This window comes from Curtobacterium oceanosedimentum (assembly GCF_020297365.1).
Lineage (GTDB): Bacteria > Actinomycetota > Actinomycetes > Actinomycetales > Microbacteriaceae > Curtobacterium.
The window spans coordinates 56,659-114,329 of the sequence record NZ_JAIXIG010000004.1; the positions used below are offsets into that span (position 1 = coordinate 56,659).

51 protein-coding genes and 1 tRNA gene (2 of these 52 only partly in view) are annotated in these 57,671 nt (G+C 71.7%); 29 read left to right on the top strand and 23 right to left on the bottom strand.

What is annotated here, in order from left to right; all coding sequences use genetic code 11:
- On the bottom strand, positions 1–152 hold the start of the coding sequence (locus tag LEL83_RS02675) for a hypothetical protein (protein ID WP_225557651.1). It extends 1,030 nt beyond the left edge of the window; 152 of the gene's 1,182 nt are visible here — the first part of the coding sequence; its start codon is at positions 150–152; the stop codon falls past the left edge of the window.
- A gap of 198 nt (positions 153–350) precedes the next feature.
- Here LEL83_RS02675 and LEL83_RS02680 point away from each other — a divergent pair, with 198 nt between their 5' ends.
- The 7 genes from LEL83_RS02680 (at position 351) to LEL83_RS02710 (ending at position 6,810) form a co-directional block, all read left to right on the top strand.
- The gene (locus LEL83_RS02680) at positions 351–1,139 is read left to right on the top strand and encodes a pseudouridine synthase (RefSeq protein ID WP_225557736.1); all 789 of its coding nucleotides are present in this window, start codon (positions 351–353) and stop codon (positions 1,137–1,139) included.
- 58 nt (positions 1,140–1,197) lie between these two features.
- Positions 1,198–2,310 (top strand): prephenate dehydrogenase, encoded by a 1,113-nt coding sequence (locus LEL83_RS02685; protein ID WP_225557652.1) that lies wholly within the window; start codon positions 1,198–1,200, stop codon positions 2,308–2,310.
- 224 nt (positions 2,311–2,534) lie between these two features.
- On the top strand, positions 2,535–3,230 hold the full coding sequence (gene cmk, locus LEL83_RS02690) for a (d)CMP kinase (protein WP_372454431.1): 696 nt from the start codon (positions 2,535–2,537) through the stop codon (positions 3,228–3,230).
- 104 nt (positions 3,231–3,334) lie between these two features.
- Positions 3,335–4,855 (top strand): ribosome biogenesis GTPase Der, encoded by a 1,521-nt coding sequence (gene der, locus LEL83_RS02695; RefSeq protein WP_198658128.1) that lies wholly within the window; start codon positions 3,335–3,337, stop codon positions 4,853–4,855.
- Positions 4,856–5,002: 147 nt separating this feature from the next.
- The gene (locus LEL83_RS02700) at positions 5,003–5,629 is read left to right on the top strand and encodes a hypothetical protein (RefSeq protein WP_225557653.1); all 627 of its coding nucleotides are present in this window, start codon (positions 5,003–5,005) and stop codon (positions 5,627–5,629) included.
- Positions 5,630–5,756: 127 nt separating this feature from the next.
- Positions 5,757–6,278, top strand: coding sequence for a hypothetical protein (locus tag LEL83_RS02705; protein ID WP_225557654.1), 522 nt, complete (start codon positions 5,757–5,759; stop codon positions 6,276–6,278).
- Between the two features lie 10 nt (positions 6,279–6,288).
- A complete protein-coding gene (locus tag LEL83_RS02710; RefSeq protein WP_225557655.1) occupies positions 6,289–6,810 on the top strand; it encodes a hypothetical protein in 522 nt (173 codons plus the stop codon).
- Positions 6,811–6,962: 152 nt separating this feature from the next.
- Here the strand turns inward: LEL83_RS02710 and LEL83_RS02715 are convergent, their stop codons facing one another.
- Together LEL83_RS02715 and LEL83_RS02720 are read right to left on the bottom strand one after the other, a co-directional pair.
- On the bottom strand, positions 6,963–9,119 hold the full coding sequence (locus tag LEL83_RS02715; RefSeq protein WP_225557656.1) for a RecQ family ATP-dependent DNA helicase: 2,157 nt from the start codon (positions 9,117–9,119) through the stop codon (positions 6,963–6,965).
- Between the two features lie 115 nt (positions 9,120–9,234).
- Positions 9,235–10,716, bottom strand: coding sequence for a hypothetical protein (locus LEL83_RS02720; RefSeq protein WP_225557657.1), 1,482 nt, complete (start codon positions 10,714–10,716; stop codon positions 9,235–9,237).
- A gap of 70 nt (positions 10,717–10,786) precedes the next feature.
- Here LEL83_RS02720 and LEL83_RS02725 point away from each other — a divergent pair, with 70 nt between their 5' ends.
- The 7 genes from LEL83_RS02725 (at position 10,787) to LEL83_RS02755 (ending at position 18,727) form a co-directional block, all read left to right on the top strand.
- Positions 10,787–11,617 (top strand): endonuclease/exonuclease/phosphatase family protein, encoded by an 831-nt coding sequence (locus LEL83_RS02725; protein ID WP_225557658.1) that lies wholly within the window; start codon positions 10,787–10,789, stop codon positions 11,615–11,617.
- Positions 11,614–12,195, top strand: coding sequence for a DUF2238 domain-containing protein (locus LEL83_RS02730; protein ID WP_225557659.1), 582 nt, complete (start codon positions 11,614–11,616; stop codon positions 12,193–12,195). Before LEL83_RS02725 ends, LEL83_RS02730 begins: the two co-directional genes overlap by 4 nt.
- 145 nt (positions 12,196–12,340) lie before the next feature.
- Positions 12,341–12,414, top strand: a tRNA-Pro gene (locus LEL83_RS02735).
- Positions 12,415–12,742: 328 nt separating this feature from the next.
- Entirely contained in the window at positions 12,743–13,300 is a 558-nt protein-coding gene (locus tag LEL83_RS02740) for a lyase family protein (protein WP_225557738.1), read from the top strand.
- 177 nt (positions 13,301–13,477) lie between these two features.
- The gene (locus LEL83_RS02745) at positions 13,478–13,636 is read left to right on the top strand and encodes a hypothetical protein (RefSeq protein ID WP_225557660.1); all 159 of its coding nucleotides are present in this window, start codon (positions 13,478–13,480) and stop codon (positions 13,634–13,636) included.
- A 15-nt stretch (positions 13,637–13,651) separates the two neighbouring features.
- Positions 13,652–14,155: a hypothetical protein gene (locus tag LEL83_RS02750; protein ID WP_225557661.1), complete on the top strand. Its 504-nt coding sequence runs from the start codon at positions 13,652–13,654 to the stop codon at positions 14,153–14,155.
- A 279-nt stretch (positions 14,156–14,434) separates the two neighbouring features.
- Positions 14,435–18,727 (top strand): fibronectin type III domain-containing protein, encoded by a 4,293-nt coding sequence (locus LEL83_RS02755; protein ID WP_225557662.1) that lies wholly within the window; start codon positions 14,435–14,437, stop codon positions 18,725–18,727.
- Positions 18,728–18,902: 175 nt separating this feature from the next.
- Here LEL83_RS02755 and LEL83_RS02760 read toward each other — a convergent pair whose 3' ends face one another.
- Both LEL83_RS02760 and LEL83_RS02765 read right to left on the bottom strand, forming a co-directional pair.
- A complete protein-coding gene (locus tag LEL83_RS02760) occupies positions 18,903–19,409 on the bottom strand; it encodes a VanZ family protein (RefSeq protein WP_225557663.1) in 507 nt (168 codons plus the stop codon).
- Positions 19,378–19,998: a TetR/AcrR family transcriptional regulator gene (locus LEL83_RS02765; protein WP_198658146.1), complete on the bottom strand. Its 621-nt coding sequence runs from the start codon at positions 19,996–19,998 to the stop codon at positions 19,378–19,380. Before LEL83_RS02765 ends, LEL83_RS02760 begins: the two co-directional genes overlap by 32 nt.
- 85 nt (positions 19,999–20,083) lie before the next feature.
- Between LEL83_RS02765 and LEL83_RS02770 the strand changes: the two genes are divergently transcribed.
- Positions 20,084–21,706, top strand: coding sequence for an FAD-dependent oxidoreductase (locus LEL83_RS02770; protein ID WP_225557664.1), 1,623 nt, complete (start codon positions 20,084–20,086; stop codon positions 21,704–21,706).
- 23 nt (positions 21,707–21,729) lie between these two features.
- Here the strand turns inward: LEL83_RS02770 and LEL83_RS02775 are convergent, their stop codons facing one another.
- Complete coding sequence (locus tag LEL83_RS02775) at positions 21,730–22,614, bottom strand: alpha/beta fold hydrolase (RefSeq protein WP_225557665.1); 885 nt, start codon at positions 22,612–22,614, stop codon at positions 21,730–21,732.
- 95 nt (positions 22,615–22,709) lie between these two features.
- Between LEL83_RS02775 and LEL83_RS02780 the strand changes: the two genes are divergently transcribed.
- On the top strand, positions 22,710–23,168 hold the full coding sequence (locus LEL83_RS02780) for a MarR family winged helix-turn-helix transcriptional regulator (protein WP_225557666.1): 459 nt from the start codon (positions 22,710–22,712) through the stop codon (positions 23,166–23,168).
- 41 nt (positions 23,169–23,209) lie between these two features.
- Here LEL83_RS02780 and LEL83_RS02785 read toward each other — a convergent pair whose 3' ends face one another.
- The 3 genes from LEL83_RS02785 to LEL83_RS02795 all read right to left on the bottom strand — a co-directional run bounded on the left by LEL83_RS02785 (position 23,210) and on the right by LEL83_RS02795 (position 28,403).
- On the bottom strand, positions 23,210–23,674 hold the full coding sequence (locus LEL83_RS02785) for a GNAT family N-acetyltransferase (RefSeq protein ID WP_225557667.1): 465 nt from the start codon (positions 23,672–23,674) through the stop codon (positions 23,210–23,212).
- A 183-nt stretch (positions 23,675–23,857) separates the two neighbouring features.
- Positions 23,858–27,676 carry a TIM-barrel domain-containing protein gene (locus LEL83_RS02790; protein ID WP_225557668.1) on the bottom strand — a complete coding sequence of 1,273 codons (3,819 nt, stop codon included), beginning with the start codon at positions 27,674–27,676 and terminating at the stop codon, positions 23,858–23,860.
- 319 nt (positions 27,677–27,995) lie between these two features.
- A complete protein-coding gene (locus tag LEL83_RS02795; RefSeq protein WP_225557669.1) occupies positions 27,996–28,403 on the bottom strand; it encodes a RidA family protein in 408 nt (135 codons plus the stop codon).
- Between the two features lie 26 nt (positions 28,404–28,429).
- Between LEL83_RS02795 and LEL83_RS02800 the strand changes: the two genes are divergently transcribed.
- The 3 genes from LEL83_RS02800 (at position 28,430) to LEL83_RS02810 (ending at position 30,813) form a co-directional block, all read left to right on the top strand.
- The gene (locus LEL83_RS02800; protein WP_225557670.1) at positions 28,430–28,876 is read left to right on the top strand and encodes a winged helix-turn-helix transcriptional regulator; all 447 of its coding nucleotides are present in this window, start codon (positions 28,430–28,432) and stop codon (positions 28,874–28,876) included.
- A gap of 180 nt (positions 28,877–29,056) precedes the next feature.
- The gene (locus LEL83_RS02805; RefSeq protein WP_225557671.1) at positions 29,057–29,278 is read left to right on the top strand and encodes a hypothetical protein; all 222 of its coding nucleotides are present in this window, start codon (positions 29,057–29,059) and stop codon (positions 29,276–29,278) included.
- A 464-nt stretch (positions 29,279–29,742) separates the two neighbouring features.
- Positions 29,743–30,813: a magnesium and cobalt transport protein CorA gene (locus LEL83_RS02810; protein WP_198658155.1), complete on the top strand. Its 1,071-nt coding sequence runs from the start codon at positions 29,743–29,745 to the stop codon at positions 30,811–30,813.
- 81 nt (positions 30,814–30,894) lie between these two features.
- Here LEL83_RS02810 and LEL83_RS02815 read toward each other — a convergent pair whose 3' ends face one another.
- The 4 genes from LEL83_RS02815 to LEL83_RS02830 all read right to left on the bottom strand — a co-directional run bounded on the left by LEL83_RS02815 (position 30,895) and on the right by LEL83_RS02830 (position 33,646).
- On the bottom strand, positions 30,895–31,113 hold the full coding sequence (locus tag LEL83_RS02815) for a hypothetical protein (RefSeq protein WP_225557672.1): 219 nt from the start codon (positions 31,111–31,113) through the stop codon (positions 30,895–30,897).
- Between the two features lie 83 nt (positions 31,114–31,196).
- Positions 31,197–32,030, bottom strand: coding sequence for a serine hydrolase domain-containing protein (locus LEL83_RS02820; RefSeq protein WP_225557673.1), 834 nt, complete (start codon positions 32,028–32,030; stop codon positions 31,197–31,199).
- A gap of 166 nt (positions 32,031–32,196) precedes the next feature.
- The gene (locus LEL83_RS02825; protein WP_225557674.1) at positions 32,197–33,228 is read right to left on the bottom strand and encodes an LLM class flavin-dependent oxidoreductase; all 1,032 of its coding nucleotides are present in this window, start codon (positions 33,226–33,228) and stop codon (positions 32,197–32,199) included.
- A 25-nt stretch (positions 33,229–33,253) separates the two neighbouring features.
- Entirely contained in the window at positions 33,254–33,646 is a 393-nt protein-coding gene (locus LEL83_RS02830) for a VOC family protein (RefSeq protein WP_225557675.1), read from the bottom strand.
- 70 nt (positions 33,647–33,716) lie between these two features.
- On the opposite strand from LEL83_RS02830, the gene LEL83_RS02835 reads away from it, so the two are divergent.
- On the top strand, positions 33,717–34,583 hold the full coding sequence (locus LEL83_RS02835) for an SMP-30/gluconolactonase/LRE family protein (RefSeq protein ID WP_225557676.1): 867 nt from the start codon (positions 33,717–33,719) through the stop codon (positions 34,581–34,583).
- Positions 34,580–35,182, top strand: a complete 603-nt coding sequence (locus tag LEL83_RS02840) for a hypothetical protein (protein ID WP_225557677.1) — start codon at positions 34,580–34,582, stop codon at positions 35,180–35,182. Before LEL83_RS02835 ends, LEL83_RS02840 begins: the two co-directional genes overlap by 4 nt.
- A gap of 64 nt (positions 35,183–35,246) precedes the next feature.
- Here LEL83_RS02840 and LEL83_RS02845 read toward each other — a convergent pair whose 3' ends face one another.
- Entirely contained in the window at positions 35,247–36,512 is a 1,266-nt protein-coding gene (locus LEL83_RS02845; protein WP_225557678.1) for an MFS transporter, read from the bottom strand.
- A 376-nt stretch (positions 36,513–36,888) separates the two neighbouring features.
- Between LEL83_RS02845 and LEL83_RS02850 the strand changes: the two genes are divergently transcribed.
- From LEL83_RS02850 to LEL83_RS02860, 3 genes are all read left to right on the top strand, one after another.
- Positions 36,889–37,128 (top strand): hypothetical protein, encoded by a 240-nt coding sequence (locus tag LEL83_RS02850; protein WP_225557679.1) that lies wholly within the window; start codon positions 36,889–36,891, stop codon positions 37,126–37,128.
- Between the two features lie 44 nt (positions 37,129–37,172).
- On the top strand, positions 37,173–37,319 hold the full coding sequence (locus tag LEL83_RS02855; protein ID WP_225557680.1) for a hypothetical protein: 147 nt from the start codon (positions 37,173–37,175) through the stop codon (positions 37,317–37,319).
- Positions 37,320–37,501: 182 nt separating this feature from the next.
- Positions 37,502–38,071 (top strand): hypothetical protein, encoded by a 570-nt coding sequence (locus tag LEL83_RS02860; protein WP_225557681.1) that lies wholly within the window; start codon positions 37,502–37,504, stop codon positions 38,069–38,071.
- Positions 38,072–38,200: 129 nt separating this feature from the next.
- Here the strand turns inward: LEL83_RS02860 and LEL83_RS02865 are convergent, their stop codons facing one another.
- The 5 genes from LEL83_RS02865 to LEL83_RS02885 form a co-directional block, all read right to left on the bottom strand.
- Positions 38,201–39,469: a sugar ABC transporter permease gene (locus tag LEL83_RS02865; protein WP_225557682.1), complete on the bottom strand. Its 1,269-nt coding sequence runs from the start codon at positions 39,467–39,469 to the stop codon at positions 38,201–38,203.
- Positions 39,466–40,230 carry an ATP-binding cassette domain-containing protein gene (locus LEL83_RS02870; RefSeq protein WP_225557739.1) on the bottom strand — a complete coding sequence of 255 codons (765 nt, stop codon included), beginning with the start codon at positions 40,228–40,230 and terminating at the stop codon, positions 39,466–39,468. Before LEL83_RS02870 ends, LEL83_RS02865 begins: the two co-directional genes overlap by 4 nt.
- A 126-nt stretch (positions 40,231–40,356) precedes the next feature.
- Positions 40,357–41,475: a sugar ABC transporter substrate-binding protein gene (locus tag LEL83_RS02875; protein WP_198658160.1), complete on the bottom strand. Its 1,119-nt coding sequence runs from the start codon at positions 41,473–41,475 to the stop codon at positions 40,357–40,359.
- Positions 41,476–41,630: 155 nt separating this feature from the next.
- Entirely contained in the window at positions 41,631–42,803 is a 1,173-nt protein-coding gene (locus LEL83_RS02880) for an ROK family transcriptional regulator (protein WP_198658161.1), read from the bottom strand.
- Between the two features lie 106 nt (positions 42,804–42,909).
- Positions 42,910–44,124 (bottom strand): epoxide hydrolase family protein, encoded by a 1,215-nt coding sequence (locus LEL83_RS02885; protein WP_225557683.1) that lies wholly within the window; start codon positions 44,122–44,124, stop codon positions 42,910–42,912.
- Positions 44,125–44,169: 45 nt separating this feature from the next.
- Between LEL83_RS02885 and LEL83_RS02890 the strand changes: the two genes are divergently transcribed.
- Positions 44,170–44,748, top strand: coding sequence for a MarR family winged helix-turn-helix transcriptional regulator (locus LEL83_RS02890; RefSeq protein WP_225557684.1), 579 nt, complete (start codon positions 44,170–44,172; stop codon positions 44,746–44,748).
- A 10-nt stretch (positions 44,749–44,758) separates the two neighbouring features.
- Positions 44,759–45,679, top strand: coding sequence for an NmrA family NAD(P)-binding protein (locus tag LEL83_RS02895; RefSeq protein ID WP_225557685.1), 921 nt, complete (start codon positions 44,759–44,761; stop codon positions 45,677–45,679).
- Here LEL83_RS02895 and LEL83_RS02900 read toward each other — a convergent pair.
- The 3 genes from LEL83_RS02900 to LEL83_RS02910 all read right to left on the bottom strand — a co-directional run bounded on the left by LEL83_RS02900 (position 45,648) and on the right by LEL83_RS02910 (position 51,884).
- Positions 45,648–45,965, bottom strand: coding sequence for a hypothetical protein (locus LEL83_RS02900; RefSeq protein WP_225557686.1), 318 nt, complete (start codon positions 45,963–45,965; stop codon positions 45,648–45,650). The genes LEL83_RS02895 and LEL83_RS02900 overlap by 32 nt on opposite strands.
- On the bottom strand, positions 45,962–46,198 hold the full coding sequence (locus tag LEL83_RS02905; protein ID WP_225557687.1) for a hypothetical protein: 237 nt from the start codon (positions 46,196–46,198) through the stop codon (positions 45,962–45,964). Before LEL83_RS02905 ends, LEL83_RS02900 begins: the two co-directional genes overlap by 4 nt.
- Positions 46,199–46,367: 169 nt before the next feature.
- Positions 46,368–51,884 carry a discoidin domain-containing protein gene (locus tag LEL83_RS02910; protein WP_225557688.1) on the bottom strand — a complete coding sequence of 1,839 codons (5,517 nt, stop codon included), beginning with the start codon at positions 51,882–51,884 and terminating at the stop codon, positions 46,368–46,370.
- Positions 51,885–52,055: 171 nt separating this feature from the next.
- On the opposite strand from LEL83_RS02910, the gene LEL83_RS02915 reads away from it, so the two are divergent.
- Positions 52,056–53,210: a low temperature requirement protein A gene (locus tag LEL83_RS02915; RefSeq protein ID WP_225557689.1), complete on the top strand. Its 1,155-nt coding sequence runs from the start codon at positions 52,056–52,058 to the stop codon at positions 53,208–53,210.
- A 113-nt stretch (positions 53,211–53,323) separates the two neighbouring features.
- Here LEL83_RS02915 and LEL83_RS02920 read toward each other — a convergent pair whose 3' ends face one another.
- Positions 53,324–55,150, bottom strand: a complete 1,827-nt coding sequence (locus LEL83_RS02920; RefSeq protein WP_225557690.1) for a BCCT family transporter — start codon at positions 55,148–55,150, stop codon at positions 53,324–53,326.
- Positions 55,151–55,396: 246 nt separating this feature from the next.
- On the opposite strand from LEL83_RS02920, the gene LEL83_RS02925 reads away from it, so the two are divergent.
- Both LEL83_RS02925 and LEL83_RS02930 read left to right on the top strand, forming a co-directional pair.
- Complete coding sequence (locus tag LEL83_RS02925) at positions 55,397–56,704, top strand: ABC transporter substrate-binding protein (RefSeq protein ID WP_225557691.1); 1,308 nt, start codon at positions 55,397–55,399, stop codon at positions 56,702–56,704.
- 26 nt (positions 56,705–56,730) lie between these two features.
- Positions 56,731–57,671, top strand: partial view of a carbohydrate ABC transporter permease gene (locus tag LEL83_RS02930; protein ID WP_198658169.1) — the 5' portion only. The gene runs 16 nt beyond the window's last position; 941 of the gene's 957 nt are visible here — the first part of the coding sequence; the start codon lies at positions 56,731–56,733; its stop codon lies beyond the right edge, outside the window.

Sequence of the window (57,671 nt, forward strand, 5' to 3'; positions counted from 1 at the left end):
TCGGGCGTGACGACGACCGACGACGCGACGACCGCGGCGGGTACGTCCGCCGCGACGACGACCGCCGTGCCGATCGCGGCCGCGACGACCGCCGCGACGCCCGGAGCCGTGACGACCGCGGCCCCGACGGGCAGCAGAGCCGCGTCTGGCACAACGGCCGTCGCTACGTCGGCGGCACCACGAGCGTGCGCAACAGCGACCGCACGACGCCGAAGCCGAGCGGCCAGCGCGACGACCGCGGCCGCCCGGCCGAGGGCACGCCCGAACGGCCGATCATCGAGGACTGGGACGCGACCGACGGAAGCCCGTCCGCCGGGGGCGATCCGGGCCTCCAGGCCGATGGCGAGCGCCTGCAGAAGGTGATCGCCGCTGCGGGCGTGGCATCCCGTCGCGTCGCGGAGAACCTGATCGTCGAGGGCCGCGTGACGGTCAACGGCGAGGTCGTCGACGCCCTCGGGCGTCGCGTCGACCCCGAGACCGACGCGATCGCCGTGGACGGCGTGCCGGTGCAGATCGACTCGTCGCGGCGGTACATCGTGCTCAACAAGCCGACGGGTGTCGTCTCGAGCCTGCAGGACGAACGCGGTCGCCGCGACCTGACCGAGTTCGTGGACCGCTACGAGGAGCGCCTGTTCAACGTCGGCCGGCTCGACACCGAGACGTCCGGGCTGCTCGTCCTGACGAACGACGGCGACCTGGCGCACGTGCTGGCGCACCCGTCGTTCGGCGTGCAGAAGACGTACATCGCGAAGGTGCACGGCAATGTGAACCCTGCCGTAGTGCAGCGCCTGACCGAGGGCGTCGAGCTCGAGGACGGGCCGATCAAGGCCGACAAGGTGCGGTTGCTCGAGTCCTCGCGGGGGGAATCGCTCGTCGAGATCACGCTGCACTCCGGGCGCAACCGCATCGTCCGCCGCATGCTCGAGGCCGTCGACCACCCGGTCCTCGAACTCGTCCGCCGGTCGTTCGGGCCGCTGCACCTGGGCAGCCTGCCGCCGGGCAAGATGCGCGAGCTGGGGACGGTCGAGGTCGGCAAGCTGCTCAGCACGGTCCGTGACGCGAAGCCGTCCGCTCGTGACGACCGCGACGTCGCCCTCGACCAGGGCGACGACGCGTACGAGGACGAGTCGGCGGACTGACCGACCCCGAGGCCCGGGCATCGACCGATGCCCGGGCCTCGCTCGGTAGGCTTGCCCGGTGACCGACCTGACCACGACCGACATCGACCGCCGTCTGCGCGGTCCGGTCCGGGTCGTGGGTGCCGGGCTCCTCGGTGCCTCGATCGGGCTGGCCCTGCGCGAGAAGGGCGTGGACGTCGTCCTCGACGACGTCTCACCCGCAGCGTTGGCGCTCGCCGTCGACTACGGCGCCGGGCGTCGACCCGCTGCCGGCGACCAGCCGGAGCTCGTCGTCGTCGCGGTGCCGCCGGACGTCGTCGCGACCGTCGTCGAGCGCGAGCTCGCCGCCCACCCGGACGCCGTCGTGACGGACGTCGCGAGCGTGAAGTCCGGGCCGCTCGCTGCCCTGGTGGCCGCGGGAGCGGACGTCACCCGCTACATCGGGTCACACCCCATGGCGGGGCGGGAGCGCAGCGGCCCGACCGCCGCCCGCGCCGACCTGTTCGTCGGACGCCCGTGGGTGATCGCCGGGCACGACGCCATCACGTACCAGCGAGCCGCCGTGGTCGAGGACCTGGCGCTCGACGTCGGCGCCACCGTGGTGCCGATGGAGCCGGAGTCGCACGACCTGGCGGTCGCCTACGTCTCGCACGCGCCGCAGATCGTGTCGACGCTCATGGCGTCCCGGCTGCGCGACGCCCCGGACGGCTCCCTCGGTCTGGCCGGCGGCGGTGTCCGTGACGTGACCCGCATCGCCGCGAGCGACCCTGGGCTGTGGGTGCAGATCATCGGCGCCAACGCCGGGCACATCCGTCCGGTGCTCACCGACCTGCGCGACGACCTGTCCCGGGTGATCGACGCACTGGGTGATCCCGAGGCTGCTGGCGCCCCGCGCACCATCGCGGAGACCATCGCCGACGGCAACCGCGGCGTCGAACGGCTGCCGGGCAAGCACGGCACCACCAAGCGCTTCGCCCAGGTGGTCGTCCTCGTCGACGACACCCCCGGGCAGATCGCCGCGCTCCTGACGTTCATCGGGGAGATCGGGATCAACCTCGAGGACATGCGCCTCGAGCACTCACCGGGCGCGCAGATCGGCATCGTCGAGGTGTCGGTGCTGCCCGAGCAGGAACAGCGACTCGTCGAGGAACTCGAGGGGCGCGGATGGAGGATCGCAGCAGCATGGGCCTGAACGACGACACGAACGCAGCGACGCACGACTCGGGTGCGACCGGCGCACGCACTCCGGCCGGAGGGACCGACGGGCCCGACTCCGGCCTGCCGACGCCCGGTACCGGTGCCGGCGGTCCGCTCGGGGGCCCGGGTGACGGGTCCGGCGGCGACGGCGGCCCGCTCGGCGGTCCCGCGGGCGGTCTCGGCGAACCGGGCGGCGAGCCGGGCTCGACCAGCGCCCCCGTGCCGTCCGGCCTGGCCGACGGCGCCTACGTGGCGAAGATCGTCATCGCGGTCGACGGTCCCGCCGGCAGCGGCAAGTCGAGCGTGTCCCGTGCCGCCGCCCGGGTCCTGGGCTACGGCTACCAGGACACCGGTGCCGCCTACCGTGCCCTCGCCTGGCACGCCCTGCAGCAGCGGGTCGACCTCGACGACGCCGCGGCGGTCCTGGCGAGCTGGGACACCTTCGACTACGCGATCGGCACCGACCCCGACGACTACTACGTGACGGTGGGGGAGACCGACGTCACCGAGGCGATCCGCACCCCCGACGTCACCGGCGCGGTGGCCCACATCGCGAAGCTCCCGGACGTGCGGAAGCGCCTGGTGCAGCTGTTCCGGAACGTCATGCGGAAGACCGACGCCCCCGGCATCATCACCGAGGGACGGGACATCACCACGGTGGTCGCCCCGGACGCCGAGGTGCGGATCCTGCTGACGGCCGACGAGTCCGTTAGAATGGCCCGACGCTCGGCAGAGGTCACGACCCAGTCGGCCGCCGAGACCTCCGCAGCACTCGCTCGTCGCGACGCGGCGGACGCGAAGGTCGTTGACTTCATGAACGCTGCTGACGGCGTCACGACGCTCGACTCCACCGACCTCGACTTCGACCAGACCGTGCAGGCGGTCGTCGAACTGGCCCGCGCGGCCACGCACTGACGCAGACCGGACGGCCTCGGCCATCCGGTCACCACGGCCGGACTCCGGCCCGGCCGGGAACGGCCACCGACACCGCGGCCCCGGCCGCTCGCGAGGAACCCAAGATGGCTCAGCAGGACAACCCCGACAACGACGACTTCCCCGAGTACGACGACGCCCTGGGCGCACGGCTCGCCGGGCTCGACGAGGACGAGGCCGAGCAGCGCGCCACCGCGCTCCGCGCCGGGCTCGAGGAGTACGACCTCGAGGACGAGGACCTCGCCCTGCTCGAAGCAGGCCAGGTCGGCGAGGACGGCCTGCACTACCTGCCGGCCTACCCGGTGCTCGCGATCGTCGGCCGCCCGAACGTCGGCAAGTCCGCTCTGGTCAACCGCATCCTCGGTCGTCGTGAGGCCGTCGTGCAGGACGTCCCCGGCGTCACCCGCGACCGTGTCAGCTACAAGGCGGAGTGGAACGACAAGCGCTTCACCCTGGTCGACACCGGCGGGTGGGAGCCCGGTGCCGAGGGCATCAACGCCTCCGTCGCCGCGCAGGCCGAGGTCGCGATCGACCTGGCCGACGCCGTGCTCTTCGTCGTCGACGTCACGGTGGGCATCACCGCCACGGACGAGCACGTCGTGAAGATGCTCCGCGGCACCGACCGCCCGGTCATCGTCGTCGCGAACAAGTCCGACGACGACCGCCGCGACCTCGACGCCTACGAACTCTGGAACCTGGGCCTCGGCGAGCCGCACCCGGTCTCCGCGCTGCACGGCCGCGGCGTCGCGGACCTGCTCGACCTCATCATCACGACGCTGCCCGACACCTCGGCCGTCGCCAAGCAGGAGGTCGGCGGTCCCCGTCGCGTGGCCATCCTGGGGCGCCCGAACGTCGGCAAGAGCTCGCTGCTCAACAAGGCCGCCGGTGAGGAGCGCGTCGTCGTGAACGACCTCGCCGGCACCACCCGCGACCCGGTGGACGAGCAGATCGAGCTCGGCGGCAAGGTCTGGCGCTTCGTCGACACCGCCGGCATCCGCAAGCGCGTGCACCTGCAGCAGGGCGCGGACTTCTACGCGTCGCTCCGCACCACCGCCGCGCTCGAGAAGGCCGAGGTCGCCGTCGTCGTCCTCGACGTCACCGAGCCGGTGTCCGTGCAGGACCTGCGCATCATCGACCTCGTGCTCGAGTCGGGCCGGGCGCTCGTGCTGGCGTACAACAAGTGGGACCTGCTGGACGACGACCGTCGCCGCTACCTGGAGCGCGAGATCGAGCAGGACCTGGCGCACGTCGCCTGGGCACCGCGTGTGAACATCTCGGCCCGCACCGGTCGTCACCTCGAGAAGCTGGTGCCGGCGCTCGAGACCGCCCTCGAGTCGTGGGACACCCGCATCCCGACCGGCAAGGTCAACGCCTTCATCGCCGAGCTCGTGCAGGAGCACCCGCACCCCGTGCGCGGTGGCAAGCAGCCCCGCATCCTGTTCGGGACCCAGGCGTCGAGCCAGCCGCCGACGTTCGTGCTCTTCACGTCGGCGTTCCTCGACCCGCAGTACCGACGGTTCATCACCCGTCGTCTCCGCGAGGTCTGGGGCTTCTCCGGCACCCCGATCAACGTCAACATGCGGGTGCGCGAGCGCCGGAAGCGCTGAGCCCACCCCTGTCACACAGAACGCGCCCCGATCCGTCGGGGCGCGTTCTGCGTCTCTGCGCGGGGCGCGGTGCACGTCGCTCTCCGGTCCGTGCGCGGTCTGGAGGCCCGCAGCCGGTCCGGCGCATCGGTGCGGCATCATGAGGGCGTGCGGATCGGGCGGTGGGCAGCGGAGCGACGTCGGCTCGCCCTGGTGAGCGGCCTCGTCGCCGTGGTCGTCGTGGGTTCGGTGTCCCTCTGGACGGTCTCGCACGAGCCCGTCCACGACGACACGGTCACCCGCGCCGACCCGATCGACTCCGAGCCGGCGCGGTCGCCGGGTGTCGGGCTGCGACCCGCCAACGGCCTCGGGGACCCGGTCGAGGCGGAGCCAGTCCGTCCCGTCGACGACTCGCCGATCGACCCGTGGTGGCTCCGCGTCCCGCCGGTCGCCGGTGACATCGTCGGCATCGGAGCGGATTCGTCGGGACACGTCCGGATCGCCGGGAGCACCGACGACGAGACGCTGGCCGTGCAGATCGACCACCTGGAGACCGGAGTGGGCGGGCCGGTCGACGTGGTGCTCTCCGCGGGGACGGTCCGCGGTGGGACGAAGCCGATGTGGACCCCGGCCGGGGAGTCGTTCGCGCTGTTCCAGGCCGACGGGGTCGAACAGGGACTGGCCGTCGTGCTCGCTGAGCCGTGGGAGCTGCCCGACGAGGTCCGCTCCCTCGTCCTGCTCGACGCCGGGACCGGCACCGTGCTGGGCGGCGCGGCACTCCTCCCGGCCGACTGAGCAGCGTGCGCTGGCCGACCCCGGACGACACCGTCGTGGTCGTACGGCGTCGACGCTGTCGTTCGGCGTCGACGTGGGTGCCCGGGCCGCGTCCGCCACCGACCTCGGGATGCGGCACCATGGACTCGTGACGCAGCAGAACGACGGACTCGGTGTGCTCGCCGACCGCATCTGGTGTCGTCTGCACCTGGACCGGTTGGCCGGCGGGCGACAGGGCGGGTACGTCATCCGCGAGGACATGCTCGACCACCCCGACACCGTGCGCTCCTTCCGGTGGATCCGGTGGCTGCTCGTCGCCGAGACCGTCGTCGGGGCCGCCGCCGTGGTGATCGCGGTCCTGCTCATGCACGCCGGTCAGACCGTGCCGTGGGCCGTCTGGTTCCGCGCCACGGTCGTGCTGCTCATCACCCTGACGCTCTACGTCTTCGCCTGGCGCGCGCAGGTCGGGTACTACTGGGCCTACCAGCGCATGCGGTTGTTCAGCCGGATCTTCCCGATCGTGACGCTCGTCGTCGCCGCGGTCCCCGGGCTCTACCCGTTCTGGATGGTCCTGGAGCAGATCGTGTTCTCGGTGCTCATGGTCGGCATCGGCGACGTGCTCACGTCGGACCACATGCGCGCCACCTTCCCCAAGCCCGTGCGGCGGTAGCCGGCCCGTGATGCACCGCGCACGCAACTTCGTCACCCCGATCGTGTTCCTGGCGCTCCTGACGGGGTGTTCGACCGTCGACGAAGACCCACCCGGAGCTCCCGAGCCGGCGGCCCCGAGCGCCTCGCCCGAGGTCGCGATCCAGGCTGCGAAGGCGACGACACAGCGCGTGGAGCTCGAGATCGCCGACGTCGTCCCGGATCGATCACGGGTCCGTCAGCAGGAGAAGGGAACGCTCTTCCCCTGCGGCGAGCACCAACGTCAGTGGGCGGGAGGGACGAACGTGGTGGTGACCGGCGAGCCCGACATGGACGCAGTCGTCGCGGCCGTCGAGCAGGAGTGGGCCGGGCGGTCCGGTTGGGCGATCGACAAGCGTCAGGACACGGTGGGCCTCGCCACGATCGACATCTCGACCGATGACGGTGAGGGGTACCTGGTCTCACGAGGGACCGAGGCGAGGACCGTGCACATCAGGTCGTCGTCGTCGTGCTTCGCGGTGCCCGAGGTGTTCTTCGGGGGAGGCGCCTGGTAGCCAGGCGTTTTCGAACGCCCCTGACGATTCCGGTTCACGAATGCCCGGGAACGTGAACCGGAACCGTCAGACCACCGAGCGAACGTGACCGCTCCGCAGCGCAACGAAGGCGGTGCCCGGGCGCGCCAGGGCGCGCCCGGCAACGACCCGGCTCAGGCCACCGTCGCCAGCGCGAACGGCAGCACGGCCGCCGCGCCTGCCCGCCGGAGTTCCCGCCCCGCCACCGTCATGGTCCACCGGCTGTCGACCAAGTCGTCCACGAGCAGCACCGGGCCCTCGTGCTCCTGCAGGGCGGCGGCGAGCGACGGGTCCACCGTGAAGGTGTCCCACACGCCGGACAGTCGGTACGCGCTGTTCGTCGCACCGTCCCCGCGGGGAGTCCCGCCGTTCCGCCCGAGTGTGCCGAGGAACTCCAGCCGACCGATCGTCGAGAGCGCCTGCGCGAGCGACCCGACGAGTTCGGGCCGGGACCGCGAGGACATCGCGACGACGCCGGTCGGCCGGGTCTCCCACGGCCAGTCCTTGAGCGCTCGAACGCAGCCGTCGACCAGTTCCCGCGACACGGGCGCATCCGGCACACCCGACCCGAACAGTGCTCGCAGGGGCCCACCCCAGCCGAGGTCGGTCAGCCGCGCCACCGCTCGGCCGGGTTGGACGAGCTCGTCGGGGCCGATCTTGCCGCGGACCGGGACGCCGAGTGACGACATCCCCGAGGGCCACTGGGCACGCGGGGCGATCTCGACACCGACCTTGTCGAGCGCGGCCGCGGCTCCGGACGAGTCGGAGTCGGAGACCGAGGTCGGGAACCAGGCACCGGCGCAGTTGTCGCAACGTCCGCAGGGCTCGGCGGAGGGGTCGTCGAGGTCCTGCTGCAGCAGCTGCATGCGGCAAGACGAGGTGGCTTCGTAGTCGAGCATCGACGCGGCCTCGGCAGCGCGGGCAGCGGCGACGCGCTCGTACCGGGGCGCGTCGTACTGCCACGGCTGCCCGGTCGAGACCCAGCCGCCGGTGACCCGGCGGACGGCGCCGTCGACGTCGAGCACCTTGAGCAGGAGTTCGAGGGTGGAGCGCTTGATGTCGACCAGGCCCTCGAGGGCGACGGTCGACATCGCGGTGTCGGTGGACAGGGCGTCGAGCACGGCGGCGGCGCGGGCCTCGGTCGGCATCGAGGCGCTGGCGAAGTACTGCCAGATCTCACGGTCCTCGCGTCCGGGCAGCAGCAGGACGTCCGCGTTGTCGGTCGCACGACCCGCACGACCGATCTGCTGGTAGTACGCCACGGGGGACGATGGTGCTCCGACGTGCACGACGAACCCGAGGTCGGGCTTGTCGAACCCCATGCCGAGCGCACTCGTCGCGACCAGGGCCTTCAACTCGTTCCCCTTGAGCTGCTGCTCGAGCTGTTCGCGTTCCTCCGTGTCCGTGCGGCCCGTGTAGGCACGGACGGCGTACCCGTTGTCGCGGAGCAGCCGGGCGATGTCCTCCGCCGCCGAGACGGTGAGCGTGTAGATGATGCCGCTGCCGGGCAGGTCGCCGAGGTGGGCGAGCAGCCAGCCGAGTCGCTGCCGCGCGTCGGGCAGGGTCAGCACGCCGAGGCGCAGCGACGCCCGGGCCAGGGACCCGCGGATCGTGAACACCGGGTCGGCCGGGCCGGCGGTGAGCTGCTCGGCGACGTCCTCGACCACGCGCTCGTTCGCCGTCGCGGTGGTGGCCAGGACGGGGACGCCGTGGGGGAGCGACCGGATGAGCTCGGCCAACCGGCGGTAGTCCGGCCGGAAGTCGTGGCCCCAGTCCGAGATGCAGTGCGCCTCGTCGACCACGAGCATGCCCATCCGCGCGACCAGGGTCGGCATCTGCTCGTCGCGGAACTTCGGGTTGTTCAGGCGCTCGGGGGAGACGAGGAGCACGTCGACCTCGTCACGGGCGAGCGCGGCCTGGGTCTCGCCCCACTCGTGGGCGTTCGCGGAGTTGATCGACACGGCACGGACCCCGGCCCGCGCGGCAGCGGCGACCTGGTCGCGCATCAGGGCGAGCAGCGGCGACACCAGGACGGTCGGACCGCCACCCCGGCGGCGGAGCAGGAGGGTCGCCAGGAAGTACACCGCCGACTTGCCCCACCCGGTGCGCTGCACGACGAGGGCGCGCTGCCGGTGCTCGACCAGGGCCGAGATCGCCTCGAGCTGGCCGGGGTGGAACACCGCGTCGGGGCGCCCCGTGAGCGCAGCGAGCGCCTGCTGCGCCTCGGCGGCGATGTCCGCAGACGGCACGACGGAGGACGACGGGGCGGAACCGACACCAAGACCAGACATGCCCCCATGCTGTCAGCACCGACCGACGAAACGCAGGCCCTCCCTCGCAGGCTCGGTCGGCGCGCCCCGCGCAACGCTTCGCGTCGCCGCTGAGCGGGGCGCGCCAGGCTGTGGACTACTGGTACGTGACCAGAGCAGGCGTCGGCGTCACTTCGGACATGGTCTGCGACGGCGTCAGCATCGGCGTGTCCTCGTCATAGAAGTTCTTCCAGCCCCAGTGCAGGCCCTCCGGCGCGCCCTGGTGCAGTGCGTTCCACGTTGCCTGCTTGTCCGGCTGCGCCCCCTGCCCGTCGACGTGCACGAGCACGTCGAGCTCCGGGTGGCTCTCGAGCGCATCACGGTCCTGGATCATCGACAGCCGGAACTGGTGCAGCACGAGTGCCTTCGGCGGCAGCCCCTCCTCGCGGACGAGCGACGCGAGCCACGACGACACCTCGTTCACCTCGGCGGCCGACACGCTGCCGATCTGCTCCAGGGGCACCTGGTCCTCCGTCAGACGCCACTCCGGGTCGAGCGCCAGCCAGACACCGGGCTTCTTCAGCAGCGACTCGTACTTCTTGGCCTGCGACAGGAAGTCCGACCGGCCGGGCTGCAGGTCGATGATCACGGGCATGTCGGCGTCGTGCGCGGCCTCGACGTACGGCTCGAGCGTCGACACCGGCAGTTCCGTCGAGTAGTCGCCGTCGGCTCCGGCGTCCCCGGCGGCGACGGTCGCGATGACCTCCATCGCCGGCGTCACGAGCTCGTCGGACTCCGCCCGGTACGGCTTCGCGACCTGCTCGGCACGCTGCACGGACGCCTCCGGTCCCTGCTCGCCGAGCACGCCGAGCGCCGGCGTCCCCGGAGCTCCGTACAGCGCGACGTAGCGGTGCCCGTCGAAGGGCCGCTGGCCACCGTTCCGCAGCTGGAACCCGCCCTCGGCCGCCCGCACCGTCCACTCCGGGTCGGAAAGGGCGTCGAACGCTGCGCCGACCAGGACCGTCGGGTGCCCGCGTCGGTCGTGCAGCGCCGTCACCACGTCGGGTGCGGCCGCCGGGTCGATCACGCCCTTCGGCATCGTCACCACCCGGGCACCGGCGGCCTTCGCGGTCGCCACGGCAGCGGCGTCGGCGCGCGCGTCCGCCACCACCACGGTCGCCTGCCGGGAGGCTCGGCTCGACTCCGGCGCCTCGCCACCGTCCGGCGCCTGCCGCTGTTCGACGTCCGTGTCGACCGAAACGTCGCCCACGGCCTGGTACCAGTCGGCCCCGAGCCGGTCGAGTTCGCGGGCGACGGCGGCGCCGCCCTCCGCACCCTTCGCCGTCAGCAGCACCGGGACGTGGGCGCTGGCCGCGGCCTCGCTCGCTGCGCTGATGCCGTCGGCGTCGCCGGACCGAGCCACGACCGCGCCGGGAGCACTCGCGAACAGCGCCGTGCTGACCCGGACGGACCGGGCCGCGGCGTCCGCAGCACCGGCCACCGTGACGGTGTCGGCCGACGCCTTCGCCAGGGTCGGACGGCTCGTGTCCGGGCCGCTCGACGTGCACCCGGCGGCTCCGAGCAGCAGCCCGGAGACCGTGATCGCGACCAACAGACGAGGGGTGGGACGAGAACGCATCGAGCCACCATACGAGCAACACGGAGAGGTCCCTGGGAATCCGACGGGTGTTGTCTCGTAGAAGGGAGGCATGCCCCACCACCCAGACGACCGCCCGCTCATCGGACCGGTCCGGTCGCCCGAGGTGCACTGCACGACCCTCAACGTCCGGCGCCGCGTGCCGCGCCCGTCCACCCACCCGGACGCGTGGGAGCGTCGCCGGGACGCCGTGCTCGCGCTCGTCACGTCCGAAGCGCCCACCGTCCTCGCTGTCCAGGAGGCCCTGCCCGAGCAGGCAGACGACCTCACCGCCGGCCTCGGGTCGGGTTGGGAACCCGTCCTGGCCGGTCGGGGCGCGCACGGCGGTGGCGAACAGGTCGGCCTGTTCCTCGACCGCTCCCGCCTGGACGTCGTCGAGCGCCGCACCTGGGCGCTCTCCCGCACACCGCACCGCCCCGGCTCGCGGTCGTGGGCCACGGCCTTCCCGCGGCACGCCGTCGGAGCCGTCGTCGACGACCGGGCGACCGGCGTCCGGTTCCTGGCCGTCGCCACGCACCTGGACGTCGCCTCGCCGTGGGCCCGACAGCGGTCCGCCGAACTGCTCGGGCGCATCGTCCGGCAGCGCGGCCTGCCCGCCGTGGTGATGGCCGACTGGAACAGCCCCGCCGGTTCCGCACCGTGGCGAGCCCTGGCGGAGGCGGGGATCGAGGACAGCTGGGGGCGGGCCTCCAGGCTGGTGGGCGAGCCGTACGGGACGTACCCGCACTACGGGAGTCCGCGTGTCGGGGGCCGGCGCATCGACGGGGTGCTGGTGACCGCCGAGGCGGAGGTGGACCGCGCCGCGGTCTCGGTGCGCCGGCCGGGCGGCGTCTGGCCGTCCGACCACGCCGCCGTGCACGCGGTCGTGCGGTGGGCGTCGTGATCGCCACCCTCGGGACGACGTTCCTGCGACCCCGGTTCATGGCGGCGGACGTCGTCCGCGCGCTGACGCTCGTCAGCCTGGTCGTCGCGACCATCGGGTGGGGTGGCACCGCGTTCCCGGTGATGGCACTGTGCCTGCTCGGCGTCGTGGTGCCGCGGATGCTCGGCCTGCGACCGACGTTCGACATGGCCGTCTGCCTGCTCGTGCTGCTGTCGGGGTGGTCGAGCGTGCTCGAGTGGTACACGAGCGTGTTCCTGTGGGACAAGTTCATGCACGTCGTGCTCACCGGGCTGCTCGCGGCGGTGCTGTACGTGATCGGCTCGGAGCTGCGGGCCGTGCCGGCGCCGGACAGCGAGCGGCGGGTGGTCGTCGCGGTCCTCGCGCTCGCCGCGGGACTGGCGATCGGGGCGGTCTGGGAGATGGGGGAGTGGCTCGGGCACAACTTCGTCGACTCGCGGATCTTCGTCGGGTACGACGACACGATCGGGGACCTGGCGGCGGACGGGGCCGGTGGGTTGCTCGTCGGGCTGGGGTTGCCGTGGTTGGCGGCGCGGCGCGAGGTGGTGCGGCCGGGGTGAGCCTGCGTGCTCGCGTTCTCTGCTCGTTCGACGCGACTCGCCGTGGCACGGAGGGGGTCTGACGTCCGCTATGCTGGACCGGTCGCTCGCGCTCCGGTCGGACGCGGGCGAGGGTCCTCCGGGGCTCTGAGTCCCTCGGGGCTCGCGGGCTGTGGCGCAGCTTGGTAGCGCACTTGACTGGGGGTCAAGGGGTCGCAGGTTCAAATCCTGTCAGCCCGACCGAAGGGGCGAGTTAGTAATCGTCTTCTAAGAACTGTCGACAACGAAGAAGCCCACCGAGAATCTCGGTGGGCTTCTTCGTCTTGTTTGGGCTTGTGCTGGTGTGCGCGGCACCTGTTGTTGCTCGTTCCAGTCCGCGCGGAGCGCGCTCCCGGTTTCAGGCGCGACAAGGATCGCCACGCGTGTGTGGCGAGGGCGACGTCGGCGCTTTGGCATTGCCGTTGCCTAGGCGACGCGTCTCGTTTGCCGTCAGGGTGCTCGTCAACGAGTCCGCGGGGCGCATGCCGGGTCGGAAGGCCGCCGCGATCGAGCAGGCCGCTGACGAGACATCGCCGGCAAACTCGACGCGGAGTTCCCGCTGTTCGTGTGGCAGACCGGGTCCGGAACGCAGCGCAACATGAACATCAACGAGGTGCTCTCCAACCGCAGGATCCAGCTCCTGGGCAGGGACCTCGGCACCCAGCGGCCCGTCGGCCCGAACGACGACGTGAACATGGGCCAGTCGAGCAACGACACGTTCCCGACCGCGATGCACATCTCCGCACTGCTGGAACTCGACAACCACCTCATCCCCCTCCCCCCCGCCGTCGCCGAGTCCATCGAACACAAGGCCGCCGAGTGGATGGACGTGGTCAAGTTCGGGCGCACCCACCTCGAGGACGCCGTCCCGCTGACCGTCGGGCAGGAATGGTCCGGCTGGGCGGGTCAGCTCCGCAACGCGTTGAAGGCCGTCGACTTCAGCCGCGAAGGGCTCCTCGAACTCGCCGTCGGCGGGACCGCCGTCGGAACCGGGCTGACGCACCGCCGAACTCGGTTCCGCGGACTGTGCTGCCCGCCTCCTAAACGGGGGGTAGTCCGTTCGGTCTGCTTATCGATAGCGTCCTGAGAGTGAGCCAGGACGGCTCGGAACGAGGGGGGCTCAGGTTAAAAAGTCAGGAATGTTCGTACCGGGGTGCTGGGATGCGCGGCCACATTCGCGTCCGCCAAGGAGGGGGCCGCTGCAGGAACCGGCGGGGTTCGAGTTCCCGACATCTTCTACTCAACGCCCGGAGATTTCTGCGGTATGCCGCCTGCACCGGCCACCGGACCCGGCGGATGGAGCATCTGCTTGATCCCCGCCGCGGACAACCAGGAAGGCGGTCAGGTCCTCAACAACATCTACAAGGCCTTCCGTGTCATCCCTGGCGACGCGTACTCCTTGAACTACTCCACCGCTTCCTGACCCTAGGGAGGATCAGTGCGCTACGACACCGACATCGACAACGGCATGCTGCAGATCGAGGGCGGCGCACTTCGAGCGGTCACAAGCATCGACCTCGCGAAGATCGGCTTCCTCACACAGGCGAAAACCGTCGTCGTTTCGGTGCCGCAGATCGATCTGCAACTTCCCGTCGCGCTGTCGACGATCGCGGAGTATGGTGCTGTCCCGATCGAGGCGCAAACACACTCATCTGCGCCGGACCTGCCCGAGGCATCGTGGACCGACGTTGTCGACGTCACTTTCGACGTCGGCAACATCGACGACGGAGGGTTGGTCGTTGTCGGCTTCGACGGGCCTGACTTCACTGAGCCGCCGCTCACTCCATCTCCGGGACGTTACCGGCTCCGCATCAGCGCCGCGCATCGGGACCTACCATGGACCGACGAAGTCACCGAGCGCTACCGATTTGACGCTTGGCCCATCATTGACGCCCTTGGCCCCATCATCCACCGCGGAACTCAGGGCCTGAGACGGGGCTAGCGCTCCTCCTGAGCGAACTCCCACCGCCCGGCAAGTACCTGACCGAGGCCGCCGCGGAACAACGCTAGTCCTAGCGTGGCGGCCGCGGCACCGATGCCGGCCCCGAACTGGGGTGCAGACCGACGCCGATCCTGGCAATACGGTGTGAGCGCCCCTGCGCGACCCGAGCGCAGCGAAAGACCAGGATTCCCGATGCGTCGCTCCCGTACTGCCCTGCCCGGAACCCCGCCCGTCGACCGACCCGGTCGCGTCGCCCGAATCGGCAGGCAATTGCTGGCCGTGGTCGGCATCGTGACGCTCCTGAGCACCGTGACTCCGGAGGCAGCCCTCGCGTGGGAGCAGTGCACCGACTACAACGAGTGCGGTGGTGGTGGCGGCTCGTCGTACGGAGCCGTCACCAACACGGCGTGGGCCGAGTCGGCGACGGTGGGTGTCCCGTTCTCGTTCCAGTACCGGCTCGAACCCTCGGGTTCCTCGGTCGCCGTGACCTCGGGTTCGCTTCCCCCGGGGCTCTCGATGAGTCCGGCGGGGCTGGTCGCCGGCACGCCGACCGTTGCCGGGCAGTCCGTCTACTCCATGACCATCACCCCGCCTCAGGGGTACCCGGGGGAGCCGGGGCAGTACTCGGACTCCATCACCGTCAAGCCCGCTCCCGTCCCGAGCGCCCCGACGAACGTGACCGCCACGGCGACGTCGTCGACCGCCGCGCACCTGACCTGGGCGGCGCCGTCGGAGTCCGGCGCGTCCCCGGTGACCTCGTACGCGATCTCCTGGTCCGGCGGCTCGACCTCGGCCACCGGGACCGCGGCCAACATCACGGGTCTGACGCCGGGCACCGCCTACACGTTCACGGTCAGCGCCGTCTCGCAGGCGGGTACCGGACCCGGGGCGACCTCGAACTCCGTGGTTCCCGCAGGCGTTCCGGGCAGCGTGCCGGTCACCGGCGTGACGGCAGGGGACGGCAAGGCGGTCGTGACCTGGGGGAAGACCACGCCGTCGAACGGTTCCCAGATCACCGCCTACCGCGCGGAGGCCAGCTCGGACGGGTTCGTGACGCGCCGCACCGCCATGGTCGGCTCCTCGTCCTTCGCCGTGCCGATCGAGGGCCTGACGAACGGCACCACCTACGCCTTCCGGGTGATCGCCATCAACGGGAAGGGCGAGGGACCCGCATCAGAGGTCCGGTCCGCCACCCCGAGCGGCGCCCCGGGCGCTCCGGTGGCCAGCGTGACGGCGGGCGACCAGCAGCTCAGCACGACGTGGGCGGCGCCGTCGGCGAACGGGTCGACGATCACCGGCTACACCGTGACGCTCCGCTCCGGTGGTGCGGTCGTCGCGACCCAGGACGTCCCGTCGCGCACCACGGTGACGTTCCCGGACCTGCGGAACGGCACGTCGTACTCCGTCGAGGTCGCGGCGACGAACGCCAACGGCACGACGACGGGGGCGGCCGTCACGGCGACCCCGCGCGGCGTCCCGGGCGCCGTCACCTCGCTGACCGCCACGGACGGTGACGGCAGCGCGGTGCTCTCGTGGACCGCTGCGTCGCCGAACGGGCAGACGCCCCAGTACCGGGTGCAGGTGAGCGGCGACGGCGGCACGAGCTGGACGACGCTCGGCACCACCGCGGCGACCACGTGGTCCGCGGCCGCGCTCACGAACGGTGGGACGTACACGTTCCGGGTCACGGCCCTCAACGATGCCGGTGCCGGACCCGCGGCGACGACGACCGCGAAGCCCTACGGCGCCCCCTCGGCGCCGAACGCGCTCCGGGTCGTCCCCGGAGACCGGGAGGCGACCGCGTCGTGGTCCGCTCCTGACTCCGACGGCGGCCGATCGATCTCGCGCTACGTCGTGCAGACGAGCACGAACGGCACGGACTGGACCACCGCGGGCACGACGAGCGCGTCGTCGTTCCGGCTCGTGGGGCTCACGAACGGCGCGACGACGTCCGTCCGGGTCCGCGCGGAGAACGCCCGCGGCGCCGGCGCGCCGAGCGCCGTGCAGACGACGATGACGAGCGGGCTGCCCGGCGCGACGAGGATCACCGACGCCGTCGCCCAGGACCGGGCCGTGACGCTGACCTGGACGGCACCGGACGCGAACGGTTCCGCCGTGGACGGCTACGTCGTGGAGCAGTCCACCGACGGGCAGACCTGGCTCGACGCGACACCCCGCGGGGCGCGCGACGGCGGGTCCACGGCATCCGTCTCGGGCCTCGACAACGGCACCGAGTACCGGTTCCGCGTGACGGCGCACAACGCCAACGGGTACGGCGCTCCCGGTGCGGTCGTCGCCGTGACGCCGTTCTCGGTACCCGACTCGCCCGATGCGCCGACGGTGACGCCCGGCAACGGCTCGGCGGCCGTGTGGTGGACCGCGCCGTTCGACGGCGGGCGGACGATCACGTCGTACCGCGTCGAGCGGCGGGTGGTCGGCGGCGACTGGACCGAGGTCGGTTCGACCGGCGGGACCGGCCGGTCGCTGGCCGACCGCGGGCTCGACAACGGGACCGTCTACGCGTACCGCGTCATCGCCGGCAACGCGGGTGGAGCCTCCCAGCCGAGCGCCGCGACCACCGTGACCCCGCGCACCGTTCCCGGGACGCCCAGTGCGGTCGTCGCGACCCCGCGTGACCGCAGTGTGCAGCTCAACTGGTCCGCGCCGACCGACGACGGCGGCGACGCGGTCTCCGGCTACCGCGTCGAGCAGCACGTCGACGGCGACTGGGTCCGCGTCGACACGCTCGGCGGCACGACCACGACGATCCACGACCTGACGAACGGCACGTGGACCTCGTTCCGTGTCCGGGCCGTCAACGCTGCCGGTGCGGGTGCGGTCAGCGACCCGGTGTCGGCGATGCCGCGCACGGTCCCCGACGCTCCGACCGCGCTCGGTGCCACCGCGGGTGACGGCTCCGTCGACCTCGCGTGGACGGCCCCGGAGGACGACGGCGGGGCGGCCGTGACCGGCTACACGGTCGAGCAGCTGGACGCCGACGGGGACTGGGCCGTCAGGACGACCACCACGAGCCCGCGTGCGACGGTCGCACCGGAACGCAACGGAGCCACCCTGACCTTCCGTGTCCGGGCGACGAACGACGCCGGGACCGGCGCGGCCTCCGGGCAGGTCGTCGTGGTCCCGCGGACCGTGCCCGACGCGCCTACCGCGCTCGAGGCCACCCCGGGTGACCGCCGCGCGACGCTGACCTGGACGGCACCGAGCTGGGACGGTGGCGCGCCGGTTACCGGCTACGTCGTCGAGCGGGCCATCGGTGACGGCCCCTGGGACGCCGTCGGCACGGTCTCCGGCGCGACGACCACGACCGTGACGGGCCAGACGAACGGCACCGCCACGCGGTTCCGCGTCCGGGCCGTGAACGTCGCCGGAGCGGGGCACGCGTCCGACGCCGCGACGACGACCCCGCGCACCGTGGCGGACGCCCCGGGAGACCTCGCTGCGACGCCTGGCGACCAGCAGGCCGACCTGACGTGGTCTGCCCCGACCGCGGACGGCGGCTCCGCCGTGACGGGCTACGTCGTGCAGACGAGCACCGACCGCGGTGACTCGTGGAGTGACGCCGGGACGGTGAGCGACCCCGCGTTCACGGTCGTCGGGCTGCCGAACGGTGCCCGGGCGTCGTTCCGCGTGCTCGCGGTGAACGCTGCCGGCCGGAGCGTCGCGTCCGAGCCGGTCTCGGCGACGCCGCGCCGGTCACCCGACGAGCCCCGTGCGCTCACCGCGGTGCCGGGTGACCGCACGGTCGCGCTGCGGTGGACCGCGCCGGAGTCCGACGGCGGAGCCTCCGTCGACACCTACCTCGTGCAGGCCACCGCCGCCGACGGCTCGTGGGGCGAACCGGTCCGCGTGACCGGGACGAGCACCGAGGTCGACGGACTGGTCAACGGGACGGCACACGGGTTCCGGGTCGCCGCGGAGAACGTCGGCGGTGCCGGGGCGTGGAGCTCCGTCGCGACCGCCACCCCGTTCGTGTTCGAGCCGACGTTCACCGACGAGGACGGCGTGTCCGTCGTCGGGACGACCCTGACCGTCGGGGACACGGTCGTGTTCGCTGCGGACCACCTGCCGGTCGGCGCGTCGGTGGCGCTCGAGCTGCACTCCGACGTCCGGGTCCTCGCATCGGGCACGGTCGGCGACGGCGGAGCGATCCAGCTCCGCGCGACGATCCCGGCCCTGACCGAGTCGGGCATGCACCACCTGGTCGCGACCATCGACGGGGTCGGCACGACCGTCGCACCCGTGGAGGTCGCAATCCGCGTGGCCCCGGCAGCCGAACCCGCTCCCGTGCCGGCACCCGCTCCAGCGCCCGCACCCGCACCGGCGCCTCCGGCGAGCGGCGGCGGCACGACCCCGATCCCCGCCGTGGGCGGACCGGCGCCGTCGGTGGGCGCCCGGACGGACGACCCGTCCACGCGCACCGGCACCGGCCCGGCCGCGCTCGCCTTCACCGGCTCGGCGGGCACCGCTCCGCTCACCGTGGTCGGCCTGGTGCTGTTGCTGGCCGGCCTGGCCCTCGCCTCGGGCGTGCGCGCGCGGCGACGCCGCGTCTGACGGTCGGTGCGCCGGCCGACCGGCTGGCGCACCGTCGACCGTCGCCGTTCCGGGCCGGTCACGTGTCGGCCGGGAGGCGCGGTGCCGGACGCGCGCCGTGCCTCCAGGCCGGTGGGTGGTCGCGTCGTCGGCCTCGGGTCCTGCTGGGTCGACGTCGGCCCGTCAGCCCGTTCGCTCAGGCCGCGGCTCGAGCACGCCGCTGCGCGAGCGCGAGTGCGGCGAGGGCGAGCATCCCGCCGATGACGGCGCCGATGGAGTTCGTCACCCAGTCGCCGGTGTCGCAGGCGCGCCCGATGCCGACGACGAGGGCCTGGACCGCCTCGATCACCGCCGAGAGCGCGACACCGGAGATGATCGCGAGCAGCGGTCGCGCCCAGCGGATCCCGACCAGGAAGCTGACGGGCACGAAGAGCAGCACGTTCGCGATCGACTCCACCGCGGTCGGCGCGAGGGACGGCAGCCCTGCGGTGCAGCCCACTGCGGAGGACGGTGCGGCTTCCGGGTAGAGCGTGAGGCCGAGGACCGCGACGAGTGCCAGCACGGTGAGCACCAGGGTGGCCTTCCCGACGGGTCGCCCTCGGATCGCGGCAGTCGACAGTACCGGACGGGGGCGACGCGTCAGCGCCGGCAGGGTGGCGGAAGGGGTCTGCTCACGCTCCCGCTCGATCCGGCCCGTAGGCACGGACGAACGCCTCCACGCCGTCGACGAAGAGTTCGTCGACGGCTTCTGCATCGAGGTCGGGTGTGCCGAGGGCGAGCAGGAAGGTGAGCGCGGTGAAGTGCTCCGCAGCACGACGGGGCTTCGTCGTGCGGATCGCGCCGGCCGCGGCGAGGTCGGCGAATCGCGCAGCGAGCACCAGCTCGGGGCCGTGCGCCAGGTCGGACTCGAGCGCAGCGATCGACCGGCCCGAGTCGAGGAGCAGCCTGACCACCGCGTAGTCGGACGACTGCAGCGTCTGGGTGGCGATGCGCCTGGTGAAGGCCAGGAGTGCGGCTCCCAGATCGCGGTCGGCTCGGAGCTCCTGCTCGACGGCTTCCTGCACGGCGTCCAGCAGTGCCGCGGAGGCTCGCTCGACCACAGCGCTGAACAGTCCGTCCTTGTCCACGAAGTGGTCGTAGAGGGTGCGCTTGGACACCCCGGCCTGGGCGGCGACGGCGTCCACGGAGGTGCGGTCGTAGCCGTCCTCGAGGAAGCGGTTCCGGGCCGCGTCGAGCATCGCACTGCGCTTCCGCTCGGAGCTCGGGCGCAGAGGGCGCTGTGCATCGGGCATCCAACGACTGTACCGGTGCAGTTTTCACACTGCACGGTGTAGTGTGCAATCTCTGAACCTGTTCCGACATCGAGAGAAGAGCACCATGACCGTGAGCGACCCCACCCCCACTCCGACGACCTCGGCGAGCACGACACCGGCGCGCACGACGCCGACGGACGTCCTCGTCATCGGCGCCGGCCCGACCGGACTCACGCTCGCCTGCGACCTCGCCCGTCGAGGAGTGCGCGTCCGGGTGATCGAGCGCTTCGCCGCTCCCAGCGTCGCCTCGCGGGGAAAGGGCCTGCAGCCGCGGAGCCTCGAGGTGCTGGACGACCTCGGCGTGGCTGACACGGTCCTGACCCGAGGGTCGACCAGACTCCCGGTCCGGATGATCACCGACGACGGCACCGTGATCGATCGCGAACCCATCACCGTCCCGGTCTCCGACCCGACCACGACCGCGCACCCGGAGACGCTGTGGATTGGCGAGTTCGACGTGGAGGGTCCTCTCCGCGATCGCCTGGCCCTCGACGGTGTCGAGGTCGAGTTCGGCAGCACCGCGAGCGCGCTCCAGCAGCATGCGGATTCCGTGGAGGTGACCGTCGAGACCCCGCAGGGCCCGGACACGATCCGCGCCCGCTGGGTCGTCGGCGCCGACGGGGGCAGGAGCACGGTGCGGCATGCGCTCGGGGTGCAGTTCCCGGGGTTCACGATGCGAGATCGCTGGTACCTCGGAGACGTCCGCCTCGAGGGCCTGGACCACGGTCGGCAGTACATCTTCCCGACGGACCTCGGCATGATCGGTCTCACCCCGCTGCCCACCACGGACCTGTGGCAGTGGCAGTCGACGACCGAAGCCGGGGACGATGCGGCGCAGCCGTCGCTGGAGCTCTACCAGCAGATGCTCGACGACCACCTCGGGAAGGACCGGGTGACCCTGCAGGAGGCGACCTGGTTGTCGCTCTACCGCGCCAACGTCCGCCTCGCCGACCGGTACCGCGTGGGCCGCGTGCTGCTCGCCGGCGACGCGGCGCACGCGCACTCTCCGGCGGGCGGGCAGGGCATGAACACCGGGATCCAGGACAGCTGGAACCTCGGGTGGAAGCTCGCGGCCGTCGTCGACGGTGCCGACGCGGCCCTCCTCGACACCTACGAGGACGAGCGCCGCCCGATCGCCGCGTCCGTCCTCGAGATGAGCACCGAGAAGATGCACCGGTTCCGCGCCGGGGCCACTGACGGTGCGGAAGGAGTGGACCGCGGGCTCGACGGGATGGGTGGCGACGACACGACCGGGCTGTCACTGCGCTACCTCCCGAACACGTTGGCCTTCGACGGGCAGCCCATCGCCCGCGCGCCGTACGCCACCGGGCTCCGCGGTCGCGGGTTCGCCGGGTCGACGTTCGACCTCGTCCGAGGGCCCCACTGGACGGTGTTCGTGTTCTCCGACGATGCTTCGGACGTGCACGCCTTCGACGGGGCGCCTGAGAACGTCCACGTCCACCGCATCGGGGCCGGCGCGATCGAGGACTCCCAGGGCCACGCCGTGGCGAGGTACTCCGCGCAGCAGGGCACGGTCGTGCTCATCCGCCCGGACGGCTACATCGCTGGGCGACAGACCGTGTCGTCGGCTGCTGCCCTCGTGTCCTTCGTCCGCAGCGTCGAGGGCGGCGGTGCTCACCGGCAAGACGACACGGCGGACCGAGCGGACCCGTCGCGGCCGCGTTGAGCGCCTCCGGGCACCCGTGGTGATCAGGCCTGCCGAGCGAGGAAGGTCGTGATCGCGTCGGCGAGGCGGCCGGGTGCTTCGAGGGCGACGTAGTGGCCGACACCGTCGAGGAGGACGCTCTCCACGGGGCCCTCCACGACCTGGCTGACGGTGCGTTCGGTGAAACGGCCGCCGAACGCACCGATGGCCAAGGCCGGCTTGTCGAGCCCGCGCGCCGCGCGCGCCTGGAAGTCGCTCCCCTCGGCGAGCATCGACCGGTAGAGGCCGACGGCGCCGTTCCAGCCGTGCTCGCGAGCGTACGTGCGGGTGAACTCGTCGACGTCCGCTCCGGTGACGGAGGACGGGTCTGCGGACATCGACGGGAACGCCCACGTGCCCAGGAGTTCTTTCTCGCGGCCGGTGAAGAGCATCTCGGCGATGCCCGGGGCCGCGAGTGCGCCGATGTGCCACGATCCGCCGCGGGTGATGTCACCGAGGTCTTCGAGTCCGAACCCGGCGAGACCCATCTCGGTTGCGATGAGGCTCCGGATGTCCTCCGGGTGGTCGGATGCGAGACGGTAGGCGGTGCCGCCGGAGATGTCCTGAGCGGCGAGGTGCACCGGGCCCACACCCAGCTCGGCGATGAGGGCGTGCAGATCTGCTGCAGCATCGGCGCTGGTGAAGCCGGAGGCTGCGGGCGCGGAGTCTCCGAAACCGCGGAGATCGACCGCGAACACACGGTGCGCGGTGGCGAGGAGGGGGATCACGCGGTGGAATGCCCACCAGGTCTCGGGGAACCCGTGCACCAGGAGGACCGGCGATCCGCTGGTGCCGGCCGACACGTAGTGCAGGGTCGTCCCGTTGACGTCTGCTCGGTGGTGCTCGACCTCGCGGATCGTTGCTCCGGGGGCGGCGATCGTGACGTTCATGACATGCTCCTTCGATGTGACAACGTGGTTGTCAATTAAGGCAGGAGGCAACCAGGTTGTCAATCTGCTGCCTCAGCAGTCGCTAGGTTCGAGGCATGGACGTCAGCAGTGGCACGCAGTTCGCCCAGCTCCTCATGCGCGCGTTCGAGGTCATGGCCGACGAGGTGCGCACCAGCCTGGAGAGCGCGGGACACCCGGGGCTGACCATCGCGAACGAACTGGCCATGCAGGCGATCGATCGTGGCGCATCCAGTGCTGCGTCCCTGGCGCGCGAGACCGGTGTGACTCGACAGGCCGCTGCCAAGACGATCGACACCCTCGAGGCGCTGGGCTACGTCAGTCGCGGCCCAGACCCCGAGGACGCTCGCAGGAAGTACCTCCGCGTCACGCCCGAGGGCCACGCCGCCATCAGCGTGGGTGGGGCAGCGTTCGACCGGATCTTCCAGCGCTGGCAGCAGCAGACCGGAGCGGACTCCGCCGTGGTCGTCGCGGCCCTCACGCTCCTGACGGATGCTCGTCCGGACGGCCGAAGCGCGGCTGCGATCGACCGGTAGCCGATCGGCCGTCGCGACGAGACAGAGCGCGCCTCGGTCTGTCAGACCTCGGGACGCAGTCCTGGCTTCATGTCGTACGTCACCCACGGCGTCGCAGTTGCGACGTCGTCGTAGACGTGACGAGCTGCTTCGTTGTCGGGCGCCGTGATCCACCGGACGACGCTGGCGCCCTCGTTCGCCGCGATGGACGACGCCTCCCGCAGGAGCGCGGTCGCCACGCCGCTCCCGCGTGCTGCTGGTGCGGTGAAGAGGTCGTCGAGGTAGAGCCCGAGCGTCGCGGTGGACGGTCGGGCGAAGCGCCGGAGGTTCGCGATGCCGAGCAGGTTGCCGTCGTCATCGGTCGCGACGAGACCGGTGAGGCCGTGTGCAGCTCGTACGATCCACTCCCACGTGGCAGCGACCGCTCGTCGATCCTCCGGCAGATCGTAGAACGAGCGGTACCCGGCGAACAGGGCGGTCCACTGGGGCTCGTCCTGCGGGACAACGGTGCGTACGCGGATCGTCACCTCGCGAGCCTAGGGGAGTCGCGGCAACACCGGCTGGCGGGTTGCTCGTCGATCCGCGGGAGCAGCGCGACCGATGGCGAGGATCCGGGACGCAGCCACTGACGGACGGGAGGCCCGGTGCCAGCTGGCACCGGGCCTCCCGTCCGTCGGTCAGATCCGCCCAGGGCGGCGGATCAGCCGTCCTCAGCCACGCGCCCGGCGTCGCCGGTTCCGCAGCGTCAGGGCGATCCCGCCGGCCGCGAGCAGCGCCGCTGCCAACAGCCCGAGGGGGAGCAGGTTCGCTCCGGTCCAGGCCAGCGCGCCGCCCGGGTCGCCGGCGGACGCGCCGCCGGTGTCGCCGGGTGCGGCCGCACCGGGTGCGCCGCCTCCGCCGATCCCAGGTGCCGGCGTGTCACCACCCGGTGTCCCCGGCGTCGGTGACGCGGACGGTGCGGGAGCGGCGGCGGCCCGGACGGTGAAGGCCGTCCTGGCCAGGACGTCACCGCCGACCGATGCCGTGACCGCGACGCGGCCGGAGGCCGTGCCCGGCACCCGCAGATCGGCCGAGAACGCACCGTCGGCGTCGGTGTGCGCGGTGGCCCCACCGATGCGCGGCGTGGTCGCCACTGCCACGTCGGTGTCCGCCGGGAAGCCGGCACCCGTGACGGTCTGCGTGGCACCGGCATCGATCGTCGGCGACTCGGCCCGGAGGACCGGGGTCGCCACGGCCTCGCTGCTGAACGCCACGACCGTGCGCTCCGTCACCGACCGTTCGTCGACCGGCACGCTGATGGTGCGGGTGTCTGCGTCGTAGGTCCAGGCGCTCGTCGCGATCGGACGGCCGTCGATGGTGACGGTGCCCGGTCGGTCGGCGTTCGTGAACGTCGCCGTCCACGAGCGGTCCTGCACCTGGCCGGCGAACGAACCGTCGGCAGGGGCGATGTCGAGCGAACCGCCGGTCGGCTGCTGGGTGTAGCGGACGGCGGTCGAGGCGCTCCCCGCAGCGGCCTTCGCGGTCGCCTTCGTCGTTGCCGAGGCACTGTCCCCGCCGGCGTCTTCGTGCAGGTCGAACGACCCGTCCGCGCCGGTCGCCACCGTCAGGGTGACGGCGTCGAGCGGTGCGGCGTCGTTCCGCACCTGCTCGGAGCGGGTGGGGACGATGCCGCCGCTCTTCACGAACACCGGCATGGCGTTCAGGTCGGTCGTCACGTCGGCGGTGGTGCCGCCGGCGTACGTCTTCCCGGTGAACCAGTCCGTCCACGAGCTGCCCTCCGGGAACCAGACGGAGCGGGTGGCCGTGCCGGTCTTGTCGTTCGCGGTGGTGACCGGTGCGACGAGCACGTCCGGGCCGTACAGGTACTCGGAGCCGGCCTGGGCGTAGGACTCCTGCGCCTCGGGGTACTGCAGGTAGAGCGGCTGCAGGATCGGGGTGCCCGTCTCGGTGGCCTGCGCGGCGAGCGTGTAGGTCAGGGGGACGAGGGCCTCGCGGAGGTTGAGGAACTGCTTCGCCGAGGCTTCCGCTGCCGCCGGGTACTGCCAGGGCAGGCGGTCGCTGTGGTTGCTGTGCAGGCGGTCGATCGGCTGGAAGGTGCCGAGCTGCACCCAGCGGGCGTAGAGGTCCTCCGGCAGCTGGGTCGTGCCCTCCTCGGCGCCGTCGATGCCGTACTGCGCACCGTTGTGGCCGCCGATGTCGTGGCTGACCGACGCCAGGCCGGTCGCTGCGGACTCACCGGGGGTGTAGCCGACCTCGGCGAGCAGCATGTCCCACGACGACGTGGTGTCGCCGGTGAAGTGCACGGTCGTGCGCTTGTCCGCCCACGGCCCCGTCGGGACGGCCTGCGGGTTGCCGTAGCCACCCGCGGTCAGCGAGCCGTACGCCCGCGAGAACGCCAGGCCGCGGCCGCCGAGCTGCTCGTCGGTGTACTTCGCGTACTGCTGGTTGATGAACGCGTCGGGGGTGACACCGTTCGCCGAGTACTTCGAGTTCTCGCTGCAGCACCAGTCGAGCCACCACATGTCGACGCCCTCCGGCTGCATCGAGGTGTGCAGGTCGAAGTAGGCCTTGAGCTGGTCGGGGTCCGACCAGTCGAACAGGTAGCGGTCGCCGTCACCCTTGGTGAGCCCGCCCTTCGCGGTGGCCTGCGCCTGCGCGAACCGTGGGTCCTGGCTCGAGATCGTCGGGTGGATGTTGAGCGTGTTGTGGATGCCCTGCTCGTGCCAGTCGGCGAGCAGCCCGGTCATGTCCGGGATCCGGGACGGGTCGACCGACCAGCCGTTCCACTTGCTGTCGCCCTGGTTGGTGGGGCTGCCGATCTTGTAGTCGGTGTCGATCGCCATCACGTCGACGGGCACCTGCTCGTCGCGGAACTGCTTCGCGATCGCGAGGTAGTCGGCCTGCGAGCGGTCGTAGTACTCGGAGTACCAGACGCCGTACGCCCAGCGCGGGAGCAGCTTCGTCGGACCGGTCAGGACGGCGAGCTCCTGCAGGGCGTGACGGTGGTCGCTGCCGTACCCGAAGACGTAGCCGTCCTGGTAGCGCTCGCCGCCGTGGTCGCCGGCCGGCGTGACCGTGTCGGTCGCCGGGTCGTACAGGGCCGAGGCGCTGTCGTCGAGGAGCGACCAGCCGTCCTGGTAGAGCAGACCCGGGTTCGTCTTGACCGAGCCGTTGGCGGTGTCGAGGTCGCGCCGGTACCCGCCGAGCGGGGCGTGCGCGGCGAGGACCGGCGACGCGGTGTCGACCACGGCGACGGTGTCGAAGTTCACGTTGCAGTTGTTCGTCGTGGTCGGGCAGCCGATCACGACGTCGTTCGCGCCCGCAGCCAGGTGCACCGGCACGCTGACGGTGTTCCAGTAGTCCCAGCCGCTGGTGCGGGGGAGCGGTGCGGTGGTGGCCTGCTGGCCGGTCGGTGCCGCGGTGAGCGTCGGCGTGCCGGCGGAGCCGTTGGCGTAGCGGACCTGCAGGGCGTAGTCGCCCGCGGTCGGCACCCCGGTCACGTGGGTCGTCAGCTGTGCGCCGGCGCGCTCGAACCCGGCGACGAAGCCGTCCCCGGCGAAGCCGTTGTGGTTCGTGGCCGTCGTCGCCGGAGCGGTGCGGGCCGAGTCCTCGGCCTGGCACACCGTGCCGAACGCGCAGTCCTCGCCGGTGACCGTGGTCGACGGTGCCGGGTAGGCGGCACCGGCCCGGACGAGCGCCAGGCTGTCGACGTTCACCCGGCCGGAGTCGCTCGCGGTCCGTTCGATGCGCACGCGGTGCTCGCCCGCGGGCAGGTCGAGCGTCGTGGCGGCGGTGGTCTTCCAGTCGTCCCAGTTCGCCCCGGGCGCCAGGCGGATCGTCTTCGCGGTGCCGCCGTCCACCGTCACGCTGAGGGTGCGGGTGGCGACCTGGCCGTCACCGCCCTGCGAGTTCGCGTAGCGCAGGGCGAGGTCGTACGAGCCGGCCTGTTCCGCCGTGGTCGTGAAGGTCATGGCGTTGCCGACCGACTCGAAGCCCGCGGCGAACCCGGCGCCGGTGAAGCCCGTGTGGTCCGTGGCGAGTGACAGACCGGTGAGCCCGAGCGTCTCGGCCTCGCACAGGGTGCCGATCGTGCAGGACGGGGTGGGCGTGGACACCCACGGTGTGCCGGTGACCTGCTGGCCGGACGCCGTGGTCAGGCTGGTCTGCAGGGTGTCCTGCGTGAACGGACCGGAGCCCTGCTTGTACCGGACGGTCATCGCGCCGGTGTCGAGGGTGAGCCAGCCGTCCCGCTCGGTCGTCGTGAAGGTCGTCGGTGCGAAGTCGTCGCGGCCGATGACGTTGAAGGTGCTGCCGTCGGTGAACGTGGAGTCACCGGCGTACTCGGTGCGGATCAGCGTCGGGGACAGCACCTGGAACCGGGCCTGACCCGACACGACGGTGCGGTCGGCGGCCGGGTCCGCGGTGGCCGGGATCGCTGCGATGCCCAGCATGCCGAGGGCGGTCGCTGCGACGATGCCCGACGACAGCGCGCGGCGCAGCCCTCGGGAGCGGAGTGGATTGGGGCGCAAGTGGGTGCTCCTCGTGGACGTCGTCGTCCATCGGGCCGTGCGTCGGCCGTGATCGTCGGGCCGTCCCTGCGGCGGCCCGTTTACAACGCTGTAAACCATACGACCCGGATGGCCCCCGAGGAAGGGGCAGACAGGGGCGGCTCGTTTCGCGGCTTGCGCGCCGCCGTGGACGGCCGCCACGGACGGACTGGAGGCCCGGTGCCAGCTGGCGCCGTCCCTCCAGTCTCGGCCGTCGCCCCGCTGGCGCGGTGCGCCGGTACCGGCTGGTGGGGCCCACCTCCGGGCACGGCCGTCGCCCCGCTGGCGCGGTGCGCCGGCCTCAGAGGATGGCGGTGGCTTCGACCTCGACGAGCACGTCCGGTTCGAACAGGTACTCGACGCCGATGAGCGATGCAGGAGGCATCGGCGCAGGCAGCTCCAAGTCCTCGGCCACCGCCTCGACGCCCGCCATGAACGCTCCGATCTTGTCGGGCGTCCAACCGGTGACGTAGAACGTGAGCCGCACCACGTCGGGGAAACCTGCACCCGCCTCGACCAGCCCGGCGTGCGTGTTCCGGAGCGCCGCGGCGACCTGGCCGGCGAGGTCGCCGGTCGCGATGGCGCTGCCGTCCGCAGCGCGAGCGATCTGTCCGGAGACGTGGACGTGCTTCGTCCCGGTCGCGACGGAGACGTGGTGGTACGGCGTGTGCTGCATCAGGCCGCTCGGCGAGGAAAGGCGGACGGGCATGAGGTGCTCCTTCGGTTCGGTATCTCATGGATACCTGGTGCCGAGAGCCCACTTCAACGAAACTGGGTTTCGTGCCGGATACCACTCCTGACCCCCACGGCCTCTTCGCCATCGACCATCCACACCGGGAACTCCTCGATCAGGTCCTCGACAAGTGGTCGCTCGAGGTGTTGAACGAGTTGTGTGAGCAGCCAGCCCGCTTCAGTGCGCTGCGCCGCGCGATCCCGTCGGTGACCCAGAAGTCCCTGACCGCGACGCTGCGCCGCCTCGAGCGCAACGGGATCGTCGAGCGTGTCACGTTGAGCACGCGCCCGATCGCCGTCGAGTACCGCATCACGCCGCTCGGGAAGACCCTTCGGCCTCCGGTCGACGTCGTGCTGGCCTGGGCCGCTCAGCACATGCCAGCCATCACCGCCGCGCGGCTCCGCTTCGACACCGCAGCAGACGACTCGACACTCGCCGGGCGTCGGTGAGGTGTCCGTTCGGGCAACACCTCGACTCGTCGGCCGACCCGTCGTGAGACTGCTTCGAGCATCGCGTCCGGCCAACTGCTATGCACGGGCGATACCCCACGAACCGGGGGAATCGTCGTCATCATCGCGCGCACCGTCTCCGCAGAACAGAGCGTCGCTCGTGAGGAGTTGGATGTGAGCATGCTCTCCAGCGTCCCGCCCCGTGTGTTCGGCCTTGCGTTCGGAGTGGGAGCCATGGTCGCAGGGCTCGTGATGGCGCTCCTCGGCGCGGGCGTTGACTACGTCGGGCTCATGGCCGGAGGACTCGTCCTGGCGGCGATGGGACTGCTGGTCGCGATCGTCGGTGCGATCGGTTTCGCGCTCCACGGGTCCGTCCGACCCGAGCGTCGTCGAACGAAGTGAACCGAAGTCGCTGACGGGCGCGTCTCCGAGCCGATCGGCTATCGAGCGACGTCCGACCTGAGCGGCGAGCACATCGCCACGATGACGGCGCCAGCGAACACGAGGGTCACCGTGAGCAGCGCAACGCCATCCCCTGCGATGCCCATGAGCGCGCCACCACCCACTGCTCCCACAGCAGCAAGGGTCCTGTTCGCGCTGCGCATCGTGCCGTTCATCCGACCGAGGAGCACGTCGGGTGTGACGGTCTGGCGGAGGCTACCGGCTGCACACAGAGCTCGCTCCGACGGCGCGACGGCGCGTGAGGAGGCCGTGAAGAAGACAGCGAAGGGCGTGAGCGACGTGTGAGCATACCGCTCCCGCCGACGGCGCACCGGCATGATCGGCAGGTTGACCGCGTGCGCCGCGGCTACGATCACCCCGGCCCGCTCCGGGCCGCACCGCCCCACGGAACCAGGAGGACACCGGTGGCCCTCATCGACAACGGCATCTACGTCAACGGAACCCGGACGGACTCGCCGGACGATCTCGGGCGCACGTACGAAGCCCTCGACGCCGCTGGCGCGGGTGCGATGGCCTGGATCGGGCTGTTCCGACCGACCGCCACCGAACTGGCGTCCGTCGCCGACGAGTTCGGGCTGCACCCGCTCGCCGTCGAGGACGCGCACAAGGGACACCAGCGGGCGAAGCTCGAGCGGTACGGCGACACGCTGTTCGTGGTGCTGCGACCCGCCTGGTACGACGAGGACGCCGAGACGGTCGAGTTCGGCGAGGTGCACCTGTTCACCGGGCGCGACTTCGTCGTCACCGTGCGCCAGGCGGAGCGTCCGAACCTCGCCGACGTGCGGAAGCGGCTCGAAGCGGATCCGGACGCCCTCGGGCGCGGGTCCGAGGCGGTGCTCTGTGCGGTCCTCGACGAGGTCATCGACAGCTACGCCCCGGTGGTCGCCGGGCTGCAGGACGACATCGACGACATCGAGGACGACCTGTTCGACGGCGACGTCGACCCGGCGTCCTCACGGCGGATCTACCAGCTGCTCAGCGAGGTCATCGGGTTCCAGCGTGCGATCGGCCCGCTACCCGAGATGCTCAACGCCTTGCTGCGGGGTTCCCAGAAGTACGGCACGGACACCGAGGTGCAGAACCAGCTGCGGAACGTCCTGGACCACGCGATCCGCGTCACCGAGCGAGTGGACACGTTCCGGACCCTGCTCGAGAACGCGCTCACGCTGCACTCGACCCTGGTGACGCAGGAGCAGAACGATGCGATGCGCCGGATGACCAGTGCGAGCCTGGCGCAGGGGGAGGAGAGCCGGCGGCTGGCGCGGGCATCGATGGAGCAGGGTGAAGAGGTGAAGAAGATCTCGTCGTGGGCGGCGATCCTGTTCGCGCCGACGCTGGTGGCGTCGATCTACGGCATGAACTTCGAGCACATGCCCGAGCTGCGGTGGACGTGGGGCTACCCGGCGGCGATCGTCGCGATGGTCCTGCTGGCGGTCGTGCTGTGGGCGGTGTTCAAGCGGAAGCACTGGCTCTGAGCCGGTCGGTCAGTCCGTCGAGGTCTGGTCCACGAGCATCGAATCGACGGTCGCGCCGCTCCCACTCGGCCGAGCGGCGCCCTAGCGGTCGATCACCCGCCACTCGCTGACGAAGGCCGTGACGTCCTTCTGGTCGAGGTCCCGTTCCACCGTCGCCAGGAGGCGCTCCGCCTGGTCGGCTTCGCCCGCGCGCGTGCGCAGCACCTCGGCGCCGTCGTCGCGGCGGCGCACGACCAGGTCGAAGCTCGGCAGGAAGTCCTCGCCCGCCCCGCCCATCGCCGCCAGCGCAAGCGCGGACACGGTCCGGCCCAGGCGCCGCAACCGACTCTGCCGGGAGTCCTCTATGGACGCATGCAGGACGTCGGCGGCCCTCGTGCCGCCGGTCACGCTGCGGCTCCGGTGCCCTGTACACGCTGGACGGCGAGCCGGTCGGCCGCGCCGGGCACCGACCCCAGGGTGTGTGCCGCCACGGTGACGGTGCCCCGTCGGAGCAGACACACCCCCGCGTCCCGCGACTGGCCGCTGTGCCAGGTCATCCCGTCGCGGTGGTCCCACGCCAGGAACCCGGGTTCGATCCGGTCTATGCCCGTGCCGAGCCGCAGCAGGTCGGGCATGGTCGACCAGATGCCGCCCGCCGGCGCGTACGGTCCGGAACCGATGCTCCACGGTTCGCGGGGCCGACCGAGCCACGACCTGAGCGACGCACGGCGCTCGGGTGGAGGGTCGAGGGTGCCGCTGCTGATGCCGAGCGGCAGCAGGACCGTGCGCTCGGCGACGCTGAACCAGTGCTCCTGCGTCACGTGCTCGAGCAACCGACCCAGCACGGCGTAGCCCAGGTTCGAGTACTCGCGATCACCGGGCGCCGGTGCCGGCTGCTGCAGGGCCCCCGTCACGTCGGCGTCGGTCAGCCCGGCGTAGGGGTCGCCGACGATCCCGGCGGACATGCCGGCGTGCACGCGGGGGAGTCCCGAGCGGTGCCGGACGAGGTCCTCGACGGTGTACTCGGCGTGACGCGGGACATCGGGCAGCAGTTCCCGGGCGGGCGTCGTCCGGGGGATGCCGCGGTCGGCCAGGGTGACGAGGACGGCAGCAGCGGTCACGGTCTTCGTGACGCTGGCCCACTCCACCAGGGAGTCGCCTTCGTAGCGTCGGCCCAGTTCCGCGGTGACGTCGCCGTTCCCGGGGTCGACGAGCAAGGCTCGGTTCGCAGCGGTCACGCTCGTGCTCCTGACTCGGTGGGTTCCACCAGCCGGTACCGGCGCACCGCGCCAGCGGGGTGACGGCCGTGCCTGGAGGCGCGGTGCCAGCTGGCACCGCGCCTCCAGTCCGCTGCCCTGGTCGCGTCCACGGCGTTGCGGCGCTGCGGCAGTCCTGCTGCCGCGTTCACGCGACGGGAACCGTCGCAGGCGACCACCCCAGCTCCGGGCCGAGCCGCTCCGCCATGTCGGTGATGATCTGCGCGTAGTCGTCCGGCTCGAACGAGAACGGGAGCGCGAAGGCGACCTCGGTCACCGCCTGGTAGCCGACGTCCGCTCGCAGGCGGTCGGCGATCTCGACGGACGTGCCCACCAGGTCGGCGGCGAAGAGCATGCCGGCGGGACCCGTCGGGACGCCGACGCGGCCGGAGCGGCTGTCGACGTAGGCGCGGTACCGCTCCTGCTGCTCGCGCGTCGCGGTGTCGGTCGGGATGACCACCAGGCCCTGCGAGACACGTGCCGCCGCGCGGTCGGGGTGCGCGTCGAGGTAGGCGTCGATCTGCGCGCGCTGGTTCGTGGCGAAGTCAGTGCCGTGCTCGCTCCGCGTGACGCTCGAGGTCAGCAGGTGGAAGCCGTTCTCGCCCGCCCAGACGGCCGACTTCGTGCTGCCGGTGCCGTACCAGAGGCGGTCGACCAGCCCCGGGCTGTGCGGCTGGACGGTGCGGGCGAACTCCTCGATCCCGCGACGCTCGACGGGGTCGGTCACGGCGTCGCCGCGGACGAGGTTGCGGAAGCGCAGGAGCCGTTCGTTGCCGAGGTCCTCGTGCTCCGCGGTGTCGGGGTAGATCGCGTCGCGGTACAGGTCGAAGTGCATCGGGGTGCCGACCGAGAAGCCGGGGTGCAGGCGGCCGCCCAGGAGCACGTCGACCGTGCTGAGGTCCTCGGCGAGGCGGAACGGGTTCTCCGCCCCGATCGGCGTGACGGCGGTGCCGAGCTCGATGCGGGTCGTGCGCTGCGAGGCCGCGGCCATCACGGCCACGGGGGACGAGATGCCGTGCTGTAGGTGCCGGTGGCGCAGCCAGGCGCTGTCGAAGCCGAGGGCCTCGGCGCGCTCGATCACCCGCAGCGTGTCCTCGTGGCCCTCGGACGGTCGCGCGGGGTCGAACGACCCGATCGTCAGGAAACCGAGGCGTTGCAGGGGCGTTCCGTCGAGGGGCATGCGTCGATCGTGCCAGATGCGTGGCTCAGGGCCGGGGCTCCTTGACCAGCGCCTCCACGTTGTTGCCGTCCGGGTCGGACACGAACGCGGCGTAGGCGCCGTACTCCGGCCAGTACCGCGGCTCGTGACGCGACACCCCTCCGGCGGCGACGGCTTCGCGGTGGAAGGCGTCGACCTCGCTCCGCGAGCCGGCCTCGAACGCCAGGTGGAGTCCGCGCGTCACCGCCTCCGGGGTCCGGGCGGTCTCGAGCGAGACGCTCGGGGTGTCGTCCCCGTGCTGCCAGAACTCGGCGACGGAGTCGGTGCGGTGGCCCGCTCCGATGCCGAGGGGTGCGAGGGCGGCGGTGTAGAACGCGGCGCTCGCGGCGAAGTCGCCGGCGAAGACGCCCAGGTGGTGGATGAGGTGACGACCGGGCATGCGACGACCCTAGGCCGCCGCCACCGCATCCGTCCGGGCAGCGGCACGGTCCCGCTGGCAGGCTGGGCCCGTGCACATCACCCTGGACTCCGCGACCGACATCGTCATCTCCGGCATCCGCTTCCCGGAGGGCAACCGCTGGCACGACGGGCGGCTCTGGTACTCGGACATGCACACCGGCGAGGTGTTCTCGGTCGACCCCGCCGCGACCGACGGCCCGCGGCTCGAGGCCACCGTCGACGGGCAGTCGTCCGGCCTCGGGTGGCTCGCCGACGGGCGTCTGATCGTCAGCTCGATGGAGTCCCGCACGGTCGTCGCCGTCGATGCGGACGGCCGTTCCTCGGTGTTCGCCAACCTGTCCACCGTCGAGTCGTCCCTCGTGAACGACCTGGTCGTGGACGAGGCGACCGGTCGCACGTACATCGGGGCCTTCGGGTACGACCTGTACGCGGGTGAGGAGCTGCGACCCGGACCGCTCTGGGTGATCGACACCGACGGCTCCGTCCGCCTGGCAGCCGAGGGCCTGGTGTTCCCGAACAGCGCCAACATCCTGCCCGGCACCCGGACCCTGGTGGTCAGCGAGACCTGGGGCGGTCGGCTCACGGCGTTCGACATCGAGGACGACGGCTCACTGACGGGCCGACGTGAGTGGGCGGCACTGCCCGGCGGTGTGACCCCGGACGGCAGCACGGTCGACCGAGACGGCGGGATCTGGGTCTGCTCCGTCGACACGGGGGAGTTCCTCCGGGTCCTCGAGGGTGGCGAGGTGACGGATCGCATCGACGCACCCGGCGACTGCGCGATCGACTGCGCGCTCGGTGGCGAGGACGGGCGGACGCTCTACCTGGCGACCGCCGACAGCTACGACCCGGCCGTCACGGCGACGACGCGTGCAGGACGGATCAGCTCGGTCCGGGTCGAGGTGCCGGGGTGGTGAACCCGGGCGACCTCGCCGAGGCGACACGTCGCGCCGAGTACCTGGCCGAGCACGGACCGACCGTGGTGGTCATGTCGCAGCAGGCGGGTTTCGCGGGGCTGTCGGTCGTCTGGGTGGCAGCCACTGCTCCTGCCGCGTTCCGGCCCGACACGCTGGTCTGGTTCCTCCTCGCCGTCGCCGGAGCGGTCGTGGCCGTGACGGTCTGGGTGCGCGCTCGGCGCCGCCACACGCTGGTGCCCTACGTCGTCGAGACGCCCGAGCAGCCCCTCGCGGCACTCGTGGCGACCGACCGCAAGCTCGTCGGACGACAGGTCGGAGGACGGGCACCGGTCACACCGGACACCGCGCCGTTGGTGCGTGCACTGCTCGAGTGGCAGCGTCGGTCCACTCGGAACTCGATCCCGATGCTGGTCGGCTTGTCGTCGAGCCTGTCAGGGCTCGGCGGCTACTCGATGGCCGAGTTCGGTGGTCCGCGATGGCTGCTCCTGGTGCTGCTCGGCTGCGTCGCGGCGCTCATGACGGTCCTGACGGTCGTCGAGGGGCATCGCCGCGGCCGGGTCCTGGCCGCGCTCGAGCGGGAACCCGCTCCGGCGGTCTGACGCACCACCGTTGACCGAGGGCGCCCGTACCGAGCCGTCCGTGGACGACCCGGTACGGATCCACTCACGCGTCGAGGTCGGCCGTCGACGCGATCCGCACCCGTTCCGGCAGGCTCCGCAGCGCCGCACGCCACACCCAGGCCGCGGTGGTGAACACTCCGGCGGTGAGGACCCACAGCACCCACGGCGTCGGTGAGTCGAGCAGGCCCAGGGTGAGGGGGAAGAGCGCCATCCCGACGGAGCCCGCCGTCTGGAACACCCCGATCGCCCGTCCTCTCACCCGAGGGTGTGGTGCCTCGGCCATGACGGCGTTCGCCGCGGGCAGGTACACCATGTCCGCCACCGCGAGCAGGACGGCGACCAGGACGACGGACACCCAGGCCAGGGTTCCGTGCAGGGGCGGCAGGAACACGAGCGGCGCTGCCGTGGCCGCGGTCAGCACGGCGCCGATGCCGATGAGCCGGTCACGCCGGAGACCGGCGACGTGTTTCGTCACCGTCGTCTGCAGGACGGCACAGAGCCCCGTCGCGATGGCGAACTGCAGGGGTGCCACCGCGGGCGGCAGGTTCCACCGCTGCACGAAGAGCACGCTGAAGGCGACGTTCGGCAGCACCATGGCGGGTCCGATCAGGAACTGCCCGAGCGTGATCAGACGCATCGACCGATCAGCGACGAACTCGCGCAGGGAGCCGTCGGAGGACGCTGACCGATCGACCGTGTCCGAGCTGTTCGTGCGCCGCTGCCCGCTCCGTTGCGTCGCGAACACGATCGCGGCGGCGACGCTGGTGACGACGTTCGCCAGGATGAGCCAGCGGAGCCCGTCCTGCCCCTGCGCGAGCGTGACCGCGGCGACCACGGCCCCGGCACCGAGCGCGGCGGCCTTCGTCGCCTCGAGGAACGCGAACCACCGCTCGAAGGGGCGTCCGGCGGCGAGGTCGTGCACGTACGCCGTCCACGACGTCCAGTAGAGCCGCTCGGATGCGTTGGCCAGGAAGATCGCCGCGAAGATCACCGCGGGTTCGTGCGCGACGAGGTAGAGCGCGAACCCGGCAGCGGACATCAGGTTGTTGACGATCATCGACGCCTTCGCGCCGAACCGGTCGGTGAGGACACCACCGAGGAGCCCGACGGGCAGCGCGACCAGGGAACCGATCGTCGAGAGGACGCCGATCACCGCGAGTGGTACGTCGGTGGTGAGTGTGAAGTAGACGATCGTGAGCGGGAGGGTGAGTCCGGCACCGATCGTGTCGATGAGGACGGGGAACGTGACGAAACGGTGTTCGCCGAGCGTCGAGAGCGAGGCCCGCAGGCGGGCAGGAGTGAAGAGCATCGAGGAGATCCCGGGAGTCGTCGCGCGTCCGGGTTCCGGGCGCGCGGGCAAGCAGAGAACCGTGAGCGAAGTGCTCACGTGCCGGAGGGGTCGACGCGGGGACGTCGACTCAGCGCTGCGTTGCCATGGCTCCAAGGGTGTTCGATCCGGGTGCGACACGATTCTGCACCACCGGGGATTCGATGCCAGACGCTACCGCCTCGACGTGTCCTCCGCCACTGCCCGGGGCCGGGAACCGGCCGCTGACGGACGGGAGGCCCGGTGCCAGCTGGCACCGTCCCTCCAGACCCGGCCGTCACCCGCTGGCGCGGTGCACCGCTGCCGGCTGGTGAGGCCGGCCTGGAGAGGCCTCGGCCGAAACGATAGGTTCGCACGCATGACCCCTCGACGTGTCGTACTCGTGACACTGGGTGCGCTGGTCGTCATCATCGGCTTCGTGGTGATGGCCCACTCGGACAGCAGGCTCGACCGTCTGGTGGCGTTCCTCGTCATCTTCGCCGGGTGGGCTCTGGTCATGTTCACCACGGCCCGGCCGGGTCAAGCGGCACTCGCCCGCTACTGGAGCAAGTACGAGAAGACGGAGCACCGACACACGTCACGCCCGCCCGACCGGTGAGCGATCGGCCGCCCAGACAGTGGTTGGCCTCTACGCTCAGACACATGAACGCCCTTGTCGTCACCGCGGTCGTGCTGCTCGCTGCTGTCAATCCGAACTCGGGCGCGACGATTCCTCTGTGGGCGTTCGTCCTCCTGGTCGTGGCGATCGTCGCTGTCGGGGTCACGATGTTTCTTCGCCGCAAGCGCTGACTGTCCTTCGGAGAGCGGGGGCGTCGCGTCCGGTAGCGGATCGGCCAACGAGACGGCGCTGGTCGGCGCTGGCCGGCGCTGGCCGGCGCTGGCCGGCGCACGATCAGCTACCGGGACCGCAGGCCGCAGCTCTCGTCGAGCATGGGACTGCTTCACGAGGTGCCCTCAGTAGCTTCGCTCTCATGAAGAAGAACCAGGTCGGGGAACCATCGACCGAACACGACCCGTACGCGCGAAGGCCCGGGTTCGTGACGGGCGTCGACGGGCGGACGGATCGAACGACGACGGCGATGGTCGCCGGCATCGCGGCTGCGGCCGTCGGCTTGTTCATCTCCGGCCTGCTGCAGATCGCCGAGTGGATCGCATTCCCGGCGTGTGCAGCCGTGGGGGTCGCCGTGTGGCTGGTCTTGCGTGCGCGTCAACGTCGACGTGAGGAGCGCGCAGGTCGGTCGCCAGACGCCGTGTCCGAGGCGCGTGACCGTGCCACCGCGGAAGCGAACGGAGGACGCCGGTTCTTCATCGCGACGAACCCCGTCGTCGTCATCGTGATGGGTGTGATCTTCCTCGGGCTGGCGTCCGCGCCGTTGCTGTCCGGAGACGTGTCGGTCGGACGAGTCGTCGTCGCCGTCGCGGTCGGGGTCAGCGGGGTCGCGACCATCGGGCAAGGAGCCGGGACGCTGATCCTGCAGCGCCGACAGAAGGCGTCGGCGCCGCTGCGCAGCTCGGGGTCCGCCGACGAGCGCGAGGTGTGAGCGCGGCGCACGAAGCACCCTGCCGCTGTCGTCTCGTCGGCCGATCGGCTCGGCCCGCGCGACACCCGCGCCGTCCCCGAGACCGTTCGCGCAGTCGGCGACGAGCGGTGCCTCCGCCGACAGCCCCGCTCAGGCCGCGCCGTGACTGGCGCGGCTCCGACGCGAGAGCGAGTCGATGATGACGGCGAGCAGCAGGACCGCACCGGTGATCATGTAGCGGATCGACGAGTCCAGGCTGAGCAGGGTGAGCCCGTTCGAGATCGACTGGATCACGATGATGCCCAGCAGCGCCGACCACGCGCTGCCGCGTCCGCCGAACAGGCTGGTCCCACCGATGACGGCGGCGGCGATGGCGTTGAGGTTCGTGTCGCCGGCGCCGGAGGACAGGCTCGCCGAGTTGAGGCGGGCGGCCGCGAGGATGCCGCCGACGGTCGCGAACAGCGAGGTCAGCATGAACACCGAGATGTAGATGCGGTTGACCCGGATGCCGGATCGGCGGGCGGCCTCGACGTTGCCGCCGACCGCGAACACCGAGCGACCCCACCGGGTGCGCTTGAGCACGAAGTTCATGAGCACCACGAGCACGATGAAGAACACGAACGACGAGCCGGTCCCGAAGTCGCGGGACAGGTACCAGACCATCAGGGCGAGTCCGAGGAACAGGGCGACGGACTTCACGATGGTCAGGGACATCGCACCGGTCGACAGTCCGGCGCGTCGGCGGCGGGCGGCGCGACGGACCTCGGTGAAGAACAGTCCGCCGGCGGCAAGAGCGGCGAGCAGGTACGCGAGCCACGGCGGCAGGTACGAAGCCGATGCGAACTGCACGATCGGCGAGTCGTACGGCAGGTTGATGGAGCCGTTCGGTCCGAGGATGAGCAGCTGCAGGCCGAGGAACCCGAGCAGTCCGGCGAGCGTGATGACGAAGCTCGGCACACCGAAGCGCGTGAACAGCAGCCCGTAGAGCAGCCCGGCGGCGGCACCGACGGCCAGGGCGACGACGAGGACGAGCCAGAGCGGCCAGCCGAGCGTGGTGAGACCCTGGCCGAGGATCGCGGCGGAGAGCCCGCTGACGCTGCCGACGGACAGGTCGATCTCGCCGAGCAGCAGGACGAGCACGATGCCGATCGCGATGGTGCCGACCGCGGCGCACTGCAGGGCCAGGTTGACCAGGTTGCCCGGGGACAGGAAGTCGGGGGAGAGCGCCTGGAACACCGCCCAGATGACGATGAGCCCGACGACCACCGGCAGCGACCCGATGTCGCCGCCGCGGACCCGTCGGACGAAGGCCTTCGCGGCGCCGCCGAGTCCTTGGTCACGCAGCAGCCGCTCGTCCTGCAGGTCCGCCGCCGAGGGGGTCGGGGTCGCCGCGGTGAGGGTCTCGTCGGTCTTGCTCATGCGCTGGTCTCCTGCTCGGTGCGGGCGGCGGCGCGACGGGTGACGGCGTTGTCGGTGGCGCCGGTGATCGCCGCGATGATCTCCTCGTAGGAGACGTCGTCGATGCGGAACGTGCCGTTGTTGCGTCCGAGTCGCAGCACCGCGACCCGGTCGGCGACGGCCTGCACGTCCGCGAGGTTGTGGCTGATGAGCACGACGCCCAGGCCCCGCTCGCGCAGCCGTTCGACGAGGTTGAGGACCTCGGCGGTCTGGGCGACCCCGAGTGCGGCGGTGGGCTCGTCGAGGATGACCACCTGCGGGTCGCCGATCAGTGACCGGGCGATCGCGACGGTCTGCCGCTGGCCGCCGGAGAGCGATGCGATGGGGATCCGCACGGACGGGATCCGGGCGGCGAGCTGCTGCAGGAGCTCCCACGAGCGGCGCTCCATCTCCTCTTCGTCGAGGAAGGGGTGCGCGATCTCGCGGCCGAAGTACAGGTTCGAGACCACGTCGAGGTTGTCGGCGAGGGCGAGGTCCTGGAAGACCGTGGCGATGCCGAGGGACTGGGCTGCCGCGGGGTTCGGGACGGTGACCTCGTCGCCGCCGAAGGTGATCGTGCCGCCGTCGGGCGTGTAGACCCCGGCGAGGATCTTGACGAACGTCGACTTGCCCGCGCCGTTGTCGCCGACGATGGCGACCACCTCACCCGGGTACACGTCGAAGTCGATGTCGGTCAGGGCCTGGACGGCGCCGAAGCGCTTGGTGATCCCGCGCAGGGACATCACCGGGTCGGCGGAGGGGTGTGCTGCTGGTGACGCGTTGCTCACGGGTGTCGTGCTCACGGTGTCGTCCTCGATCGGTGAGGCCCGCCCGGTCCGCGCTCGGACCGGGCGGGCAGGGGGTCGGACCTACTTGATGCCGGCGCTGTCGCAGGCTGCCTTGTACTGCGTGGTGCAGATCTTCGACACCTCGTACAGGCCGTCCGCGACCACGGTCGACTGCACGTTGTCGGTGGTGACGGCGACCGGGTCGAGCAACGTCGACTGGACGCTGGCGCCGCCGGCGGTGTCGACGGTCGTGTCGCCCTTCGGCGTCTCGCCCTTCGCGAACTGGATCGCGAGGTCGGCGGCCTGCTCGGCCTCCGGCTTGAACGCCTTGTAGACGGTCATGTACTGCTCGCCGGCGAGGATCCGCTGGATGCCCGCGAGGGAGGCGTCCTGTCCGGTGACGGGCGGGAGGTCGGTGACGCCGGCCGACTTCAGGGCCGCGATGACACCGCCGCCGGTGTCGTCGTTCGCCGCGTAGACGCCGGCGATCTTCTCCTTGCCGAGCTTGCTGATCTGGCCGGCCGCCCAGTCCTGGGCCTTGGCGGGGTCCCAGCCGGGGGTGTCGTACTCGGCGAGCACCTCGTACCCGCTGTCGTCGATGACCGAGTGGGCGCCCTTCTTGAACTGCGAGGCGTTGTTGTCGGTCGGGGAGCCGTTCACCATGATGATGCCCGAGCCCTCCGGCACCTTCTCGGCCTTGAGGGCGTCGACCAGCGCCTGCCCCTGCAGCTCCCCGACCTTCTCGTTGTCGAACGAGATGTAGTAGCTCAGGTCCGGGCTGTTGATGAGCCGGTCGTACGAGATGACCGGCACCTTCTTGGCCTTGGCCTGCTGCACGATGGACGCGGCGGCCTCGCCGTCGAACGGGTCGAGGACCAGGACCTTGACGCCCTGCGTGAGCATCGACTGGGCCTGCTGCAGCTGCTTCGAGGCGTCGCCGTCGGCGTTCGCGTAGATGACGGAGCAGCCGCTGCACTGCTTCTTCACCTCGGCGGTGAAGAGCGGGCGGTCGGCGCTGGCGTAGCGGGCGGTGACGGAGTCGGGCAGGAGCAGGCCGATCTTGGCCTTCGACGCGTCTCCGCCGCCGCCGGAGCCGGAGTCGGTGCCGGCATCGGCACCGTTGGAACAGCCCGCCAGGGTGGTGATCGCGAGCAGCAGGGCGCTGACGCCCAGCATCGCTCGTGTGGTGGATTTCTTCATTGAAACGTCCTCCAACAGTGGACCGCCCCCATCGGCGGTGCCCTGAGTGTGCCAGCGTGCGTTCTTGGCTGCAAGAGTTGAACACAAGGACCGCGCGACGTGACGAAAACGTTATCTGTCCGTGCACGGCACGAAGGGATCGGCGCGACTGCCGGTCAGCGCGCGCGCATGACGTCGACCGCCTCGATCGCCACGGCGAGTGCGCCCGTGACCGACGCCTTCTCGCCGAGCTGCCCCTGCACCACGTCGGGCGTGCGGTCGACGTCGACGATGAGCGACGACTCCAGCGCGTGCCGCATCGGCCCGAGCAGCAGCTCGCCGGCCCGCGCGAACTCGCCCGTCACGACGACGCGTTCCGGGTCGAGGACGTTGCAGAGCCCGACCGCGGCCGTCCCGATCGCCCGTCCGGCGTCGGCGACGGCCCGCATGCACGCCTGGTCGCCGCCCATCGCGCGGAGGATCAGGTCCGCCAGCTTCAGGGTGCCGACCTGGTCGCGGACCCCCTCGAGCACGGCCGGGGCTCCGGCCACCGCCTCGAGGCACCCGCGGTTGCCGCACCGGCACAGCGGCCCGTTCGGCAGCACCGGCGTGTGGCCGAACTCGCCGGCGGTGCCGTGGTGGCCCCGGAAGAGTCGCCCGTCCAGCACGAGCCCCGCGCCGATGCCGTTGCCGACGTCCAGCGTGACCACGGTGTCCCGGCCGCGCGCGGCTCCGCTGCGGTGCTCGGCGAGCGCGGCGAGGTTGGCGGAGTTGTCGACCTGCACGGGCTTGTCGAGTCGGCGGGAGAGCGACTGCCCGAGGGCGATGCCGTCCCAGCCGCGCAGGATCCCGCCCCGGGCGGTCATCCCGGTGCGCGCGTCGATCGGAGCGGCGACGGCGAGGCCGACCGAGAGCACCTCGTCCATCGACGACTCGATCGACTCGGCCATGTCCAGCACGAGCAGCGCGGTCTTGTCGAGCTCGGCGTCCGCGCGGTGGTCGCGGGCCAGGGGCATGTGGCGTTCGGCCAGCACCGACCCGTTCAGGTCGGACAGCGCCAGCCGCAGGTGACGGGGCGAGACGTGCACGCCGGCGACGAGTCCGAGGCCGTGCGGCAGGGTCACGCGGAGTGCTCGGCGCCCGCTCGAGGTGCTCGGTGTCGCGTGCAGGGCCCCGGTGGCGACGAGTTCCTTGACGATGTTCGACACCGTGGCGGGGGACAGGCCGGTCACGCCCGCCAACTCGACCTGCGTCAGCCCACCGTGTCGCTTGACCGCGCTGACGACCCGGCCCCGGTTGGCTTCACGGAGTGAAGTCTGGTTCCCCGGACTGCGGCGCTGCTCTGACACGGGGACAGCGTAACGGGCGGCTGCGGGACGCTCCCCGTGACGGACGGGGAGGCGCGCGCCGGCTGGCACCGCGCCTCCCGTCCGTCACGGGGTCGCGACCACGGCGTCAGCGGACCGCCCGGAACGTGGCCCGGATGTCGGCCACCAGCAGGTCCGGCTGCTCGAGCACGGCGAAGTGCCCGCCGCGCGCGACCTGGTTGAAGAACACCAGGTCGGCGTAGCGCCGCTCGGCCCAGCGGCGTGAGCGACGGACGTACTCGCCCGGCATGACGCTCAGGCCGACCGGCACGGTGAGCGGTTCCTCGACGGTTCCGGGGTTGGCCCAGCCGGTGCGGCTCGCCTCCCAGTACATCCGCGCTGCGGACGCCGCGGTGTTCGGCAGCCAGTAGAGCATGACGTCGTCGATGACCTCGTCGAGCGAGAAGAGCCGCTCCACGTCGCCGTGCTCGTCGTGCGATCCGCCGACGTCCTGGAACATGGCGTAGATCCACGACGCCAACCCGACGGGGGAGTCCGCCAGCGAGTACCCGATGGTCTGCGGGCGGGTCGCCATCTGCTGCGAGTAGGCGGACAGCTGCTGCCAGTAGTACCCGGTCTCCTGCAGCATGACCTGCTCGTCGGGCGAGGCGTTCCGGGCCTCGTCGTCGGTCGGCATGAAGAGCGCCATGTTGAGGTGGATCCCGGCCAGGCCGATGTCCTCGGTGGCCTGGCGCGCGGCGAGCTCCGCGGTGACGGTGGCACCGAGGTCGCCGCCCTGGGCGAACCAGCGCGTGTAACCGAGCCGCGACATCAGCACGGACCACGCCGCCGCGGTGCGGGACAGGTTCCACCCGGTCGTCCTGGGCTTGCCGGAGAACCCGAAGCCGGGCAGGCTCGGGATCACGAGGTGGAAGGCGTCCGCAGGGTCGCCGCCGTGCGCCTCCGGGTCGGTCAGCGGGCCGATCACGTGTCGGAACTCCAGCACGGAGCCGGGCCACCCGTGGGTGAGCAGCAGGGGACGGGCTCCGGGGACGGCGGACCGGACGTGCAGGAAGTGGACGTCGAGCCCGTCGATCTCGGTCGTGTACTGGCCCCAGTCGTTCAGCAGCGCCTCGGTCCGGCGCCAGTCGTGGTCCGTCGCCCAGTGCTCGACGAGCGCCCGGACCTTCTCGAGCCGCGGGCCCTGCGACGTGTCGTCGACGGTCTCGGCATCGGGCCAGCGGGTCGCCAGCAGTCGGCGTCGGAGGTCGTCGAGTTCCCGCTGCGGGACGTCGAGGGTGAACGGTGTGATGGGTGCGCTGTCCGGCATGGTGTCCTCGTGGTCGTCATCGTCTGTGGTCAAGATGATCTTTGCACAAGACGATCTTGTTCCGGTACCGTCTCCGTCATGGACAGTTCCACGCCGGCCGACGCGCTCCCCGAGATCGACTGGGGCGCGCAGGGCATCGAGACCGAACTGGGATGGGCGCTTCCCCTGGCGCTCCAGGGCTTCACCCGACTGGGGAGCGTGGCGGTCGCGAGCGTGCCGGGCGGTCCTCGCGGCTACCAGGTGCTCGTCGCGGTCACCACCGAGCAACCGTCGTCACAGCTCGAGCTCGCGCGGCGACTGGGGATCGACAAGACCCAGATGACCTACGTCGTCGACGCACTCGAGGCCGGCGGTCTCGTGGAGCGCCGACCGGCCCCGACCGACCGCCGCGTGCGGCAGGTGCACCCGACCCGGTCCGGGCGGAGCCTGCTCGACCAGGCCCGGACGGCCCTGCGCGACGCCGAGGGCGAGCTCATGCGACACCTCGACGACGACGAGCAGGCGACCCTGCGCCACCTGCTGGCCCGGGTCGCCCTGACCGCCGGGCTCACCGCCCCCGGAGCGGATGCGTCCGACCCCGCGTTCCACCACCCCCTCGCCGTCCCGGAGCGATCCCGACGGCGCACCGCGACGACCACGTCGACCACCACAGAGTGAGGCTCAGCCCATGACCAGCACCATCCTCGTCGCCGGCGCCACCGGTGACCTCGGACACCGCATCGTCCGCGAGCTCACCCACCACGACGTCACCGTCCGGGTCCTCACCCGACCGGGCAGCACGACCGCCGCCGAGCGCTTCGGCGCCGATCCCCGGGTCCAGGTCGTCACGGCCGCCTACGACGACCACGACGGGCTGACCAGGGCCGTCGCCGGGTCCGACGTCGTCGTCTCCGCCGTCAGCGGGACCCGACCGGTCATCGTCGACGCGCAGCGTGCCCTGCTCGCGGCGACGGTCGCAGCGGGCGTGCGACGGTTCATCCCGTCCGACTACTCGGCGGACTACCGGCGGATCGCGCCCGGGACCAACCGCAACTTCGAACTCCGCCGCGAGTTCGCGGCCGACGTCGACGCCGCCCCCGTGCAGGCGACGTCGATCCTGACCGGCATGTTCACGGACCTGCTCACCGGTGACGCCCCGATGATCCTGTTCGGCCGCCGGCTCGTGCTCTTCTGGTCGTCGGCGGACCAGGTGCTCGACTTCACCACCAAGGACGACGTCGCCCGGGTCACGGCGCTCGCCGCCCTGGACGACGATGCTCCGCGGGTCGTCGAGATGGCGGGCGACCAGCTGTCGGCGCGGGACGTCGCCCGGACCGTGAGCGACCTGACGGGGGAGCGGTTCCGGCTGCAGTGGGCCGGGACGACGGGGACGCTGTCGGCGATGAGCGCGGTCGGCAGACGGCTGTCACGTGACGGCGACGAGCCCTTCCCGGCGTGGCAGGGGATGCAGTACTTCGTGAGCATGTTCAGCGGGCAGGCGCAGCTACGCCACGTCGACAACGACCGGTACGGCGTGCAGCAGTGGACCAGTGTCCGTGACGTGCTCCGGGCGCACCTCAGTGGGCAGGGCCACCCGGCGACGGACTGACGGTCGCGGTGTGCGGTCGTCGGCGGCCGAGCAGGAACGCGAGACCGACGACGACCACCGGCACCAGCACGAGTGCGACGAGCCAGACCAGCACGTCCCACTCGGGCCACAGCGGCACGCCGAGGGCGCTCGTCGAGGTCCGCCACACCTGGTCGCCGGGTCCCTCGTGCTCCTCGGACCACGCCACCGGGAACAGCAGCGCGGTCACGAACGCCCACGCGACGAGCACGACGACGGCGATCATCGTCCAGGGGCGCCGTCCCCGGGCGGTGTCGGTCCCGGTCACCGACGGTGCTCCGGCGTCCGGACGATCCGCCAGACGCACAGGGCGACCACGAGCGCACCGACGACCACGGCGATCCACGTGCCCGCGACACCGAGCAGCGGCTCAGTGGTGCAGGAACTCGTCCCCAGCCCGGGAACGGCGTCGACGCAGGTGGTCGTCTGCAGCAGGCTGAGCATCCCCACCACCACGATCACGACGACGGCGAGCGTGCCCCACCCGATCACCCGATCCACCGCGCGCTCCCTCCCGTTGCGCTCCAGGATGGCGCACGTCACGCGCTCCCGGGGTCTCGATCCTGCAACGACGCAGCGTCCGGCCCGCACCGCGACGGACGGGAGGCCCGATGCCAGCTGGCACCGGGCCTCCCGTCCGTCGTCGCGCGCGGCGACCGCAGCGCCGTCGCTACCGGATCTCGAGGTCGTGGACCGAGTACCCGTAGGGGGTCGCGCGGTCGACACCGTGCAACCGGACCCAGCGCCACGACCCGTCGAGGGCGAGCGTGTCGGTCCCGCCGTCGCCGTCGGTCTCGGTAGCGAGCGTCGTCCACCCGTCGTCGCCCGCGTTCCGGCCCTCGATCCGGTAGGCGCGTCCGAAGGCGTCCTCCCACCGGATGACCGCGCCGTGCAGGCGGTGCGGAGCGCCCAGGTCGACGGCCAGCCACTGGTCGTCGGTGTGCCCGCTCGCCCACCGGGAGCCCGGGTCGCCGTCGACGGCGTTGCGCGCCGGGACGCTCGCGGACTCGTCCGCGGAGGACGACACCGTCGCACGGCGGGCCAGGTCCGGCGTCGGAGCGCCCTGCGTCGAGAAGACGCGCAGGTCCCACAGCGACGAGCCGAAGTCCGTGTGCCGCCGGTCGGCCACCAGCCGGACGTACCGACCGGTGACGTCGTCCAGGCGGTGGGACACCTCGCCACCCGTGCCGTGCTGCTCCTCGGTCACCGTGCGCCAGGGGTCGTCCGCGTCGGCACGGACCTGGATCCGGTACGCCTCGGCGAAGGCCGCCTCCCAGTCGACCTGCACCTGGTCGACCGGCACGACCTGCCCGAGGTCGACGGCCAGCCACTCGCCGTCACGCGCGGCGCTCGACCACCGGGTCCCGCCGTCCCCGTCCACCGCGTTGCCGCCGGACAGGTCGCCGCGTTCGTCGGACGACGTGGTGACGGGCTTGCCGGCCGCCACGTCGCGGGACGGGCCGGGTGCGGCGGGGGCGTCGGTCGGCTCGTCGAGCGTGGTGACGGTGGCCCGGCCCGAGGCCGCGCCCACGGTGGCGGTGACCGTGGCGGTCGCCCCGCCGTCGGCCGGCGCGGTGACCAGGCCGTCGTCGACACTGCCGCCACCCGTGACGGACCACGCGACGCGAGCCGGGTCGAGGCGGCCGCCGTACCCGTCGTCGTCGAACCCGTACGCCGTCAACCGCAGGTCGTCGGACGGACGGACGGTCGCGGCGCGGGGCCCGACGAGCACGTCGGACACGTCGACGGTCGACGCCGAGGGCGTGCCCGACACGCGGACCTCCCAGATCGAGTAGCCGTAGCCGGTGAGCCGCTCGGTCATGTGCAGCCGCACGAACCGCGCACTCGTGCCGACGGGCACCGTGTCGGCGTCGGCCGTCGTCTTGTCGACGGTGCGGACGTCACGCCACGGCTCGTCCGCCGCGTTCCGGACCTGCAGCACCCAGCGCGCCGCGGCCGCGTTCTCCCAGTCGACCTGCACGGTGTCGACGTCGGTCTGCCGGCCGAGGTCGATCGTGTAGTCGACGTCGTCGACGCCGTGCGCGCTCTCCCAGCGCGTGCTGCGGTCGCCGTCCACGGCCTTCGCGGCGGTGTTGCCGCCGTCCGTGGTGGTCGCGACGACGTCGGCGCCGGACGCCGCGTCGGGCAGTGCGGTCACGGACGCCACGACCGCCGAGCCCTCGACGTCGCCGCCGGTGACGACGACGTGGCCGGAGCCGGAGGCGGTGGTCGTCACGGTCCCGTCCGCTGCGGCGGTCCCGTCGCCCGTGTACGACCAGGTCAGGTCGGCGGGCAGGGCCGCCGGGTCGCCGTACTGGTCGTGGCCGGTGGCACGGAACCGCTGCGGCGTCCCGACCACGAGCCGGTCGAAGCCCGGCGCGACGTCGATGCCGGTCAGGACCGGTGCCGGCGCGACCCGGAAGGCGTACGTGCCCCGGACGTCGCCGACGGTCGCGGTGACCGTCGCGCGCTCGGCCCGGGCCGACGCTCGGTGCACGCCGGTGTCGCTGATCGTGCCGGTGTCGGTCGACCACGTGACGTCGTGCAGGTCGACGGTCGCGCCGTACTGGTCGAAGCCGGTCGCGGTGAACGTCGTCGTGGCGCCCGGGACGATCGTCTTCGGGTCGCCGTCGGCGCTGACCACGACCTCGGTGAGCCGGGCGTCGAGGTGCGACGTGATCTGGCTCTGGGCGGGGACCGCGATCTGCCCGATCACCTCGTCGCCCTCGTAGACGTCGTAGGTGTGCTGGACGGTGTCGGGGTTGGCGACGACGTAGCTGATCGTGCCGTCGGCGGCCTCGAACACCTGGCTGAGCGGGGCGGAGGTGTGCCGGTCCGTGACCTCGGTGCCGACGGTCCGGTTCGACATCGCCTGGTGGTACACGATGCCGGCCATCGACTGCCCGGTCACCGCCGGGTCGTCCGCTGCCCACAGCGCCGCGTGCACGTCGGCGTAGGTGTCGGGGTCGTACTGGCCGAGGAACCCGAGGACGACGTTGCCGAGGGCGTCGCCCATGCCGCTGAACACCGCCGCCGCGTGCTCGGTGTCCTCACCAGGGGTGTGGTCGGTCAGGTCGACGCCGTACAGCCGGTCGATCGTGTCGGTGTCGGCGCGGAAGTCGTCCACCAGGAACGGCATCAGCGGCGACGGGGTCGGCCAGTCCTGGGGCCTCCGGTCGGCGGTGGGGCCGTCGAGCTCGGCGGGCACCAGGGCGGCGGGCAGGGTGTCGGGCGACCAGTACCGGTCCGGGAACTCCACCCGGCCGTCGTCGGACACGCGCACGAACAGCGTGTCGGTCGCCCGGTCGTACAGGGGGTTGTCCGCCGTGCGTCGCGTGACGTAGCCGGGGTGGTTCGTCTCGACCGCCCGGATCGCGTCCTGCAGCTCGCGGATCGCCGCCGGACGGTCGCGGGTGATCTCGGTGTCGCCGTAGGTCCCGACGCCCCACCACTTCTTCGTGAGCATCTGGATGCGTGCCACGTTGCCGTCGGTGACGCCCGCCTGCCCCAGGACCTGTGGGCGGGCGGCCATCATCTCGCGCATCAGCGCCTCGGAGAACCCGGGGTCCCAGCCGAAGTAGTCGAACCACGGCGCGATCGGCATCCACTGGATGCCGAAGATCCACGCGGGGTCGCCCGAGAAGTAGGTGGCGTGGGCCTGCCCGGAGTCGAACAGGATCCCCGCCTGCCCGTGCTCGTACTGCTCCGGGAACGCGCCGTTGCCGTCGTACGACGCCGACGCGGGGTTGCCGCGCACGTTCTGCCAGTAGTCGCGGACGGCGGCACGCTCGGTGACGTACTGCACCGCTCCGGCCGCCTGCATCGCGTCGTCGCCGAGGACGGTGCCGAGCAGGAACAGGCCCGCCTCGGACTGGATCGCCTCGGACGACGACTCCTGGTTGTTGCCACCGGGCGAGGACACCCCGCCGGCGTTCGACCGGCCCTCCCACACCCCGAAGGTGCGCATGTGCGGGAAGCGGTCGTCGTCGCGGTCCCAGTTCGCGTACTGCTTCGCGACCATGGTCGCCATGCCCTGGTACCGGTCGGCCCAGTCGTGGTCGACCTGCCCGAGCAGGGCCGTCGCGACCGCGAAGTAGCCGTAGTGGAAGTGGTTGTCGTTGAACTGCGCCGACCCGTACGAGTCCGCGAAGCCGATGAGCGCCTTCCACGTCGGGTACATCGCGAAGAAGTGCTCGGACTCGCCGGCGCTGTAGGTGTACCAGTCGGTCAGGGCCCGTTCGAGCGTGTCCTGCAGCGTCCGGGCGTCCTCGTCGGCACCGATCTCGCGCGCGATGGTCATGTACTCGGCGAGCTGCAGGACGTCCTTGCCGCCCCAGTAGGTGTCACCGCCGTAGGTGGTCTTCGCGGCGTAGTCGTGCAGGTACTCGCGCATGACGTCGTCGGAGTACGGGGAGTCACCGACCGCCTCGGGTGTGGCGCCGATCGGGGTGATGCCGGTGAACCGGTAGTCGAGCGTCCAGCCGCCGTGCCCGACGGTGGTCCGCATGGTGCCGCGCGGGGTGGCGTACGTGGCGCCGGTGAAGCGCAGGTTCGTCGTGGCGTCGGCGTACTGGTGCTGCAGCCAGCCCTGCACGGTGTCGTGGTCGTCGCCCTGCAGTGGGTCGGTGCGGATCGACCACTGCTGGCGGACGTTGGCCGCGGCCGGGTCGTACGAGTACGTCATGGTGGTGTCGCGGGGGACGGCGAAGGCCGTGCGGTGCAGGTCGTCGAGCGTCAGCCCGTCCTCGGGCACGGCGCTCAGCACCAGGTACGGGGTGTCCGCGGACGCCTCGAGCACGTTCCCGACCCGGGTGAAGGTGGTCCGGTCCGGCGCGTGGACGCCGAACACGTGGCCGTCCTGGCGGATCTCGAACCGGTCCGTCGTGGCCGGCAGGTCGATCGCCCGCCCGTCGCCGTCGGTGATCTCGGCGCCGTCCTGCAGGGTCAGGCGCGGGGTCATGCCGTGGAACTCGAACCACTCGTAGGGCGAACCCTGCACGCTCGTCACGTCCATGTACTGGCCGCCGGGACCGTCCTGCGGCATCCGCCAGCTGACGTTCCAGTCGCCCCAGCGCAGCGCGTCGGCCTGCTTCGCGGAGAACGTCGTCGAGAAGCGCTCGGCCACGCCGTCCGGCGCGTCGGTCAGCAGCACCTGGTCGACCAGCACGTGCGCCCACCCGGCGCGCAGGTCGTCGACGATCCGCAGCTGCGCGGCCCGGCCCTGGTACCCGGAGACGTCCCAGCTGTCCCAGCGCAGCTGTTCGCCGTCGCGCCCGGTGCTGCTGGCGACGACCTCGCCGTCGACCACGAGCTGCACGGCCTCGTGGTCGGGGTGCCGACCGCCGCCCACCAGGAACGCCAGGGTGGACCGGTCGATGGTGAAGGTCGGCGAGGTGAGCGTGCCGGTCGCGCCGTCGCCGTCCTCGTCGGTGAACGAGTTGAGGAAGCGTCCGCCGAGCCACCCGGACACCGCGCTCTGTCCGGACGCCGTGCCGGTCGCGGTGGCCGTGAAGGCGTCGCCGGTCGCGGTCCAGCCGTCGGGCAGGCCGTCCTCGAAGTCGGCGAGGACCCGGTCGCTCGCGTCCGGGGTCGGCTCGACGGTCCCGCCCACCGTCACCGGCGCTTCGAGCCGCATGGCGGTGCCGTCGTCGTTCCAGCGCGTGGGGATCGAGACCTTCGTGCCGGCCGCGCTGTTCGACGACACGAACGGGTACGCCCACATGTCGCCGGAGTACCTGCTGACGAGCAGGTCGGTCCACCACTGGTTCGTCGGGACGGGCTCGCCGGCCCGCGAGGGGTCGATGTACAGCTTCTGGTCCAGCGTCTTCCGCACGTCCGCGATGTCGGTGATCTCGTCGGGCGGTGTCGGTGCGTACGAGCCGTCACCCACCCGTACGCCGTCGGCAGCGGGGCGGGCGCGGGACGGGCCTCCCGGCTGCTCGACGGCGGCAGCGGAACCGGCGGCGGCGGAACCGGCGGCGGCGGAACCGGCGGCGGCGGAACCGGCGGCAGCGGAACCGGCGGCGGCCGGCCCATCGGCCGGCGAACGCGGCGCGTCGTCGGTCGCGGCGGTCGCCGGCGTGACGGCGACGGCCAGCAGCGTGGCGGCGGTCAGTGCGCCGGCGATGGCGGCGAGGGCCGCTGCGCGGAACGATCGGCTTCGGACGGCGGGACGCGGTGCGGTCACCGGGGACTCCTTGTCGGAGGGGTTCGGCCGGACGCGACGAGGTCGGCCGCGGTCGGCTGGGTCAGGTGGTGCGGGGCCTGCACTCGGACTGATCGGCAGCGTCGCGCGCGCCGTCAGCAGTCGGGGTCACCGCGTTGGCGTGCCGCCCCGCTGGGTCCTACGGTGGTGGCCGTGCCGACGATCGGACTGCGCCGGATGGTGCCACGCGACCCCGACCAGCGGCACCGTGCCGCCAGCCCCCTGGAGCTGCTGTTCGACCTGGTGTTCGTGGTGGCGGTGGGCTTCGCCGCGACGAACCTGCACGAGATCGAGGTCGAGGGACACGTCACCTCCGCCGTCCTGTCCTACGGGCTGGTGTTCTTCTCGATCTGGTGGGCGTGGATGAACTTCACGTGGTTCGCCACGTCGTTCGACACCGACGACTGGCTCTACCGCGTGATGACGTTCGTGCAGATGGCCGGGGTGCTCGTGCTCGCCGCCGGGGTGCACGCGGCCATGGTCGAGAACGACTTCACGATCGGCATCACCGGCTACGTCGTCATGCGGCTGGCGCTCGTCGGGCAGTGGGTCCGCGCTGCGGCCTCGACGAGCCGCCACCGGCGCACCGCCCTCCGGCACGCCGTCGGCATCACCGTGGTCCAGGTGCTCTGGGTGGTCTCGCTCGCCCTGCCCGACGACGTCTGGGCGTACTCCGCGCCGTTCCTCGTGCTCGGTGAGCTGCTCGTGCCGGTCTGGGCGCAGACCACGACGGGCACCGCGCCGTGGCACACCCGGCACCTGGCCGAGCGGTTCTCGCTGTTCACCCTCATCGTCCTGGGCGAGGGACTGGTGGCCTCGGCCGGCGCGGTGATCGACGCCCTCGCCGACACCGAGCACCTCGGGGCACTGCTGGCACTCGCGGGCTGCGGACTCGTCATCACCGTCGGGATGTGGTGGATCTACTTCTCCCGCGAGCAGCACGCGCACATCCGCTCGCTGCCCACCGCGCTCGTCTTCGGCTACGGGCACTCCGTCGTGTTCGCGGCCGCCGGTGCCCTGCCGGCCGGCATCGAGGTCGCGGTCAGCGCCGACGCCGGACACGTCGAGCTGTCGTCCGCCTCGGTCGCCGCGACCGTCGCGGTGCCGGTCGCCGTGTTCGTGCTGTCGATCTGGGCGCTCGCGATCCGGCCGTCGCTGTCGGGCCGGGCCAACGCCGTGGTGGTGGTCCTGACGATCGTGGTCCTCGCGTCGATCGCGGTACCGGCGGTGTCGCTGCCGGTCACCGCGCTCGCCGTGGCGGCGGTGGTCGTGACCCTCGAGGTCGCGTCGGCACGGACCGGGACCTGACGGATGACGGACGGGAGGCAGGGTGCCAGCCGGCACCGTGCCTCCCGTCCGTCATCGGTCACGTCGACGGCCGGCACCGGTCCGCGGGGACCGGCCGCCGGTCGCGGCCGTCGTCAGCGCTCCGGGCGCTCGGGCGTGCCGCTGTCCGCTGCCGGACGTGCGTCCAGGCTGCTGTCCATCGCGGGGTCGGGCGAGACCGCCTCGGTCCGGACCGGGAAGTCGTCGATCGCCGACGCCTGCACGGTCGGCGCGGTCGTCTGCCGGCCGCCCCGCACCCGGTTGCGCACGGCCGACCAGGGCCGGGCGAACCCGCTGCGCGGTCCACGCTCGTTCGGTGCCTCGACCTCGAGCCCGTAGTAGGCGCCGACGTGCTCGAGCAGGACCTCGCGCTCGGCCTTGTCGTACGCACGCCGTTCGCGGGTGAAGGCGATGATCGTCGACCAGCACGTCAACAGCAGCACGACGCTGAACGGCAGCGCGGTGGTGATCGCCGCCGTCTTCAGCGCGTTCAGGCCACCGCTGACGAGCAGCGCGACCGCGAGCAGCGCCGCGACCCCGGCGAAGAAGACCCGCAGCCAGTTCTTCGGCTCGATGTCGCCACCCGACGCGATCATCGCCATCACGAGCGCACCGGAGTCCGACGAGGTCACGAAGAACACACCGATGAGCAGGATCGCGCCGTAGGTCAGCACCATGCCGGCGGGCAGGTCGCCGAGCAGGCCGAACAGCGACCCCTCGATGTCGACCGTGCCGTCCGAGCCGATCAGGCCGCCCGAGCCGTCGGTCTGGCGGTGGATCGCGGTGCCGCCCAGGACGGCGAACCACAGGAACGTGAGTGCGGTCGGCACGAGCAGGACGCCGAAGACGAACTGCCGGACGGTGCGGCCCTTGGAGATGCGCGCGATGAAGACCCCGACGAACGGCGCCCACGACATCCACCAGCCCCAGTAGAACGTGGTCCAGGCGCCCTGCCAGGCCTCGCCCTCGGCGCCCTGCTGGGCGGTGACGTTGAACGACAGGCCGACGACGTTCTGCAGGTAGGAGCCGATCGACTGCACGAAGTCGCGCAGCAGGAACTGGGTCGGGCCGACGATGAGCACGAACAGCAGCAGCGCCGCGGCGAGCAGCAGGTTGAAGTTCGACAGGATCTTCATGCCCTTGGCGACGCCGGTCACGAGCGAGACGATCGTGACCGCCGTGATGACCGCGATGATGGCGATCTGGCTGACGATCCCGCTGTCGGCGATGCCGGCGCTCTCGAGCCCGGCGCCGATCTGGATCACGCCGAGGCCGAGGGAGGTCGCGACACCGAACAGGGTGCCGACCAGGGCGATGACGTCGATCAGGTTGCCCCAGCCGCCGCGCACGCGGTTGCCGAGCAGGGGCTCGAGGGCCCAGCGGATGGAGACCGGGCGTCCACGACGGTGGATCGCGTACGCCAGGGCGAGTCCGAGCACCACGTAGATGGCCCAGGCGTGCAGGCCCCAGTGCAGGAACGTCTGGGTCAGGGCCTGCTGCGCGAGCTCCTTCTCGGTGCCGGTGACACCGGGCCGCGGTGAGGCGAAGTGGCTGAGCGGCTCGGACACCCCGTAGAAGACGAGGCCGATGCCCATGCCGGCGGCGAAGAGCAGCGAGAACCACGAGCCGGTCGAGAACTCGGGCTCGTCCTGGTCCTTGCCGAGCTTGATGTCACCGAACCGGCTGAAGCCGACGAACAACGAGAAGCCGACGAAGAACGCGGCGATGAGCACGTAGTACCAGCTGAAGTTCTCGACGATGCCGTCCTGCAGCCCGAGGAACAGTGCCTCGGCGGTCGAGGGCGAGATCAGGGTGAAGGCCACGAACCCCAGCACGATGACGGCGGCGGGCCAGAACACCCACCGCCGCAACTGGGGTGTCGTGGTCACGGGTCCGGGCAGGGGAGGAGTGGTGCTTGCCATGCCCGCCATGGTGCCCGGAGTCGAAGCTGTGTGTCCGGACAGGTGCGCTGTGGAGGGGATCCGCCGGCGTCCCACGGGCGCGTCGCCGACCACCTGACGGGCGGGAGGCGCGGGTCGACGCCGCCCCGTGCCTCCCGTCCGCGGGGCGCACCGGATCACCGTCGGCTGCGATTACAACGTTGACTCTGGCTTTACAGCGCTGTAAACAAGAACCTGCGCGACGACGCGCAACGAGGGAGAGACCCGATGGTGGGAAGCAGGACCGCAACACTCCAGGCCGCGCTGAGCCGGCGGGGGTTCCTCGCGGGCGCGGCCGGTGGCATCGCACTCGGCACGATGGCGCTCGCCGGGTGCGCGACACCGGGTCGGGCCGCCGGTGGCACCACGACGCTCCGCTTCTACGAGCAGAAGCAGGAGGTCATCGCGTACTTCGACGAGCTGCTGCGACGGTTCGAGGGCGAGCACGCCGGCATGTCGGTCGTGCACGACAGCACGGCGGCGATCGCCCCGCAGTTCGTGCGCGGCGAACCGGCCGACGTCGGGTGCTTCAACGACAACCTCGAGCTCGCGCGGTACATCTCGCGCGGCGTGCTCAGCGACCTGAGCGACCTGCCGTCGGCAGCGCGGGTCCGACCGGACATCGACACCCTGACCAACCAGTACGCCACGTTCGAGGGCCGCACGAGCGTGCTGCCGTACTCGCTCGCCGCGGCCGGCGTGATCTACAACAAGCGGATCTTCGCCGACCACGACCTGCCGGTGCCGACCACGTGGGACGACTTCGTCGAGGTCTGCCGCACCCTGCAGAAGGCCGGCATCACCCCGATCTACGCGACCGACCGCGACACGTGGACCCTCTGGCAGGGCCTGTTCGACTACTCGGTGGGCAGCCTCGTCGACACCGGGTCGTTCTTCCGCAAGATGAAGGCGCTCGGCACCGACGTCGGCCCCGACTCCGAGGTGTCGTTCGAGCAGGACTTCGCCGTGCCGATGGAGCGCGCGAAGACCATCTCGTCGTTCTTCAACCCGGACCACGCCACCCGCGCCTACGCCGACGGCAACCTGGCGTTCGGCAAGGGCGAGGCCGCGATGTACCTGCAGGGCCCGTGGGCGCTCGGCCAGATCGCCCTCGTCGACGAGGAGCTGCCCGTCGGCACGTTCGCGCTGCCGGTGTCGAACGACCCGGCCGACCGCAAGGCCCGGGTCAACATCGACCTCGGCCTCTGGATCCCGACGGCGTCCGAGCACCCGGACGAGGCGAAGGAGCTCGTCGAGTTCCTCATGCAGCCCGAGGTCATCGACGCCTACAACCGCGACAACCTGGCGTACTCGCCCACCAAGGACGCACCCCCGCAGCAGGACGAGCGCCTCGCCGGACTGCAGCAGTACGTCGACGACGCCGCGTTCTACCAGGGCGCCGGCACGTTCATCCCGACCTCGATCCCGCTCGGCAACTACCTGCAGTCGGCGATCCGGAGCGGGGACTTCACCTCGATGCTGCGGCGGCTCGACGCGGACTGGCGTCGGCTCGCCGGCCGGTCGGCCACGGTCTGAGCCGGACCAGGACAGGAGCACTCCCCATGACCATGCAGACCCCGCTCTCCCGCGACACCGACCCGCAGCGTTCCGGGCCGGCGACCGCGGCCGCCCGCACGCACCGCCGTGCCGGGTCCCTCCGGCGCACGGAGGGCATGTACTACCTGTTCCTCGTGCCGGCCCTCGTGCTGTTCACGGCCTTCGTCGTCGCGCCCGCCTGCGTCGGCGTCTTCTACAGCTTCACCGACTACCTCGGGTTCGGGCAGTGGAACTTCCTCGGCATCGAGAACTACACGGCGCTCGTGTCCGACCCGGCGATCGTGGCGTCCTACGGGTTCACGCTCGGATTCGCCGTCGTCACCGTCATCGTGACGCAGGTGATCGCGCTGACCCTGGCGATCGCGCTCGCCAAGCGCATCCGGTTCGCCGCCGGTCTGCGGTCGGTGTTCGTCATCCCGATGGTGATCTCCGGGATCATCGTCGCCTACGTGTTCAACTTCCTGTTCTCGAACACCGTGCCGGCCCTGGCGACGAGCGTCGGCTTCGGCCCCCTCGAGCAGAGCATCCTCGGCGACCCGAACCTCGCCTGGCTCGCGATCGTCATCGTGTCCGCCTGGCAGACGGTGCCCGGCGCGTTGCTCATCTACACCGCGGGACTCACCTCGATCCCCGAGGAGCTGTACGAGGCCAGTTCGCTCGACGGCGCGACCGGATGGAAGCAGCTGCGCGCGATCACGCTGCCGCTGCTCGGCGGCTTCATCGTGATCAACACCGTGCTCGGCGTGAAGGGCTACCTCGGCGCCTACGACGTCATCGTCGGTCTGACGAACGGCGGACCGGGCAGCGCGACCAGCAGCGTCGCGATGACGATCTTCGGCGGCTTCACCGGTGGCGACTACGCCTACCAGATGGCCAACGCGACCGTCTTCTTCATCATCACCGTCCTCATCTCCGTGCTGCAGCTCGCGGCGACCCGCGGAAGGAA

What these genes read in the sequence shown, in the direction of transcription:
- LEL83_RS02710 (WP_225557655.1), top strand. Translation starts at nt 6,289, where the DNA reads ATGCACCGCGCACGCAACTTCGTCACCCCGATCGTGTTCCTGGCGCTC.
- LEL83_RS02925 (WP_225557691.1), top strand. Translation starts at nt 55,397, where the DNA reads ATGGTGGGAAGCAGGACCGCAACACTCCAGGCCGCGCTGAGCCGGCGG.
- LEL83_RS02875 (WP_198658160.1), bottom strand. Translation starts at nt 41,475, where the DNA reads ATGAAGAAATCCACCACACGAGCGATGCTGGGCGTCAGCGCCCTGCTG.
- LEL83_RS02725 (WP_225557658.1), top strand. Translation starts at nt 10,787, where the DNA reads ATGCCCCACCACCCAGACGACCGCCCGCTCATCGGACCGGTCCGGTCG.
- LEL83_RS02770 (WP_225557664.1), top strand. Translation starts at nt 20,084, where the DNA reads ATGACCGTGAGCGACCCCACCCCCACTCCGACGACCTCGGCGAGCACG.
- LEL83_RS02805 (WP_225557671.1), top strand. Translation starts at nt 29,057, where the DNA reads ATGCTCTCCAGCGTCCCGCCCCGTGTGTTCGGCCTTGCGTTCGGAGTG.
- LEL83_RS02845 (WP_225557678.1), bottom strand. Translation starts at nt 36,512, where the DNA reads ATGCTCTTCACTCCTGCCCGCCTGCGGGCCTCGCTCTCGACGCTCGGC.
- LEL83_RS02920 (WP_225557690.1), bottom strand. Translation starts at nt 55,150, where the DNA reads ATGGCAAGCACCACTCCTCCCCTGCCCGGACCCGTGACCACGACACCC.
- LEL83_RS02780 (WP_225557666.1), top strand. Translation starts at nt 22,710, where the DNA reads ATGGACGTCAGCAGTGGCACGCAGTTCGCCCAGCTCCTCATGCGCGCG.
- LEL83_RS02870 (WP_225557739.1), bottom strand. Translation starts at nt 40,230, where the DNA reads ATGTCCCTGCGCGGGATCACCAAGCGCTTCGGCGCCGTCCAGGCCCTG.
- LEL83_RS02895 (WP_225557685.1), top strand. Translation starts at nt 44,759, where the DNA reads ATGACCAGCACCATCCTCGTCGCCGGCGCCACCGGTGACCTCGGACAC.
- LEL83_RS02765 (WP_198658146.1), bottom strand. Translation starts at nt 19,998, where the DNA reads ATGCCCGATGCACAGCGCCCTCTGCGCCCGAGCTCCGAGCGGAAGCGC.
- LEL83_RS02795 (WP_225557669.1), bottom strand. Translation starts at nt 28,403, where the DNA reads ATGCCCGTCCGCCTTTCCTCGCCGAGCGGCCTGATGCAGCACACGCCG.
- LEL83_RS02775 (WP_225557665.1), bottom strand. Translation starts at nt 22,614, where the DNA reads ATGAACGTCACGATCGCCGCCCCCGGAGCAACGATCCGCGAGGTCGAG.
- LEL83_RS02800 (WP_225557670.1), top strand. Translation starts at nt 28,430, where the DNA reads ATGGATACCTGGTGCCGAGAGCCCACTTCAACGAAACTGGGTTTCGTG.
- LEL83_RS02745 (WP_225557660.1), top strand. Translation starts at nt 13,478, where the DNA reads ATGCCGCCTGCACCGGCCACCGGACCCGGCGGATGGAGCATCTGCTTG.
- LEL83_RS02860 (WP_225557681.1), top strand. Translation starts at nt 37,502, where the DNA reads ATGAAGAAGAACCAGGTCGGGGAACCATCGACCGAACACGACCCGTAC.
- LEL83_RS02715 (WP_225557656.1), bottom strand. Translation starts at nt 9,119, where the DNA reads ATGTCTGGTCTTGGTGTCGGTTCCGCCCCGTCGTCCTCCGTCGTGCCG.
- LEL83_RS02825 (WP_225557674.1), bottom strand. Translation starts at nt 33,228, where the DNA reads ATGCCCCTCGACGGAACGCCCCTGCAACGCCTCGGTTTCCTGACGATC.
- LEL83_RS02720 (WP_225557657.1), bottom strand. Translation starts at nt 10,716, where the DNA reads ATGCGTTCTCGTCCCACCCCTCGTCTGTTGGTCGCGATCACGGTCTCC.
- LEL83_RS02830 (WP_225557675.1), bottom strand. Translation starts at nt 33,646, where the DNA reads ATGCCCGGTCGTCACCTCATCCACCACCTGGGCGTCTTCGCCGGCGAC.
- LEL83_RS02865 (WP_225557682.1), bottom strand. Translation starts at nt 39,469, where the DNA reads ATGAGCAAGACCGACGAGACCCTCACCGCGGCGACCCCGACCCCCTCG.
- LEL83_RS02855 (WP_225557680.1), top strand. Translation starts at nt 37,173, where the DNA reads ATGAACGCCCTTGTCGTCACCGCGGTCGTGCTGCTCGCTGCTGTCAAT.
- LEL83_RS02850 (WP_225557679.1), top strand. Translation starts at nt 36,889, where the DNA reads ATGACCCCTCGACGTGTCGTACTCGTGACACTGGGTGCGCTGGTCGTC.
- LEL83_RS02890 (WP_225557684.1), top strand. Translation starts at nt 44,170, where the DNA reads ATGGACAGTTCCACGCCGGCCGACGCGCTCCCCGAGATCGACTGGGGC.
- der (WP_198658128.1), top strand. Translation starts at nt 3,335, where the DNA reads ATGGCTCAGCAGGACAACCCCGACAACGACGACTTCCCCGAGTACGAC.